At 70.9% G+C, this 54,247-nt stretch carries 48 protein-coding genes, 1 tRNA gene and 7 pseudogenes; 32 read left to right on the top strand and 24 right to left on the bottom strand.

Features of this window, described 5'->3' with window-relative positions; all coding sequences use genetic code 11:
- The first annotated feature begins 6 nt into the window (after positions 1 to 6).
- Together ACFWVP_RS23105 and ACFWVP_RS23100 are read left to right on the top strand one after the other, a co-directional pair.
- Positions 7 to 2,664 carry an ATP-binding protein gene (locus ACFWVP_RS23105; RefSeq protein ID WP_384499397.1) on the top strand — a complete coding sequence of 886 codons (2,658 nt, stop codon included), beginning with the start codon at positions 7 to 9 and terminating at the stop codon, positions 2,662 to 2,664.
- Positions 2,665 to 2,714: 50 nt separating this feature from the next.
- Positions 2,715 to 2,788, top strand: a tRNA-Pro gene (locus ACFWVP_RS23100).
- A gap of 210 nt (positions 2,789 to 2,998) precedes the next feature.
- Here the strand turns inward: ACFWVP_RS23100 and ACFWVP_RS23095 are convergent.
- From ACFWVP_RS23095 to ACFWVP_RS23080, 4 genes and pseudogenes are all read right to left on the bottom strand, one after another.
- Positions 2,999 to 3,166, bottom strand: coding sequence for a hypothetical protein (locus ACFWVP_RS23095; protein WP_384499304.1), 168 nt, complete (start codon positions 3,164 to 3,166; stop codon positions 2,999 to 3,001).
- Positions 3,150 to 4,646, bottom strand: a complete 1,497-nt coding sequence (locus tag ACFWVP_RS23090) for a cryptochrome/photolyase family protein (RefSeq protein WP_384499303.1) — start codon at positions 4,644 to 4,646, stop codon at positions 3,150 to 3,152. Before ACFWVP_RS23090 ends, ACFWVP_RS23095 begins: the two co-directional genes overlap by 17 nt.
- Positions 4,647 to 4,738: 92 nt before the next feature.
- Complete coding sequence (locus tag ACFWVP_RS23085) at positions 4,739 to 5,629, bottom strand: SDR family oxidoreductase (protein ID WP_384499301.1); 891 nt, start codon at positions 5,627 to 5,629, stop codon at positions 4,739 to 4,741.
- 78 nt (positions 5,630 to 5,707) lie between these two features.
- Positions 5,708 to 6,274 (bottom strand): annotated as a pseudogene (locus ACFWVP_RS23080) (MMPL family transporter); the annotation flags it as partial.
- A gap of 139 nt (positions 6,275 to 6,413) precedes the next feature.
- Between ACFWVP_RS23080 and ACFWVP_RS23075 the strand changes: the two are divergent.
- Positions 6,414 to 6,671, top strand: a complete 258-nt coding sequence (locus ACFWVP_RS23075; protein WP_384499299.1) for an HU family DNA-binding protein — start codon at positions 6,414 to 6,416, stop codon at positions 6,669 to 6,671.
- Between the two features lie 206 nt (positions 6,672 to 6,877).
- Here ACFWVP_RS23075 and ACFWVP_RS23070 read toward each other — a convergent pair whose 3' ends face one another.
- The gene (locus ACFWVP_RS23070) at positions 6,878 to 7,414 is read right to left on the bottom strand and encodes a Dps family protein (protein WP_384499297.1); all 537 of its coding nucleotides are present in this window, start codon (positions 7,412 to 7,414) and stop codon (positions 6,878 to 6,880) included.
- 709 nt (positions 7,415 to 8,123) lie between these two features.
- On the opposite strand from ACFWVP_RS23070, the gene ACFWVP_RS23065 reads away from it, so the two are divergent.
- The 4 genes and pseudogenes from ACFWVP_RS23065 (at position 8,124) to ACFWVP_RS23050 (ending at position 12,509) form a co-directional block, all read left to right on the top strand.
- Positions 8,124 to 9,194, top strand: coding sequence for a glycoside hydrolase family 43 protein (locus ACFWVP_RS23065; protein WP_384499295.1), 1,071 nt, complete (start codon positions 8,124 to 8,126; stop codon positions 9,192 to 9,194).
- Positions 9,113 to 9,469 carry an AbfB domain-containing protein gene (locus tag ACFWVP_RS23060; protein ID WP_384499293.1) on the top strand — a complete coding sequence of 119 codons (357 nt, stop codon included), beginning with the start codon at positions 9,113 to 9,115 and terminating at the stop codon, positions 9,467 to 9,469. Before ACFWVP_RS23065 ends, ACFWVP_RS23060 begins: the two co-directional genes overlap by 82 nt.
- Positions 9,470 to 9,476: 7 nt before the next feature.
- Positions 9,477 to 11,399, top strand: coding sequence for a family 43 glycosylhydrolase (locus tag ACFWVP_RS23055; protein WP_384499291.1), 1,923 nt, complete (start codon positions 9,477 to 9,479; stop codon positions 11,397 to 11,399).
- Positions 11,400 to 11,665: 266 nt separating this feature from the next.
- Positions 11,666 to 12,509 (top strand): annotated as a pseudogene (locus ACFWVP_RS23050) (ABC transporter ATP-binding protein).
- A 48-nt stretch (positions 12,510 to 12,557) separates the two neighbouring features.
- On the opposite strand, the gene ACFWVP_RS23045 reads toward ACFWVP_RS23050, so the two are convergent.
- The 7 genes and pseudogenes from ACFWVP_RS23045 to ACFWVP_RS23015 all read right to left on the bottom strand — a co-directional run.
- The gene (locus tag ACFWVP_RS23045) at positions 12,558 to 12,965 is read right to left on the bottom strand and encodes an SHOCT domain-containing protein (RefSeq protein WP_384499289.1); all 408 of its coding nucleotides are present in this window, start codon (positions 12,963 to 12,965) and stop codon (positions 12,558 to 12,560) included.
- An 82-nt stretch (positions 12,966 to 13,047) separates the two neighbouring features.
- Positions 13,048 to 13,548, bottom strand: a complete 501-nt coding sequence (locus tag ACFWVP_RS23040) for an NUDIX hydrolase (protein WP_384499287.1) — start codon at positions 13,546 to 13,548, stop codon at positions 13,048 to 13,050.
- A gap of 101 nt (positions 13,549 to 13,649) precedes the next feature.
- The gene (locus ACFWVP_RS23035) at positions 13,650 to 14,261 is read right to left on the bottom strand and encodes a dihydrofolate reductase family protein (protein ID WP_384499286.1); all 612 of its coding nucleotides are present in this window, start codon (positions 14,259 to 14,261) and stop codon (positions 13,650 to 13,652) included.
- A gap of 98 nt (positions 14,262 to 14,359) precedes the next feature.
- Positions 14,360 to 14,827 carry an SRPBCC family protein gene (locus ACFWVP_RS23030; protein WP_384499284.1) on the bottom strand — a complete coding sequence of 156 codons (468 nt, stop codon included), beginning with the start codon at positions 14,825 to 14,827 and terminating at the stop codon, positions 14,360 to 14,362.
- A 41-nt stretch (positions 14,828 to 14,868) separates the two neighbouring features.
- Positions 14,869 to 15,768 (bottom strand): hypothetical protein, encoded by a 900-nt coding sequence (locus ACFWVP_RS23025; protein WP_384499283.1) that lies wholly within the window; start codon positions 15,766 to 15,768, stop codon positions 14,869 to 14,871.
- Complete coding sequence (locus ACFWVP_RS23020) at positions 15,765 to 16,778, bottom strand: SPFH domain-containing protein (RefSeq protein ID WP_384499281.1); 1,014 nt, start codon at positions 16,776 to 16,778, stop codon at positions 15,765 to 15,767. Before ACFWVP_RS23020 ends, ACFWVP_RS23025 begins: the two co-directional genes overlap by 4 nt.
- Positions 16,779 to 17,007: 229 nt before the next feature.
- Positions 17,008 to 17,613 (bottom strand): annotated as a pseudogene (locus ACFWVP_RS23015) (TetR/AcrR family transcriptional regulator); the annotation flags it as partial.
- Positions 17,614 to 17,788: 175 nt separating this feature from the next.
- Here ACFWVP_RS23015 and ACFWVP_RS23010 point away from each other — a divergent pair.
- Positions 17,789 to 18,598, top strand: coding sequence for a phosphatase PAP2 family protein (locus ACFWVP_RS23010; protein ID WP_384499279.1), 810 nt, complete (start codon positions 17,789 to 17,791; stop codon positions 18,596 to 18,598).
- A complete protein-coding gene (locus tag ACFWVP_RS23005) occupies positions 18,595 to 19,557 on the top strand; it encodes a hypothetical protein (RefSeq protein WP_384499278.1) in 963 nt (320 codons plus the stop codon). The genes ACFWVP_RS23010 and ACFWVP_RS23005 overlap by 4 nt, the downstream gene beginning before the upstream one ends.
- On the opposite strand, the gene ACFWVP_RS23000 is transcribed toward ACFWVP_RS23005, so the two are convergent.
- Both ACFWVP_RS23000 and ACFWVP_RS22995 read right to left on the bottom strand, forming a co-directional pair.
- The gene (locus ACFWVP_RS23000) at positions 19,554 to 20,231 is read right to left on the bottom strand and encodes a PadR family transcriptional regulator (protein WP_384499276.1); all 678 of its coding nucleotides are present in this window, start codon (positions 20,229 to 20,231) and stop codon (positions 19,554 to 19,556) included. The genes ACFWVP_RS23005 and ACFWVP_RS23000 overlap by 4 nt on opposite strands.
- A 66-nt stretch (positions 20,232 to 20,297) precedes the next feature.
- A complete protein-coding gene (locus tag ACFWVP_RS22995) occupies positions 20,298 to 22,313 on the bottom strand; it encodes an FAD-dependent oxidoreductase (RefSeq protein WP_384499275.1) in 2,016 nt (671 codons plus the stop codon).
- Positions 22,314 to 22,541: 228 nt separating this feature from the next.
- Here ACFWVP_RS22995 and ACFWVP_RS22990 point away from each other — a divergent pair, with 228 nt between their 5' ends.
- Positions 22,542 to 23,072 (top strand): DoxX family protein, encoded by a 531-nt coding sequence (locus tag ACFWVP_RS22990; protein ID WP_384499274.1) that lies wholly within the window; start codon positions 22,542 to 22,544, stop codon positions 23,070 to 23,072.
- Between the two features lie 56 nt (positions 23,073 to 23,128).
- Positions 23,129 to 23,971 (top strand): DUF1206 domain-containing protein, encoded by an 843-nt coding sequence (locus ACFWVP_RS22985; RefSeq protein ID WP_384499273.1) that lies wholly within the window; start codon positions 23,129 to 23,131, stop codon positions 23,969 to 23,971.
- A gap of 35 nt (positions 23,972 to 24,006) precedes the next feature.
- Here the strand turns inward: ACFWVP_RS22985 and ACFWVP_RS22980 are convergent, their stop codons facing one another.
- From ACFWVP_RS22980 to ACFWVP_RS22965, 4 genes are all read right to left on the bottom strand, one after another.
- Positions 24,007 to 25,386, bottom strand: a complete 1,380-nt coding sequence (locus ACFWVP_RS22980; RefSeq protein WP_384499272.1) for a cryptochrome/photolyase family protein — start codon at positions 25,384 to 25,386, stop codon at positions 24,007 to 24,009.
- On the bottom strand, positions 25,383 to 26,891 hold the full coding sequence (locus ACFWVP_RS22975; protein WP_384499270.1) for an SDR family oxidoreductase: 1,509 nt from the start codon (positions 26,889 to 26,891) through the stop codon (positions 25,383 to 25,385). The genes ACFWVP_RS22980 and ACFWVP_RS22975 overlap by 4 nt, the downstream gene beginning before the upstream one ends.
- A gap of 189 nt (positions 26,892 to 27,080) precedes the next feature.
- Positions 27,081 to 27,317 carry a twin-arginine translocase TatA/TatE family subunit gene (locus ACFWVP_RS22970; protein ID WP_384499269.1) on the bottom strand — a complete coding sequence of 79 codons (237 nt, stop codon included), beginning with the start codon at positions 27,315 to 27,317 and terminating at the stop codon, positions 27,081 to 27,083.
- A gap of 161 nt (positions 27,318 to 27,478) precedes the next feature.
- Positions 27,479 to 28,480, bottom strand: a complete 1,002-nt coding sequence (locus ACFWVP_RS22965; RefSeq protein ID WP_384499267.1) for a sporulation protein — start codon at positions 28,478 to 28,480, stop codon at positions 27,479 to 27,481.
- 109 nt (positions 28,481 to 28,589) lie between these two features.
- Here ACFWVP_RS22965 and ACFWVP_RS22960 point away from each other — a divergent pair, with 109 nt between their 5' ends.
- The 6 genes from ACFWVP_RS22960 to ACFWVP_RS22935 all read left to right on the top strand — a co-directional run bounded on the left by ACFWVP_RS22960 (position 28,590) and on the right by ACFWVP_RS22935 (position 35,680).
- Entirely contained in the window at positions 28,590 to 29,084 is a 495-nt protein-coding gene (locus ACFWVP_RS22960; protein ID WP_384499265.1) for a MarR family transcriptional regulator, read from the top strand.
- A gap of 123 nt (positions 29,085 to 29,207) precedes the next feature.
- A complete protein-coding gene (locus tag ACFWVP_RS22955) occupies positions 29,208 to 31,319 on the top strand; it encodes an MMPL family transporter (protein ID WP_384499263.1) in 2,112 nt (703 codons plus the stop codon).
- A gap of 171 nt (positions 31,320 to 31,490) precedes the next feature.
- Complete coding sequence (locus ACFWVP_RS22950; protein WP_384499261.1) at positions 31,491 to 32,159, top strand: TetR/AcrR family transcriptional regulator; 669 nt, start codon at positions 31,491 to 31,493, stop codon at positions 32,157 to 32,159.
- A complete protein-coding gene (locus tag ACFWVP_RS22945) occupies positions 32,156 to 32,932 on the top strand; it encodes an SDR family NAD(P)-dependent oxidoreductase (protein WP_384499259.1) in 777 nt (258 codons plus the stop codon). Before ACFWVP_RS22950 ends, ACFWVP_RS22945 begins: the two co-directional genes overlap by 4 nt.
- 63 nt (positions 32,933 to 32,995) lie before the next feature.
- Complete coding sequence (locus ACFWVP_RS22940) at positions 32,996 to 34,036, top strand: NAD(P)-dependent alcohol dehydrogenase (protein ID WP_384499257.1); 1,041 nt, start codon at positions 32,996 to 32,998, stop codon at positions 34,034 to 34,036.
- Between the two features lie 372 nt (positions 34,037 to 34,408).
- Positions 34,409 to 35,680, top strand: coding sequence for a ricin-type beta-trefoil lectin domain protein (locus tag ACFWVP_RS22935; RefSeq protein ID WP_384499256.1), 1,272 nt, complete (start codon positions 34,409 to 34,411; stop codon positions 35,678 to 35,680).
- Here the strand turns inward: ACFWVP_RS22935 and ACFWVP_RS22930 are convergent.
- Positions 35,562 to 35,975: a GH36 C-terminal domain-containing protein gene (locus ACFWVP_RS22930; protein ID WP_384499254.1), complete on the bottom strand. Its 414-nt coding sequence runs from the start codon at positions 35,973 to 35,975 to the stop codon at positions 35,562 to 35,564. The genes ACFWVP_RS22935 and ACFWVP_RS22930 overlap by 119 nt on opposite strands.
- Before the next feature lie 62 nt (positions 35,976 to 36,037).
- On the opposite strand from ACFWVP_RS22930, the pseudogene ACFWVP_RS22925 reads away from it, so the two are divergent.
- Positions 36,038 to 36,307: pseudogene (locus ACFWVP_RS22925) on the top strand (ROK family protein); the annotation flags it as partial.
- A gap of 131 nt (positions 36,308 to 36,438) precedes the next feature.
- On the opposite strand, the pseudogene ACFWVP_RS22920 reads toward ACFWVP_RS22925, so the two are convergent.
- A pseudogene (locus ACFWVP_RS22920) lies at positions 36,439 to 36,552 on the bottom strand (PucR family transcriptional regulator); the annotation flags it as partial.
- A 226-nt stretch (positions 36,553 to 36,778) separates the two neighbouring features.
- Positions 36,779 to 37,876 carry a peptidoglycan-binding protein gene (locus ACFWVP_RS22915; RefSeq protein ID WP_384499252.1) on the bottom strand — a complete coding sequence of 366 codons (1,098 nt, stop codon included), beginning with the start codon at positions 37,874 to 37,876 and terminating at the stop codon, positions 36,779 to 36,781.
- Between the two features lie 307 nt (positions 37,877 to 38,183).
- Here ACFWVP_RS22915 and ACFWVP_RS22910 point away from each other — a divergent pair, with 307 nt between their 5' ends.
- Positions 38,184 to 38,561, top strand: a complete 378-nt coding sequence (locus tag ACFWVP_RS22910; protein ID WP_384499250.1) for a hypothetical protein — start codon at positions 38,184 to 38,186, stop codon at positions 38,559 to 38,561.
- Positions 38,562 to 38,647: 86 nt separating this feature from the next.
- Positions 38,648 to 39,042, top strand: a pseudogene (locus tag ACFWVP_RS22905) (helix-turn-helix domain-containing protein); the annotation flags it as partial.
- Between the two features lie 109 nt (positions 39,043 to 39,151).
- Here the strand turns inward: ACFWVP_RS22905 and ACFWVP_RS22900 are convergent.
- Positions 39,152 to 39,493, bottom strand: a complete 342-nt coding sequence (locus tag ACFWVP_RS22900; protein WP_384499248.1) for a hypothetical protein — start codon at positions 39,491 to 39,493, stop codon at positions 39,152 to 39,154.
- 494 nt (positions 39,494 to 39,987) lie between these two features.
- Between ACFWVP_RS22900 and ACFWVP_RS22895 the strand changes: the two genes are divergently transcribed.
- The 5 genes from ACFWVP_RS22895 to ACFWVP_RS22875 all read left to right on the top strand — a co-directional run bounded on the left by ACFWVP_RS22895 (position 39,988) and on the right by ACFWVP_RS22875 (position 46,146).
- Complete coding sequence (locus tag ACFWVP_RS22895; RefSeq protein ID WP_384499246.1) at positions 39,988 to 40,347, top strand: hypothetical protein; 360 nt, start codon at positions 39,988 to 39,990, stop codon at positions 40,345 to 40,347.
- Positions 40,344 to 41,261, top strand: coding sequence for a S8 family serine peptidase (locus tag ACFWVP_RS22890; RefSeq protein ID WP_384499245.1), 918 nt, complete (start codon positions 40,344 to 40,346; stop codon positions 41,259 to 41,261). The genes ACFWVP_RS22895 and ACFWVP_RS22890 overlap by 4 nt, the downstream gene beginning before the upstream one ends.
- Before the next feature lie 27 nt (positions 41,262 to 41,288).
- Positions 41,289 to 41,525 carry a hypothetical protein gene (locus ACFWVP_RS22885; protein ID WP_384499243.1) on the top strand — a complete coding sequence of 79 codons (237 nt, stop codon included), beginning with the start codon at positions 41,289 to 41,291 and terminating at the stop codon, positions 41,523 to 41,525.
- Between the two features lie 49 nt (positions 41,526 to 41,574).
- Positions 41,575 to 42,507 (top strand): hypothetical protein, encoded by a 933-nt coding sequence (locus tag ACFWVP_RS22880; RefSeq protein WP_384499242.1) that lies wholly within the window; start codon positions 41,575 to 41,577, stop codon positions 42,505 to 42,507.
- Positions 42,508 to 43,749: 1,242 nt separating this feature from the next.
- A complete protein-coding gene (locus ACFWVP_RS22875) occupies positions 43,750 to 46,146 on the top strand; it encodes a lectin (RefSeq protein WP_384499240.1) in 2,397 nt (798 codons plus the stop codon).
- Positions 46,147 to 46,496: 350 nt separating this feature from the next.
- On the opposite strand, the pseudogene ACFWVP_RS22870 reads toward ACFWVP_RS22875, so the two are convergent.
- A pseudogene (locus ACFWVP_RS22870) lies at positions 46,497 to 46,672 on the bottom strand (transposase); the annotation flags it as partial.
- Between the two features lie 498 nt (positions 46,673 to 47,170).
- Between ACFWVP_RS22870 and ACFWVP_RS22865 the strand changes: the two are divergent.
- The gene (locus tag ACFWVP_RS22865; RefSeq protein ID WP_384499238.1) at positions 47,171 to 47,509 is read left to right on the top strand and encodes a chaplin; all 339 of its coding nucleotides are present in this window, start codon (positions 47,171 to 47,173) and stop codon (positions 47,507 to 47,509) included.
- A 302-nt stretch (positions 47,510 to 47,811) separates the two neighbouring features.
- On the opposite strand, the gene ACFWVP_RS22860 is transcribed toward ACFWVP_RS22865, so the two are convergent.
- Positions 47,812 to 48,054 (bottom strand): hypothetical protein, encoded by a 243-nt coding sequence (locus ACFWVP_RS22860; protein WP_384499237.1) that lies wholly within the window; start codon positions 48,052 to 48,054, stop codon positions 47,812 to 47,814.
- Positions 48,055 to 48,338: 284 nt separating this feature from the next.
- On the opposite strand from ACFWVP_RS22860, the gene ACFWVP_RS22855 reads away from it, so the two are divergent.
- From ACFWVP_RS22855 to ACFWVP_RS22830, 6 genes are all read left to right on the top strand, one after another.
- Positions 48,339 to 49,043 (top strand): hypothetical protein, encoded by a 705-nt coding sequence (locus tag ACFWVP_RS22855; RefSeq protein WP_384499236.1) that lies wholly within the window; start codon positions 48,339 to 48,341, stop codon positions 49,041 to 49,043.
- Positions 49,044 to 49,056: 13 nt separating this feature from the next.
- Complete coding sequence (locus tag ACFWVP_RS22850) at positions 49,057 to 49,509, top strand: phage holin family protein (protein ID WP_384499234.1); 453 nt, start codon at positions 49,057 to 49,059, stop codon at positions 49,507 to 49,509.
- The gene (locus ACFWVP_RS22845; RefSeq protein WP_384499233.1) at positions 49,485 to 50,171 is read left to right on the top strand and encodes a DUF3618 domain-containing protein; all 687 of its coding nucleotides are present in this window, start codon (positions 49,485 to 49,487) and stop codon (positions 50,169 to 50,171) included. Before ACFWVP_RS22850 ends, ACFWVP_RS22845 begins: the two co-directional genes overlap by 25 nt.
- 596 nt (positions 50,172 to 50,767) lie before the next feature.
- Positions 50,768 to 51,577: an alpha/beta fold hydrolase gene (locus tag ACFWVP_RS22840; protein WP_384499231.1), complete on the top strand. Its 810-nt coding sequence runs from the start codon at positions 50,768 to 50,770 to the stop codon at positions 51,575 to 51,577.
- On the top strand, positions 51,577 to 52,848 hold the full coding sequence (locus ACFWVP_RS22835; RefSeq protein WP_384499229.1) for a PP2C family protein-serine/threonine phosphatase: 1,272 nt from the start codon (positions 51,577 to 51,579) through the stop codon (positions 52,846 to 52,848). The genes ACFWVP_RS22840 and ACFWVP_RS22835 overlap by 1 nt, the downstream gene beginning before the upstream one ends.
- Positions 52,845 to 53,204: an STAS domain-containing protein gene (locus tag ACFWVP_RS22830; protein ID WP_384499228.1), complete on the top strand. Its 360-nt coding sequence runs from the start codon at positions 52,845 to 52,847 to the stop codon at positions 53,202 to 53,204. Before ACFWVP_RS22835 ends, ACFWVP_RS22830 begins: the two co-directional genes overlap by 4 nt.
- Positions 53,205 to 54,247: the final 1,043 nt, after the last annotated feature.

The raw sequence follows: 54,247 nt of genomic DNA, 5'->3' as shown, positions 1-54,247 counted from the left end.
GGAGGCATGAAGCCGTCCCGGCCGTTGTACGAGCGCGAACCGGAACTCGCCGCCGCCACGCAGGCGGTGAACGCCCTCTGCGGCGGGCAGTCGGCCGGTGGGCTGCTGGTCTTCAGCGGCGAGGCGGGCATCGGCAAGACCGCCCTGCTCGGCGAGATCCGCAGGATGGCCGCCGACCGCTGCACCGTCTGGTCCGCACGCGGCGGCGAGACCGTGACCTCGGTGCCGTTCCACGTCGTACGCCAACTCCTGCAGCCCGCGCTGGACCAGTTTCCCGCCGACGAGACCAGGGCCCTGTTCGGCGACTGGTTCGAGATCACCGCACCCGCCCTGGGCCTCGCCGAACCAAGAGGACCGCAGCCCGACCCACAAGGCGTCAGGGACGGCCTGGACTTCGTCGTCGCCCGGCTCGCCTCGCGCCTCAGCCACCGGCCGTTACTCCTCATAGTGGACGACGCGCACTGGGCGGACGGCGAATCGATGGCCTGGCTCGCCGGATTCACCGCGCGGCTTTCCGAACTGCCGGTCCTGGTCGTCCAGGCCCAGCGCCCGCATGAGTTCGCCGACCGCACGGCCGACTGGGGTCCTGCCCGGGACCCGGAGAGCGGCGGCGGGAAGGGACACCCGGCCCAGACCCGGGTCGCCCTGCGTGCCCTCACTCCCGACGCCACCGCCGGCCTGGTCCGCGCGGGCCTGGGGGACCACGCCGACGACCCCTTCTGCCGCGAGGTGTGGGCCGTCACCGGCGGCAACCCCTACGAGGTGGTCGAGCTCGTCGCCAAGGCACAGGACCGCGAGCTGGCGCCGGTGGAGGAGTCCGCCGGCCTGCTGCGCGAGCTCGGCGCGTCGGCCCGGGGCAGCGGACTCGTCGCCCGGCTCGAACGGCTGGGCACCAACGCCAACCGCTTCGCGTGGGCCGCGGCCGTCCTGGGCACCGAGATCTCGCAGGAACTCGCCGCGACCCTGGCCGGGATGAGCTCCGCGGAGGCGGCCGACTGCACGGCGCGGCTGCGCGACGCCCGTATCGTCAGCGGTTTCGACCCGCTGGAATTCGTCCATCCGCTCATCGCCACCGCCGTCTACCGGTCCATTCCGCCCGCCACCCGCACCGCGATGCACGGCCGCGCCGCGTGGGCCATCACCCAGGCCGGACTCGGTGCAGCGGCGGCCTCCCGCCATCTGCTCGAAGTCCATCCGGACGACGACCAGGAGCTGGTCGCGCAACTCCGTGAGGCTGCGGGCCAGCATCTCGCGGTCGGCGCCCCGGAAGCGGCCAGGCGCTGCCTCGAACGAGCCCTGGAGGAACCGCCGCGCCGCAGCGACAGGGCGGCCCTGCTGTACGAACTGGGCTGCGCCACACTGCTCAGCTCACCGGCCACCACGGTGCAGCACCTACGGGCCGCCCTCGATACGCCCGGGCTCGACGACACGGTACGGATCGACGCGACCTACCGGCTCGCCGCCGCCCTGTCCCACAACAACCAGCTCAAGGACGCGGCCCTCTCCCTGGCCGCCGAGGCGGCCCGTACGGCTCCGGGTCCCGGGCTGATGCGCCTCCAGGCCGCGCACTTCCTGTGGGAGGGCATGCAGGCCACCGAGGACGACGGGCCCGCGCGTTCGGCCCGGCTCGCCCGCAACGCCGACCACCTCCAGGGCCGCGACAACGCCGAGCGTGCCCTGCTCACCCTGCGGGCCTTCGACGCCATGCTCCGCGGTGAGAACGCACAACTCGTCGTCGACCTCTGCGAACGCGCCCTCGTCGACGGCCGGCCCGCCCGGGGACTCGGCTGGACCGACACCGAATGGGGCTTCGAACTCCCCACGATGCTCGGCATCACCTTCTCCTTCACCGACCGGCTCGACCGGGCGGAGGAACTCTTCGGCGAGGCCGTGCGCGCCTTCGAGATCTCCGGCTGGAGCGGGGCGCACCTCGCGTTCGCCCACACCCTCCTCGGTCTCGTCCACCGCCGGCGCGGCCGTCTCGCCGAGGCCGAGGGATTCCTGCGCGAGGGACTGCGCCTCGCCGACCGTGCGGGCAGCGGGCTGCCCGTCCACTGGGACGCCACCTGCCTGCTCGTCGACACCCTGATCGCCCGCGGCCGGGTCACGGAGGCCCGGCTGGTGGCCGACCGGTACGACTTCGGCCCGCCCTACCCCAGTGCCATGGTCCTGCCGGACGGCCCGTGCGTCCGCTGGAGGCTGCTGCTCGCCGAAGGGCGTACCGCGGAGGCCGTCGCCGAACTGGAGTCGGCGGGCGCGGCGCTGGAGCCGAGGGGCCGCTTCAACGGCGTCTGGGCACCCTGGGCCGGCGACCTCGCCCGTGCCCTGGCCGACACCGACCCGGTCCGGGCGGCCCAGCTCGCCACCCGTGCCCGCGTCCACGCCGAACGCTTCGGCACGGACACGGCCATCGGCGAAGCCCTGCGCTGTGTCGCCCTCTTCGCACCGCCCGAGGAGGCCGTGCACCTGCTGGCCGAGTCCGTACGCCACCTCGAAGCCTCGTCGTCCGCCTACGAGCACGCCGTGGCCCGCTTCGAGTACGGCATGGCCATCCGTTCCACGAGGGAGCTCGCCCGAGCCCAGAAGCTCGCGACGGCCTGCGGCGCCGAGGCACTGGCGACCCGCGCCCAACAGGTTCGGACGTCGATGCGGTCCTCGGAGTGAGGTAATGTTTGTCCTGCGCGGCCACCCGGCAACACCGGGGGGAATCGCATCGGGACGTGGCGCAGCTTGGTAGCGCACTTGACTGGGGGTCAAGGGGTCGCAGGTTCAAATCCTGTCGTCCCGACTGGAGACAGTCGCAGATCAGGGCCGGTCTCGGAGAAATCCGAGACCGGCCCTGAGCCGTTCTTGGGGGCCAGCTGGGGACCAGCCTCCTTGACCGGTGCCGGCGGGTCACGACGACCGGGCTCGGCAGGGAGCGCGGAGCACGCCGAGGTGTGCGGAGAGTGCTGTGCCGGCTGCCGTCGCCAACCCCGGGGCTGAAGCTCTCCCGGCGTCACCCGGACTGCTGCCGCCCGCGTACCTCGCCCCGCGGCGTGGTGACGACGAGACGGGCCCGGGGTGCGGTGATCACCTCACGGAAGGCCGGGTCCGTAAGGAGCACGACCAGGGCTATCCGGTGCGGCGACTCGGAGTGCCAGGCGGTGTCAGGGCGGCGTGTCACCTCGAGCCCGCTCCTGCCGGCGCATCTCGGAAAGGTCGGTGAGCCGCTCCAGCTGCCGAACCGGCCGGGAGGTGCGGTGGTTGTGGCCGAGCCGCTCCCGGTGCCGGTCGAGGAACGTCCAGTAGCCGGCGGTGTAGGGGCAGGCGTGCTCACCGGTCCGTTCGCCAGGCCGGTAGCGGCACGGTCCGCACAGGTCACTCATGCGGTGCACGTAGGAGCCGCCCGACGTGTAGGGCTTGGTCGTCATCCGGCCGCCGTCGGCGTACTGGGACATGCCGACGACGTTGGGGACCATGACCCAGTCGTACGCGTCCACGAAGCAGCGGTGGAACCAGTCCGTCACCGCGGCGGGGTCCCAGCCGCGCTGGAGGGCGTAGCTGCCGAGGATCATCAGCCGGGGGATGTGGTGGGTCCACCCCGTGTCCCGTACCTGGGACAGGACCGTGTGCAGACAGCGTGCTTCCACCGAGTCCGCGGCCAGGTCGTTCCACCAGCCGGGCAGCGGGGCGGTGTGCCGCAGGACGTTGGAGCGCCGGTACTCCTCGCCGAAGTACCAGTACAGCTGCCACACGTATTCCCGCCAGCCGGCGATCTGCCGGACGAACCCCTCCACGCTGTTGAGCGGCGCCCGGCCGGCGCGCCACTCCTCCTCCGCCCGCTCGACGCACTCGGCGGGGTCGAGCAGGCCGAGATTGAGCGAAGACGACAGGAGGCTGTGGCTCATGACCGGGTCCGCGGCGAGCATGGCGTCCTCATACGGACCGAACGTGCCGAGCCGGCGCGTGAGGAAGCGTTTGAGGGCCGCTCTCGCCTCGACGCGGGTCGCGGGAAACAGGCGAGGCCCGTCCCGTCCGACGAACGACACATCACCGTCTCTCTCCCAGCGGTCGAGGTCGTGGCGGACCTCGTCGTCGATCTCGGACTCCCGCGGTCGGTACGGCGCGGAAACCGTCAGAGCGGGGGTGTCGCGTGGCGGCGGCTGCCGGTTGTCATGGTCGAGGTTCCAACGACCGCCGACCGGGGCGTCGCCGTCCATCAGCAGGCCGTGTCCTCGGCGCACCCAGCGGTAGAAATCCTCCTGGCGCAGCCGTGTGCCGCCGTGCCCGTCCGCCCACGCGGCGAAGTCGTCCATCGGAACCAGGAAGCCCCGCGCCGGGCCCGTGGTGACCTGCGGCAGGGAGTGCACCAGACGTGCGGCGGCATACGAGGTCGGGTGGTGGACGGTGACCGGGCGGCTGCCCGCCGCCCGGGCCAGCCCCTCCTGGTAGGTGTCGGCCCGGACGTAGGTCATCCGGTCGCCGAGTTCGGCTGCCCGGTGGCGCATGGCGGAGAGCACCAGGTGAGCCTTGGCCCGGTGGAAGCGCCGGCGCCGGAAGACCGAGCGGGCCTCGATCATCAGCAACGGTGCGTCCCGGTCCGGGCCGCCCGTGCCCGGGGTGAGGAAGTGGGGACCGAGCTGGTCGCCGAAGAGCCAGTGCATGACGTGTTCGCTCCTCAGTCGCGGCCGCGGGCGTGCTCGAAGCGTGCCGGCCCGTCGGCGAGGTCGGTCCGGCCTGATCCACCGGATGGGTCCTAGCCACGCGGGAAGCGGGAGCCGGCCTGGTCGGCCCGGCCACCTGCGCCGAGCAGACCCGTGGCTTCGAAGGGTTCCTCGGTAGCGAGACGCGGCAGTTCACGCCGTGAGAGCGCAGTCACCACCGGCGGCATCGCCGCGCGCACGAGTTGGGCCGACCGCAGCCAGCGAGGCATGTAGACGGACGCACGGCGCCGTTCGATCGCGGTGACCAGCCGGCCCGCCACATGCTCGACGGGGTACACCTTGCGCGCCGGCGGCGGCATGTGGCCACGGAGCTCTCGCAGCACCGCGTACTCGTCGGCATCGCGGACCATGTCGGTGTCCGTCCAGTTGATATAGGCGATCCCGACGCCCACGCGCCGGTGGGACACCTCGGCTTGCAGCGCGTGGGCGAACGACTCGACCCCCGCTTTCGACGCGCAGTACGCGCTCATCATCGGCGCCGCACCGATGGATGCGAGCGACGCGACCTGGAGGAAGTAGCCGGACGTATCGAACAGATCCCCGAGGAACGTCCGGGCGGTGACAGCACTGCCGATCAGGTTCACCTCGACCACCCGACGCCAGACCGCGGGATCGGACTCGGCGAACGGGCCACCCGCCGCCACGCCCGCGTTGGCGACCACGACGGAAGGGGGTCCGAGCCGCGCGCGGATGTCCGCGCCGGCCCGGGCCATGCCCCGGTCGTCCGTGACGTCGACCTCCCAGCACTCGCACGTACCCGGCAGGGAGTCCCTGACCTGGGCCAGTGTTCTCTCCTCACGACCGATCAGCGCCACCTTCGCGCCCCGGCCGGCCAGATCCCTGGCCATCGCCGCTCCCAAGCCACGTGCCGCTCCGGTCACGACAGCAGTCCGTCCGTGCAGCGGGCTCTCGGTATCCGGCATGGAGCGGGTCCTCTCCCGTAACGGCGTCCGTCCAGCCCACCGTAGGCGCGGGCGACGCCGTCGGCATGCCGGCCGCCGTCACGCGGACGGTTTCGGCCCGTCGGCAGGGCCGGAGCCGGCGCGGGCAGGAACACTGAGCCACCACGCCCCGGGAGCCGATGTCGATGACCAGCGAGGGGACCAGGAGCGAGCGGATCACCAGGGCGTCGAGCAGAACACCGGAGGCCACCATGGACGCGATCCGGGACAGGAAGGCAAGCGGGATCACCATCAGAGCTGCGAACGTGGCGGCGCGTCAGCAGGATCAGGATCAGCAGTACGGTGCCGAGCACCACCGCACGATGACCATACGATCCCGGGCAACGGTCCGCGGGGTGTCGTACTGCTGCGCCGTGCCCTGCCCCGCGCGTCGGCGCCGGACACTGCGCGCACGCTCGCGAGCAGCCGCTCGATGGTCTTCTTGGCTGCGTCACTGTCCGCCGCCGCTTTCACGGTTGCATCGACGCGTACGCGCCCGTCGACGACGAGCGGCTCGTCGGCCCCCGGCCGCCCGGACGCCGACACCGCGCCGGCCGACGCCACGCCCTCGACGCTGTTGGTCGCCGCCGTTACCTGTGCGGTGCGGTCGGCGTCCGCCATGGCGATCGGCCTCGCAGCCGGGCACTGTCCCGGCTGCGACACGCTTCAGGTGGCCAGTATGAGGTATTTGCCTGCTATATCTGATGCTGTAATCGCGTTCAGTCACGGCCTGGCCTCGATGGCCGATTCCCAACTACGGAGTGTCATGAACAAGGCAGCGCTCGTCGAAGCCGCCGTGCGGAAGACCGCTGAGGCGGGTAGCCGGCTTCCGCCGGACGAGGTGGAGCGGGTGATCGACGCGCTGTTCGGCACGGTGGAGTACGCCGGTGCGATTGCCGAGGGGCTCAAGCGGGGTGAGACGGTCACCGTGATCGGCTTCGGTGACTTCCACCTGGATGACGCCGGGCCCGTGCTGCGCCCCGGCCACGCGCTGCACGAGTACATCAAGGGCTCCGTCAGCTGAGGGCATCCTCTTGCGACGGCGACGGCGACGATGGCGACTGGGCACTACCTCTGCGCATGCTCGCGGTTCGCCGAGCCGGGCCATGCGGTGGTCCCTGCGTGGCCGAGATGTTCGTTGACGGGGTTCGGCAGTTCTCGGCCGGTGATCAACAGCGGCCGAGAGCCGACGGACCTGGTGACCATCGGGCCGGTGGGTCACTTCGCTGGTCAGGGTTGGTTGCGGGCCTGGTCGGCGGCCTGCCCGGCGGCGGTGCTCTCGGTCTTGGCGCCGCGCGTGCTGAGTTCGCCGCCGCTGGACTCCAGGTGGGCGCGGACGAACCACTGGAAGAGTTCGAGGCCGCGCAGTTGTTCGATGAGCATGTCCTGGGTGACCGGGTCGCTCGTCTCGGTGGCCTGCATGGCCTCCCGGTGGTCCTTGATGACGGACGTGTAGACGAGATCGAGGGCACCGAGGTGCTCGATGGCTTCGGCGCGGCCGATCGAGTAGTCGTTCCAGGTGCGTTCGTCGACCAGGGCGCCGGGGGTTCCGTTGGGCTCGCCGCCAAGGGTGGAGATCCGCTCGGCCACGTCGTCCGTCATCGAGCGGACCTGGTCGACCTGTGGGTCGATCATTTCGTGTACGGCGATGAAGTGCGGTCCGACGACATTCCAGTGAATGTGCTTGAGCGTGAGCGCGAGGTCGTTGAGCGAGTGCAGACGCTTCTGCAGTATGGAGATGATCTGCCCACTGTCCTGTGTGCTCATCCCTGGAACGGTGTACGAGATGTCCGTGCGCTGTGACGACGACACGACGGTACTCCTCACGTGGTCATGGCTGGGCCTCCAGACAAGCAGCATCAGTGGTGCGCCGCGCCTCGGCCGCGTGCATGCGGGTGGACCACACCGGTGCGGACCGGCGCCTCCGGAAGCGCCCCGCAACGGCTGGGCGCGCGGAGGGTCGCGACAGATCGAGTGAGCGGCGGATGCGCGATCGGGTGGCCCGCAGGAAACGCCCGCAGGAACCTGGAGACAGGGCGATCCACTCGTAACTCCGCAGGATCGCTTTCGGTGGAACCTGGCGCACATGCGCGAAGTCGTCGGTTACACGCACCGTCACGTCAGGCAACACCCCAGCGGCGATCTGGGCCGGGCCGCAGGCCCTGGCTGGACGCGGCGTGGTGAACCACGTGTTCGCGGCCTGACGTCGTCCCGGCCCGGCACCGTACGGGCCGGCGGGCGCGGCCGTTCGCCTCGCCCCGAAAGTGGCGGACAGAGCGTTGACATGTTCAGCACTGCTGGCGATGCTTGGTGGAGCTTTTCATCGATGTAAAACTTGGCGCGGCAGTGTAGTACCTCTCGCTCAGTTGCCCCTGCGGTGCTCGCCTCCGATGTGGTCCCACCGGATGGGTGTCATCGCGACTTCGACCCTCCGTCGGCCTGTGATCGAAACGGAGGCCAACCAGGGAACGAGGCCATGAAGCTCTCTCGCTGTCTTTCCGCCGCCGCCACCTTCGTGCTGTCCGGCGTCCTCGCCGCCGTGATGTCCCTGTCCGCCGCCGAGCCCGCCCAGGCGGGCCAGACCGGCCTCCGGGCAGCGGATCCGAGCGTGATACGGGTGGGTGGCACCTACGTGTCGGTGCAGTCGACCGGTGGCGGCATTGCCGTACGGCAAGCTCCTTCGACGGACGCTCTTGCCTCGGCGTCCGCTCGTGAGGTCTGGTCCGACACCCGGGGCCGTGGTGAGGTCTGGGCTCCGGAGATCGTCAGGGACGGTGGCCGCTACTACATCTACTTCTCGGCCGGCCGCGGACCGGCCCACCGGATGTACGTCATCAGTTCCGCCAGCCCGGACAGCGGCTACACGGCCGAGACGAAGCTGGCCCTGCCGGACGACAAGTGGGCCATCGACGGCACCATGTTCACCTTCAACGGGCAGCGCTGGTTCGTCTGGTCGGGCTGGGCCGGCGACACCGACATCGAGCAGAACCTCTACATCGCCCGGATGAGCGACCCGACCAGGCCGACCGGTGCACGGTACGTCATCTCGCAGCCGAGGGAGGGCTGGGAACGGGTGGTCGGCAACCCGTTCATCAACGAGAGCCCCGAGGCCATCAAGGACCCGAACGGTCAGTTGCACGTCGTCTACTCCGCCAACGGCAGCTGGAGCGACCAGTACTGCCTGGCCGACCTGCGACTGCGGGCAGGCGGCGATCCGACGCACGTGTGGGACTGGTACAAGTCCAACGGATGCCTCTTCGGCTCCAACCGCGAGACGATGATGCCCGGGTGGGACCCGACCCTGCACGTCAACGGTCCCGGCCACCACAGCTTCGTCCTCCTCGACGGCGACATCAACACGAGCCCGCCCGCGGGCCCGAGGTTCCCCTCGATGTTCCACGCGGTTCCCAAGGGAACGCCGTACTCGTGGGCGAACCGCTACTGGTACACGGGCACGTTCAGCTGGTGGGGCAGCACGACCTACAGCCGGGCCAATGTTCCGGGACCCAACACGGACACCGGCTGGAGCCTGAAGTTCTTCGAGTAGAGACGACGGCAGTGTGTTGCTGCCGCCCACCGACATGCGGCGGTCGCTCCGGGTGGCCACCTGGGACCACGCCAACCGGTATCTGCGGCAGCCTGGCCTTCACCGAGATCGTCGGCTCCGGCGGCAGCGCCCAGCCCGAGCAGGACGCCACGTACACGGTCCGGCGCGGGCTTTCCGACTCGTCCTGCTACTCCTTCGAGGGCGCGGGGGCGGCCGGACGTGGGGACGTCCTCCCGATGCCGCCCCCTGTCGCATTCGCACACCGAACCCCGTAGGAGAGTCGTGATCAGGAGACTTAGGCACACCTGGGTGGTCGGCGCAACGGTTCTCGCGCTGCTGGTCGGCCTCTCCGTCGTCCTCGAGACGGGCTCCACGCGGCGGGCGCACGCTGCCGTCGCTGCTGTCCCCGACTCGCCTACGGCGGAGGCCGGCAACCCGATCGTCGACGGCTGGTACGCGGACCCGGACATGGCCGTGTACGGCGGCCGGTACTGGGTGTATCCGACAACGTCGAGGGGATACCACGAGCAGACGTTCATGGATGCCTTCTCGTCCACGGACCTGGTGAACTGGACCAAGCATCCCAAGGTCCTGGATGTCGCCGATGTCTCCTGGGCGCGTTACGCGCTGTGGGCACCCGCGCCGGTGGCCCGCAACGGCAAGTACTACCTCTATTTCGCCGCCAACGACGTCCAGGACAACTCCCAGTTGGGCGGCATCGGCGTCGCTGTCGCCGACCGGCCCGAGGGCCCGTACAAGGATGCCATCGGACGTCCGCTGATTTCCCGGTTCCACAACGGTGCCCAGCCCATCGACCAGGACGTATTCATCGACGACGACGGCCAGGCGTACATGTACTACGGCGGCTGGCACCACTCGAACGTCGTGAAGCTGGACCCGGACATGATCAGCCTGAGCACGTTCGCGGACGGATCGACCTACAAGGAGATCACCCCGGAGAACTACACCGAGGGCTCGTTGATGTTCAAGCGGAACGGCACGTACTACTTCATGTGGTCCGAGGGTGGCTGGACCGGGCCGGACTACTCCGTGTCGTACGCGATGTCCGATTCACCGACCGGACCGTTCAAGAAGATCCAGAAGGTACTGGCCCAGGATCCCGCCGTCGCCCGCGGCTCCGGACACCACACCGTGGTCAACGTGCCGGGAACCGACACCTGGTACATCGTCTACCACAGACGGCCGCTCAGTGAGACGGACGGCAACCACCGCGTCCTCGCCTACGACCGCATGCACTTCAACAGCGACGGAACGCTCCAGCCGATCCGGATGGGCGTCAAGGACAACTTCGCCGATGGCAACGCGCTGGGATGGCGGACCTACGGCGGCGCGTGGTCGGTGACGGGCGGACAGTACGCGGTCGGCGTCTCCCAGGGCGGGAAGTCCTTGCTCGACACGGACTTCTCCGACCTCGTCCACGAGGCGGATGTCAGCCTCACGTCCGGCGGCGGAGACGCCGGCGTCGTCTTCCGGGCGGTCGAGCCCACGACCGGTACGGACGGCTACCGGGGGTACTACGCAGGCATCAGTTCATCGGGCCGAGTACTTCTCGGCAAGGCCGCGAACAACTGGACACAGCTCGCATCGGCAGCGATGGATGTCTCGCCGAACACGGCGTACCGACTGAGGGTCGAGGCCGTCGGCTCCTCGATCAAGGTCTACGTCAATGACATGTCGGCCCCGAAGATCAGCGTTGACGACAGCAGTCACGCTTCCGGAGCCGTCGGGCTACGGGCCCACAACGCCGCCGCGCGTTTCGACAACGTATCCGCACAGTCCGACGTCGTCGGTCTCGAAGCTTCGAACCAGTCGAACCAGTTTGTCCGGCATGCAGGGAGCCGCGGGCGGATCGACGCCAACGTGGCCCCGTTCCAGGACAGTCAGTGGAAGGTCGTACCCGGCCTCGCAGACCGGGCCGCCGTCTCGCTCGAGTCGGTCAACCGGCCCGGCCACTATCTGCGGCACCGCCACGGCGAGGTCTGGCTCGATCCGACGGCCGGGACGACGCAGTACCGGGCGGATGCGACCTGGCACCGTCGGCAGGGCCTGGCCGGCGCCTCGCTGGTGTCCTTCGAGTCGTACAACTTCCCCGGCCGCTATCTGCGACACCGCTTCTCCGTCCTGTACAGCGAGCCGGTGCCGGGCGCGCTCGACCGGTGGGACGCGAGTTTCCGACTTCGCTGAATTCTCGCACCCGGGCAGTCAAGGAGGTGCAGTCCTCTTGCACGGCGGTTCATCATCCTTGCCGAACCGCCGTGCAAGTCCGACCGGGCGAACGCCCCGTGGCGTGATGCGGGGCCCGGCTTCGTCGTCGGGCGTGGCGCCCTCGTCAGCTGTCCGGGAAGTAGACCTTCGCGAACTCTTCGGAGACGCCTTAGACGCGCTGGGCCTCCTCCTGCTCTGGGTCCTGCTCCGCCCGGACCGTGCCACCGGAAAGGCGTGACACATCCATGACCGCGACAACCGAAGCCGCGGCGACCGACCCGGCCGACGGGAACGCCCCCGGGCTCGACATCCGCGGACTGCGAGCCGGCTACCCCGGCCGCCCCGGCGTCGAGAACATCGACCTCACCGTCCCCGCGGGCCAGGTCGTCGCGATCGTCGGCCCCAACGGCTGCGGGAAGTCGACCCTGCTGCGCGCGGTCGCCCGCCTGCACCGGCCCGACTCCGGCGCCGTCCGCGTCGCCGGAGCCGACATCCGGGAACTCGGCCGCCGCCCGACCGCCCGACCGCCCGACGCGTCGCCCTGCTGCCCCAGTCGCCACGCGCCCCCGCGTCACCGTCGCCGGACTCGTCCGCCACGGCCGCCACCCCCGGCAGGGACTGCTACGCCAGTGGTCGTGGGAGGACGAGAACGCCGTACGCGAGGCGCTCGAAGCCACCGGCACCGCGGACCTGGCCGCCGAACGCCTCGACAGGCTGTCCGGGCGGCCAGCGCCAGCGCTGCTGGCCGGCCATGGTCCTCGCCCAGGACACCCCCGTCGTCCTGCTCGACGAACCCACCGGCGCCCTCGACCTCGGCCACGCGGTGGAGGTCCTGGAACTCGTCCGCGAGGTCGCCGCCACCGGACGGACCGTCGTCATGGTCCAGCACGACCTCGCCGCCGCAGCCCGGTACGCCGACACCCTCGTCGCGATGAAGGCCGGGCGGATCGTCGCCGGGGCGTCCCCGCCGACACCGTCGACGGGGTGCTGGTGAAGGAGCTCTACGCCGTGGACGCGGACATCCTCCGCGCACCCGGTGACGGCTCACCGGTCGTGGTGCCGAGGAGCCGCCGGCTCACGACGACGTGACGTGCCGCGCGGCAGGGGCGCGGCACGTCACGGGGGAGCGGGCCGCGGTCAGACCAGCAGCTTCGCCTTGGCCTTCTCGTACTCGGCCTGGTCGAGGTGGCCCTTGTCCTTCAGCTCGGCGAGCTTCGCCAGATCGTCCACATGGCTGCCGCCCTTGCCGCCACCGCCCTCGGGCCCGGCCGCCTGCCGCACGTACTGCCGGAAGGCCGCCTCCTGGTCCTCGGCCTGCTTGACGTCCCGTCGGCTCATGCCCCGGCCGCGGGCGATCAGGTAGACCAGGACGCCCAGGTAGGGCAGCACGATGACGAAGACCAGCCACCCGGCCTTGGCCCATCCGCCCATCGAGTGGTCCCGGAAGATGTCCGTGATCACCTTGAAGAGCAGGAAGAACCACATCACCCAGAGGAACAGGTACATCATGGTCAGGAAGACGTTGAGGAGCGGATAGTCGTCCACGGGCCTACTCCGTTCGTACGAATCGTCCCTTATTCGTACATCCGGTCCCGTCTCCCCGCATCCGTAGCGGAGTCGGACGTGCCTACGAGCCCGGGGTGCGGGGCCCGATCGGCAGGTGATGAGCCGGCGGGTGCGCGATGCCGAGGTCCGGGCGCCACACGGCGAGGATCTGCGCCGACGGATCGAACAGGGGGCCCGGCAGTGCCTCGGGTACCGTCCAGTGCCAGGCGCTGATGAGATGCGGCTCGGTCACCTCGGCCGTGCCCGACTCCACGCCCACCAGCGCGCCCATGCTGATCCGGTTGACGCCGGCCACCACGTCGTGCACCATCGCGAAGACCGTCACGGCCTCCGCGGCCACGGTCAGCCCGGTCTCCTCGCGCAGTTCGCGCGCGGCGGCGGCGGCCACCGACTCGTGCGTCGGGTCGACCTTCCCGCCGGGCAGTTCCCAGGTCCCGTCCCGGTGCCTGCCGAGCAGGATCCTGCCCTCCCGGTCCCGCACGACGACCCCCACCCCGAAACCCGCCTGCGCCTTCGGCGGCAGAGTGTTGCGCGTGGGGGTGTTCACGGAGTCGGCTGCCATGCCTTCTGCTCCTGGTGCGTGTCGGAGGGGGTGCCGCGCCCGGCGGGGCGCCGCACCCCATTCTCCGTGATCTCCGCGGGTGGTCGTCCACGGGACAGCCCTCAGGCCCCGGCCCCGTACGTCCCGTACTCCGGCAGGCCTGTCGACCTGTAGACCTGGATCGCCAGTCCGCCCGACGTCGTCCCGTTGCTCATGAGTTCCAGGCCGGCCGGGGCGCCGCCGTCCGGGAACAGCCGGCGGCCCGTTCCGACGACCACCGGGGCGATCGCGAGGCGGAGTTCGTCGACCAGTCCGGCGGCCAGCAGGGACCGGCCCAGCCGGGCGCTGCCGTGGATCTGCAGCTCGCGGCCGGGCTGCCGCTTCAGTGCGGCGACCTGGGCCGGGACGTCGCCGGACAGGATCGTGGTCGGGTCCCACCCGGCCTCGGTCAGGCTGTGGGAGGCGACGTACTTCGGCAGGCCGTTCAGGATGCCGGCGAACGGGTGCTCGGTCATCTTCGGCCAGTCCCGTGCGAAGTTCAGGTAGGTACGGCGGCCGAACAGGAACGCGTCCGCCGAGGCGAGCCAGGTGCCGGCCTGCCGTTCGAACTCCTCGTCCAGGTGCGGCACGAACCAGCCGCCCCGGGTGAACCCGTCACTCGTGTCCTCGTCCGGGGACCCCGGGCCCTGGCTGACGCCGTCCAGCGACAGGAACTCCTGCAGTACCAGTCTCATCGCGCACTCTCTCTCTCGGGAAGGGACGTGTCCGTCCTCTCCCTGAGACATCGTGCCGCCCGGAAACTCATCGGTCCACAAGGCGCCGCCGCCCCCCGTCAGCCGACCGCTTCCACGTACGAGGCCAGATTGGCCAGCGACGAGGCGATCCCGGCCTCGTGGTCCGCCCGCGAGATGCCGGGCGGCACGTCCGTGGCCGTGACCGTGACCTCGGTTCCGTCACCGGCGGCGGCCAGCTGCCAGGTCATCGTCATGGTGCCCGCGTACGACGGGTCGTCGGCCTCGAAGACGGCCCGCTGCACCACGCGCTCCGGTGGCGACAGGTCGGTGAACCCGACGTCGACCACATCCGTCGCGTCGGAGGTCTTGCCCGGGGTGTCGGTGGGGTCGAGGTAGGTGAGGACCATCCGGAACCCGCCACCGGGGCGCGGGTCCCACCGCTCGATCCGCCCGCGCATGCCGTCCGGCGGCAGCCAGGCCTCCAGCGCCGCCCGGTCGAGGAGGGCGCCGTAGACGGTCGCCGGTGGTGCCGCGACCACCCGGTGGGCGCGGTCGGTCCTGGTCATGGCCCGATCCTAGAGGGCTGCACCGGGGCCGTGTCCGAGGCTCACCCCACCAGGTTCAGCGTCGCGGGCGCGATGCCGAACCGGACCGTCTGACCCCAGGTCAGTTCGAGGGAGTCCGACTCCATCCCGTCGCCGAACACCACGATGCGGTCCGACTCGACCGTGAGCGACAGCCCTTCGCCCCGCCCCAGTTCGCCCTCGACCAGTGACGTACCGGTCGCGGGCGACGGCCATGCCTCGCGCACGAACCAGAGCAGCCGATGGTCGGACGGGCCCGGCAGCCGCAGCCCGCTGCCGCGTTCGGTCCAGAGGGAACGCAGCCAGCCCGTCGCACCCGTACCGGTGCCGACCAGCACGCCCGAGGACGCCTGGGACTCCCCGGCGGACGGGGAGCCGTCCGGGCCGATGCGGTAGCGCGCGGTCTGGTGGCCGGGCGGTCCGGAGAAGATCTCGTTGAGGGCGAGCAGCCGCTGGGTGTCGTCGGCGACGGCCTCCACCATGGTGAGCGCGTCCACCCGGTCGCCGGGTGCGACGGCGGCCCGGCACAGAGCCGCCGCGTCGGACGCGCGATGGCGTACCAGGACCCCGGGGTTGCGGCCGGGGTCGGTGTCGATGCCCACCACCGGCTGGCCGGACAGGTACTTGGCCGCGTTGGCGACCAGACCGTCCTGTCCGACCACGATCACCACGTCCTCGGGACCGAAGAGGAAACGGTCGAGATCCGCGCGCTCCACCCGTGACCGGCGCCACTGCAGGGGCACCGCGGCGGCCACCTCGGTGAGTGCCTGCCGCATGCGGTGATGGCGCGCGGCCACCTCGTCGACGGACCGGCCGCGGGTGGAGAGGAAGAACGCCGCCTGGCCGTGCGTCCCGTGCCGGGCGAGCAACTCCTCGTACTCGGTGGTGCGGTGCACGAGGACCGCACGCGGGGCCAGGCTCACGCCCGCTCCTGCGGACCCGGGCCGCCGAGCCGGGCGAGCAGGCCGGTGAGCACGTCGGGGGAGAGGGTGAGGCTGTCGATGCGGGGCAGGTTCTCCGCCAGCCGGGTCGCGGCCAGGGCGTGCAGCGTCGTCGGGTCCACCTCGGCGTGCGCCTGGAGCCAGGCCGCCTGGGCCTCGGCGCGGGCGGCGCCGATCTCCCGTGCGGCCTGGGCCTCGGCGTGGGCGAGCCGCACCTTGCGGGCCGCCTCGGCCTCCGTGCGCACCCCGTCGGCCGCGGACTTCTCCTCGGCCTCGCGGCGGGCATTGGTGCCGCGCTGGTCCACCAACTGCTCCTCGCGGCGGGCCAGTTCGATCTGACTGGCGAGCTCGTTCTCGGCGATGGCGCGCTCGCGCTCGACGGCGACGGCCCTGCGTTCGTACGTCGCCCGGTCGGCCTCCTGCTGGATCTGCTCCCTGGCCGGTGTGCGCAGCGCTCGCTCCACCTCCGCTTCCGGGCGGATGGCGACGACGCGTACCGCCACGACGTCGATTCCGGTCGCGGGCAGCCGGGGTTCGGCCGCGAGGCCGGTGGCGACGCGTTCGCGTACCGAGGCGACCCCGTCCACGAGGGCGACGGCGAGCGGGGTGCGGGCCAGGACGTCCAGGGCGTGCTGCTGGGCGGTCTCGGTGAGCAGGGTGGCGATCTGTTCCAGCGGCGCGCTCCGCCAGACCCCGGTGTCGGGGTCCACCGAGAAGTCGAGCCGGGCCGCCGCCTCGGCGGGGTCGCTGATCCGGTACGTGACGGTCGCCTGGACGGTGACGTCCTGGAAGTCGCCCGTGCGGGCGTGGAAGGCCATCGCCAGCTCGCGGTCGTTCACCGGCACTTCGGAGAGCGCGGCGGACAGCGACCGGTACCAGAAGCTGAGCCCGGGGCCGTCATGGGCGAGCTGTCCGCGCTTGTGGTGGCGGATGTGGGCCGTGGGCGCGGAGCGCAGGTGCCGCCAGCCGAAGCGCCTGGTGATGTCGGCCATGTCAGGACCCCCTCTTTCTCGTCAACTCGACGATAAGGGGTCGAGTGAATATCGTCAAGAGGATGAAAAGGGAGGGTTCGGGACTACGTGCGGCCGGGCCGCGGGTTGCCGGGGAACCCCCCGCCCGGCCGGTGTGGGCCCTCCCCCGCCCCACCGTTCGGGGCCGCCGGCCCCCCGACAACCCAGGGGGGACGGGCCACCGAAGTAAGGTCCCCGTTGGGGTCGGCGGTAGCCCGAGCGCGGGAAGCACGGAGCTCTCGATGAAGCCGGTGAGGAACGTGTCGTCCGCGTACCGTCCCTCCAGCAGGGGCCGGGCGCGCATGATGCCCAGCAACTGGGCCGAGACGTACGGCGCCGCGGGGTTGTCCGCCGCGATCTCGCCGCGCTCGACCGCGCGCCCGAGCATCGCGTCGATCGCCGCGATCGACGGGGCGATCAGCGTCTCGCGCAGGGCGCACAGCAGCTCGGGGCTCTGGAGCGCCGCGTGGCCGAGCGCGTGCATGAGGGTGGTGTCGCCGGTGGAGACCTCGTCGATGGCCCTGGCGGCCTGGTGCAGGTCTCCGCTCAGGCTGCCGGTGTCGATGTTCGAGAGCAGGGTCCGGCGGGTGCCGTGCAGGGCGGCGACGACCAGCTCCGGCTTCGAGCCCCACTGCCGGTAGAGGGTCGACTTCCCGCACCGGGTGCGGGAGGCGACGCCCTCCATGGTCAGCGACTCGTAGCCGCTCTCCCTGAGCAGGTCCAGCACGGCCGTGTAGAGCTCCTGTGCCCGCTCCGGTGTGATCTTCGACCGGCGTGACGCCAGTGCTGACTCCGGTGCGGTATCGGGCGACGACATCTGCTTCCCTCTCTGCGGAATCTGCGACGAGGACCCTCGATACGCCAGTGTACCGATACGCGCGTGTACCGATACGTTCGCGTATCGGTACACTGGCGTATCGATACGGCACGGACTCGTTCCCGCCGCCACGACAGAGCTTCGGCACACAGTTCGCCAGACAGGAGGCACGGGGGTGATACGCACCCGTAGAGAGTCCGTGGACCGGGAGCCGGCAATCCCTGCCCGGCCTCCCCTCGTCCGCGAGCTCCTTCTCGTCGTCGGACTCTTCCTCGTCTACAAACTCGGCCGGCAGGCCGCGAACGGCCACGTGGAGGAGGCCTTCCGCAACGCCGGACACGTCTGGGACCTCGAACGAACCCTGCGCCTTCCCGGTGAGGGGGCCGTGCAGAGCGTGCTGCTGCACAGCCAGACGCTCGTCCAGGCGGCGAACACCTACTACGCGACCGTGCACTTCCCGGCCACCGTGCTGTTCCTGGTCTGGCTGTACCTGCGGCGCCCCCGCCACTACGTCTGGTCGCGGCGGATCCTCGCCGTCCTCACCGGGGCCGCGCTCGCCCTGCACCTGGTCTTCCCCCTCGCCCCACCGAGGATGCTGCCCCCGGCGGGACTCGTCGACACCGGGCAGGTGTACGGCCCGACGGTGTACGGGAACACGCCCGCCACCGACTCCATGGCGAACCAGTTCGCGGCCATGCCCTCGCTGCACTTCGGCTGGGCCCTCGTGGTCGCGATCGGGCTCATCGCCGCCACCCGTTCCCGCTTGCGCTGGCTCTGGCTGCTGCACCCGCTCGTCACCCTCCTCGTCATCGTCGGCACGGCCAACCACTACTGGCTCGACGCGCTCGTGGTCTCGGCGCTGCTCGGCGTCGCCTTCGCCGCACTCAGGCTTCCCCGCCCCGCGCCGGTCCGCGCGCCCCTGCCGTGGCCGTCCGCCCCGGTCTACGCGGCCCCCGCGTACGCACGGTCCGGAGCCCGGCGATGAACGCCACGCTGACAGCCGTCGCGCTGTCCTTCGTCTCCGCCGGCGCCTACGCGGCCGCCGCGGTGGCGCAGTCCCGGCTGGCCGGCCGCACCGCACCGTCCAGCGGGCCGCTGCGCCTGCTGGCCAGTGGCGCCTGGTGGTCGGCGGTCGGGCTGAACGCGGGCGGGGCGCTGCTGCACGTCGCCGCGCTGAAGTACGGACCGCTCACCCTGGTCCAGCCGCTCGGCGCGCTCACCCTCGTCCTGGCCGTCCCGCTCGGCGCCCGCGCCGCGGGGCGCCCGGTCAGCCGCACGGAATGGCGCGGCACGCTGCTCACCCTGCTCGGCCTCGGCGCCCTGCTGACCGCCGTCGGCGGCAGCGCGCCGCGCGACACGCTGACCCTGGCGGAGGTGCTCGGCGTCGGCGGCGTGACCATGGCTCTCGTCGCCGTACTCGGCCGCCCCGGCGCACGCCCCGGGCTCCGGCACGCCGCGGCGTCCGGCATCACCTCGGGCGTGGCCTCCGCGCTGACCCAGACCCTCACCGTCGCCGCCACCGACCAGGACGGGCCGCTGTTCAGCTGGCGGCTGGTGACGGTGGCGCTGCTCGTCTCCGCCTTCGCCATGGGCGGACTGCTGCTGTCCCAGACCGCGTACCGCGGCGGCCTCGGCGCGCCGCTCGCGGTGGTCACCCTCGCCAACCCGGTCGCCGCCGCAGCGATCGGCCTGGCCCTGCTCGGCGAAGGATTCCAGGGCGGGCCGGCCGGCCTGGTCCCGGTGCTCCTCGGTGCGGGGGCCGCCGTCCGGGGCGTCGTCCTGCTCAGCCGCGCGCAGGCGCGAACCGTTCCCGAGGCCGCCGCCGCGCCGAGCGCCGCCGGCGCCGCGAGTGCGCCGTCGCGCGTCGTCATCGGCAGCCCGCGGGCTCTGCGCCGGCGCACGCCCCGGCCGGAAGGGGTCAGGGAGCCGGTCGGCGGGCCTTAGGCGGGGCCGGCTCCACACTGGTCGCACCCGCCGTCCGGTTCCGCGCTTCGCACCGGTCCCTGGCGCTTCCGGTCCCGTGCTGGACCCTGGCCGGGTCCGGTTCCGCGCCGGTCCCTGGCGCGTCCGGTCCCGTCCAGGTCGTCGATCGCCCGGGTCAGCCAACCCGTCCAGAACGTCTCCAGGTCGATGCCCCCGCGCAGTACCAGATGCCGCAGCCGGTCCTGGTCCGCGGTCCGCTCCGGCGGGAAGTCGCGCTCCTCGATCTCCAGGTACTCCTCCAGCTGCCGCCGGTGCAGCGCGAGGTGCCGGTGCAGCGCGAGGTGCCGGTGCAGTTCCGCGCTCAGGCCGGGCGCCCCGACCACCGCCGCCGCCCGCATCCGCAGCAGCAGCGGATCACGGACGGGCCGCGGGTCCTCGGCGAGCGCCACCCAGGCCGCCAGCTCCTCGCGGCCGGCGGGCAGCACCTCGTACTCCTTCTTCTGCCCGCGGGCCGGCTGCGCGGCGGGCAGCACCCGGATGTGACCGGCCTGTTCGAGCTTTCCCAGCTCGCGGTAGATCTGCTGGTGCGTGGACGGCCAGAAGTAGCCGATCGACCGGTCGAACCTGCGGGTCAGCTCCAGCCCCGACGACGGCTTCTCGAGCAGGGCGGTGAGGATCGCGTGCGGGAGTGACATGGAGTGCATCCTAAGGACGGCCCGGGCGGGCCGGGCCGCGGAGAACACCGGGCCCGGCCGGGGAGGTCACAGCCCGGCGGCGAGCTCCGTGCCCTGGCGGATCGCGCGCTTGGCGTCCAGCTCGGCGGCCACGTCGGCGCCACCGATCAGGTGCACCGGGCGGCCCGCCGCGCGCAGCTCCTCGTACAGCTCACGGCGCGGCTCCTGGCCCGCGCACAGGACCACGGTGTCGACCGGAAGCAGGTGCTGCTCGCCGTCGACCGTGAGGTGCAGGCCCGCGTCGTCGATCAGGTCGTAGGACGCGCCGGCGATCATGTTCACGCCGCGGTGGCGCAGCTCGGTCCGGTGGATCCAGCCCGTGGTCCTGCCGAGCCCGGCCCCGACCTTGCTCGCCTTGCGCTGGATCAGATGCACCTTGCGGGAGGTCTTCGGACGCTCCGGGGCGCGCAGTCCGCCCCGCTCCGCGTAGTCGGTGTCCACGCCCCACTGCCGGAAGAACACCTCCGGGTCCAGGCTCGCGGAGTCACCGCCGTCGGTCAGGAACTCGGCGACGTCGAAGCCGATGCCGCCGGCCCCGACGATCGCGACCCGGTCGCCGACCGTCGCGCCGTCGCGCAGGACGTCCAGGTAGCTGACCACACTGGGGTGCTCGACGCCGGGGATCGCGGGGGAGCGGGGCTCGACGCCGGTCGCCAGGACGATCTCGTCGAAGCCGTCCAGGGCGGCGGAGGTGGCACGGGTGGCGAGCCGCAGCTCGACACCCTCCTCGGCCAGCCGCGTGCGGAAGTAGCGCAGCGTCTCGTCGAACTCCTCCTTGCCGGGGACCCTGCGAGCCACGTTGAGCTGGCCGCCGACCTCGTCGGCCGCGTCGAACAGTGTCACCGCGTGCCCGCGCTCGGCAGCGGTGACCGCGCAGGCCAGACCGGCGGGACCGGCACCCACCACGGCGACGCGCTTGCGGTTACGGGTCGGCGAGAGCACCAGCTCGGTCTCGTGGCAGGCGCGCGGATTCACCAGGCAGGAGGTGATCTGCAGGTTGAAGATGTGGTCCAGGCAGGCCTGGTTGCAGCCGATGCAGGTGTTGATCGCGTCGGCACGCCCCTCGGCCGCCTTGGCGACGAAGTCCGGGTCGGCGAGGAAGGGCCGCGCCATCGACACCATGTCCGCACGGCCGGAGGCGAGGACCTCCTCGGCCAGTTCCGGGGTGTTGATGCGGTTGCTGGTCACCAGCGGTACGGAGACGGCACCCCGCACCTTCTCGGTCACCCAGGTGAAGGCGCCGCGCGGCACCGAGGTCGCGATGGTGGGGATGCGGGCCTCGTGCCAGCCGATGCCGGTGTTGATGATCGTCGCGCCGGCCGCCTCGACCTCGCGGGCGAGCCGCACGACCTCCTCCAGCGTGGAACCGCCGGGCACCAGGTCCAGCATGGAGAGCCGGTAGATCAGGATGAAGTCGCTGCCGACCCGCTCACGGACCCGGCGCACGATCTCGACGGGGAAGCGGATGCGGTTCTCGTAGCTGCCGCCCCAGCGGTCGTCGCGGTGGTTGGTCGCGGCGACGACGAACTCGTTGATCAGATAGCCCTCGGAGCCCATGATCTCGACACCGTCGTAGCCCGCGCGCTGCGCCAGCGCGGCGGCCCGCACGAAGTCCTCGATGGTCTCCTCGACCTCGTCGTCGGTGAGGGCGTGCGGGGTGAACGCGCTGATCGGGGCCTTGAGCGCGCTGGGCGCGACCAGCTCCGGGTGGTGCGCGTAGCGCCCGAAGTGCAGGATCTGCATCGCGATCCGGCCGCCCGCCGCGTGCACGGCGTCGGTGACCACCCGGTGCTGCTCGGCCTCCGCCTCCGTCGTCATCTTGGCGCCGCCGATGAAGGAACCGGCCCGCTCGCTGGGCGCGATCCCGCCGGTGACCATCAGGCCCACCCCGCCCCGTGCTCGGGCCGCGTAGAAGGCCGCCATCCGCTCGAAGCCGCGCTCGGCCTCCTCCAGACCGATGTGCATCGATCCCATCAGGACCCGGTTGGGGAGGGTGGTGAAACCGAGGTCGAGCGGGCTCAGCAAGGTGGGGTAGGGGCTCATCAGGGTCTCCTCGCACAGTGTCGTCGTGCCAGTTGTAGACGAGCGCAACCATGTTATGCAACTAGTTGCACAATGATGTACGTCGCACCCGGCGACGCCCGGGACGCGGTCCCCGCGCGGGCGGTACCCGAACGGCCCAGCTCCGCCGCACCCCGCCGCCCGGGCCCGACGACAGTGGGTCCGTACGGTTTCGCACCTCCGCTCGTACGGTGTCGACGGGAGACTCCCATGACCTGCATCAACCGGCGTGACCTCGGACTTCTCGTGCTCAGGGTCGGTACGGGGGCCGTGCTGGCCGCCCACGGCAGCCAGAAGCTGGCCGGCTGGTTCGGTGGCGGCGGTATCGAGGGCACCGCCCAGGGAATGGAGGCCATGGGCTTCCACCCGCCGAAGTACAGCGCCGTGGCCGCCGGCCTCGGCGAGGCGGGCGGTGGGGTCCTGCTGGCCCTCGGCCTCGCCACCCCGGCGGCCGGAGCCGCCGCGGCCGGCACGATGGCCGGCGCCGTCGCCGTCCACGCGCCCGCCGGATTCTTCGCGATGGGCGGCGGCTACGAGTACCCGGCGTTCCTCGGCTTCACCGCCGCCGCGATCGGTCTGACGGGTGCCGGACGCTACTCGCTGGACCACGCCACCGGCCACGTACTCGACAGGCCCTGGACGCTCGCCGTCGCCTTCGCCGCAAGCGCCCTGGGCGCCGCCGCGGTCGTGGGCCGACGCGCCAGGGGACAGGTGCGGGCGACGGTCGAGGACGAGGAGTAGGGCGGCGCCTGGCCCCCGGGGGCATTGATCGCCCTTTCGGGGGCAACTGACCGTTCATGAATACGAACGTGTTGTCGACAGGTGGACGTGGTACTGCCAGACGGGCGGCGAACAGCACGGCCGTGGCCGCGGGTGCCCGTGCCGGATTCGTGGCGCGCGGGGTGATCTACCTCCTGGTCGGAGTGCTCGCGCTGCGCATCGCGTTCTCCGGGAGCGGCGGGCAGCAGGCCGACCGGGGCGGTGTCGTCGCCGAGATCGCCGGGCAGCCCTTCGGGGTCGTCCTGTTGTGGGCGCTCGGCGTGGCCCTCGCGGGTATGGCCCTGTGGCGTCTGTCCGAGGCGCTGTTCGGCCAGGCCGGCCCCGACGGCGACAAGCCGGGCAAGCGGGCCATGGCCGCCGGCCGCTCCCTCTTCTACGGCTTCGTGTCGTACTCCGTGCTCTCCTACGCCGCCGGTGGCCAGGGCAGCGGCAGCGGATCGAGCGACCGGCAGACCGACGACGTCACGGCGAAGGCCCTCCAGTGGACCGGCGGTCAGTGGATCGTCGGGATCGTCGGCGCGGCCGTCGTCGGCGCGGGGCTCTGGATCGCCTTCCGGGCCGTGACGCGCGCCTACCACAAGCACCTGAAGATGTCCGAGATGACGAAGCGGGTCCGTCGGGCCGTCGACTTCACCGGCGTGTTCGGCGGCGGCGTCCGCGGCATCGTCTTCGCGACGGCCGGTGGCTTCGCGATCGCCGCGGCCGTCCGGCACGAACCCGGCCGGGCCAAGGGCATGGACGACACCCTGCGGTCCTTCACCGACACCCCGGCGGGCCCCTGGCTGCTCGTCCTGGTCGCGCTCGGCCTGGGCGCCTTCGGCGTCTTCTCCTGGGCCAACGCCCGCTGGCGCAAGGTCTGACCGCCCACTCGGGCCGCCGCTCCCACCGGCCCGGTTCAGTCGAGGCCGCGTGCCTCCCTGAACCGTGCCAGACCTTCGGCGAGACCGACCACGGGCTCCGGGTAGGCGTACCGGGCGCGCTCCTCGGCCCGTAGTCTCCACGGCTCGTGGACCGCACCGCCGTCGATCCCCGCCAGCTCGGGAACCCAGCGGCGTACGTACGCGCCGTCCGGGTCGTAACGCTTCGCCTGCAGCACCGGGTTCAGCACCCGGTTCGGCCGGCTGTCCGTGCCCGTCCCCGCCATCCACTGCCAGTTGAGCTGGTTGTTGGCGATGTCCCCGTCCACCAGCAGGTCCAGGAAGTGCCGCGCACCGACGCGCCAGTCCACGTACAGCGTCTTGACGAGGAAGCTGGAGGCCAGCAGCCGCCCCCGGTTGTGCATCCAGCCCTCGTGCAGCAACTGGCGCATGGCGGCATCGACCAGCGGATAGCCGGTCCGGCCCTCCTGCCACGCCGCGATGTCCTCGGCCGCCGACTCCTCCGTGCGCCAACGGTCGTGCCGCGACCGGTAGTCGGAGCGGGCGGCCGAAGGGCGGGCGGCCAGGACCTGGTGGTGGAACTCCCGCCAGCACAGCTGCCGTACGAAGGCCTCCGCACCCGGACCGCCCGCGGCACGTGCCCGGTGGACCAGCTCGGTGGGGGACAGCGTGCCGAAGTGCAGATGCGGCGAGAGGCGCGAGGTGGCGTCGCCCGCCAGATCGTCGTGACGCTCCTCGTACCGCCCGAGACCGTGCCGGTGCCAGGCGGCGAGGCTCCGGCGGCCCTGGATCTCCCCGCCCTCGGGAAGCCCGGGGGAAACCCCCGGGATCCCGGCCCGCGAGGGCGGGTCCACGGACCCGGGCCCGGCCGGGACGCGCACGGTGCGCGGCGCGTCGAAGGGGGCGCGCGGCTGCGCCTCGGACCAGCGGCGGAAGTACGGCGTGAACACGGAGAAGTGGTCCCTGCCCGCACCCGAAGGGGTCACCGCGCCGGGCGGGACAACGGTGATCACCGCCTCGTGCACACGCAGCCGGCAGCCCACGTCCGCCAGCGCCCCGTGCAGCCTCTCCTCGCGCCGCCGGGCGTATCCGCTGACGCCCGCAGCCATGTGTACGTCACCCGCGCCGGTCTCGGAGACGATCCGGCGGACCTCCGCCGCCACGTCCCCCCGGCGGATCACCAGGCGCCCCCCGCGCTCGCGGAGCCCCGAGTCCAGGTCCCGGAGACAGTCGGCGAGGAACGCGCACCGGTTGGGAGCACCGAAACCGGCGTCCCCGATGGCGTCGTCCACGACGAACAGGGGAACCACCTCGTCCGCCGACGCCAGGGCCGAGCGCAGCGGCGGATGGTCGTGCAGGCGCAGGTCGGAGGTGAACAGGACGACGGAGACGGTCATACGGCACCACCGGCCGCGCCCCGGCCCGCAGCGCGGGCGATGTTGCGCGCCATCCCGCCGAAGACGAACGCGTGGAACGGCGACACGCTCCACCAGTACGCGTGGCCCAGCAGACCGGCCGGGTGGAAGACGGCGCGCTGCCGGTAGTGCGACCGGCCGTCGGCGCCCTTCTCCGCGTAGATCTCCAGCCAGGCCAGGCCCGGCAGCCTCATCTCGGCGCGCAGCCGCAGCAGCCGGCCGGGCTCGATCTCCTCGACCCGCCAGAAGTCCAACGAGTCGCCGACCCGCAGCCGTTGGGCGTCGCGCCGGCCACGCCGCAGACCCACTCCGCCGACCAGCCGGTCCAGCCACCCCCTGACCGCCCAGGCCCACGGGAGCGAGTACCAGCCGTTCTCACCGCCGATTCCCTCGATGACCCGCCACAGGGCGTCCGGCGAGGCGTCCACGTCGAGCTCGCGCACATCCGTGTACAGGCTGCCGCCCGCCCAGTCGGGGTCGGTGGGGAGCGGATCGCTCGGGATACCGGGGATGGAGGCGGAGGACCACCGTGTCGTCACCTTCGCCTCGCGCACCCTCCGCAGAGCGAGGTTGAGGGCGGTGCCGGAGGAGAAGGGCTGCCCGGGCCCGTCCGGGACATGGCCGGCGATGTCGTGCTCGTGGCACACCACCTCGTAACGCAGGGACTCCGCGAGCGGGCGGGCGATCGACGCGGGCACCGGGGTGATCAGGCCGACCCAGTGACTGGACAGCCCGGGACTCAGCATCGGCACCGGCAGGATCAGTCGCTTCGGCAGTTTCGCCACCCGGGCGTACTCCTGCATCATGTCCCGGTAGGTGAGGATGTCGGGGCCGCCGATGTCGAAGGCGCGGTTCACGTCCGCGGGCATGTGCGCGCTGCCCACCAGATAGCGCAGCACGTCCCGGACCGCGATCGGCTGGATCCGTGTCGACACCCAGCTCGGGGTGACCATGACCGGCAGCCGCTCGGTGAGGTAGCGCAGCATCTCGAACGACGCCGAACCGGAACCGATGATGACCGCCGCACGCAGCGCGGTCGTCGGCACACCCGAATCGAGCAGGATACGGCCGACCTCGGCCCGCGAGCGGAGGTGCGGCGACAGCTCCCGTTCGGGGACGTCGGCGGGGGTGAGCCCGCCCAGGTACACGATGCGCCGGATGCCGGCGGCCTTCGCCTGCTCGCCGAAGATCCGGGCCGCCGCGCGGTCCGTCTCCTCGAAGTCCGGCCCGCTGCCCAGGGCGTGCACCAGGTAGTAGGCCACGTCGATGTCCCGCATGGCCGCCGCGACGGACTCCGCGTCGGTCACATCGCCCTTCACCACCTCGGCCCTGCCCGCCCACGGGTGGTCCCGCAGCTTCTCCGGGCTGCGCGCGAGGCAGCGCACCCGGTGGCCTGCGTCCAGGAGCTCGGGCACCAGGCGGCCCCCGATGTAGCCCGTCGCCCCGGTCACCAGGCACCGCGCACCGTCGTCGTTCGTGCTCTCCATGGCCTCTCCGATCCGGCTCGGACGTCCTTCGTCCACGGTGTCCCCCCGCGGAGCGTTCCGCTTGTCGGGGGGCGTGGGGCGGGGTACCGGGTGCCGCCGGGCGAGCGCCTCCCGGGCGCGGTGGACGCGCTGCGCGGTGGTGCGCCCGGACGGGTGAGGCGCCGGGAGGGCGGGGCTGGTGCCCGGACCTCAGCGCGCCTCGGGCTTCTCCGTGGCGGTACCCCGGATGACACGGGGGTTGCCCACCCCCGGTCGCGTCGGGCCGGCGGGTATGCCGGAGGAGCCGTCCGCCTTCATGGCCCGGGCCTCGCTCTTCAGGATCCGGGCCGACTTGCCCATGGAGCGGGCGAGTTCGGGGAGTTTCCTGGCGCCGAAGATCAGGATGACGATGACGAGGAAGATCGCGATCTCGCTGATACCGAACATGACGTCTGTGCTCTCCCCTGACCGACCGGCTTGGCTGTGCCAGGCGGTCCACGGTGTCCCGGGACCGCCAAGCCGAATCTACAGCACTGTAGTAGGCGATGGCGGGGCGCCTCGGCCCTGCCACGCCGACTTCCGCCGGGCGGGTGGGGCGCCCGTCGGGCTCAGTCCTCGCCGCCCTCTTCCTCCTCGTCGCCCTCGAAGAAGTCGCCCACCTCGTCCACGACTTCGGCTGCCACCATCCCGCCCACGACACCTACGGCCGGCCCTGCCGCCCCGGCGGTGACGACCGTGCCCATGCCGGGCCCGGAACGGTGCTCGTGACCGTGGCCGTCGCCGTATCCGTCGCCGTGGCCGTACGCCACGTGGCCGCCGTACGCGGCGCGGGCTTCGGCGAGCGAGCGGATCCAGGCGTCGACCTCCGTGTTCCAGTCGCGTCCCTGGACCTCGTGACGGCTCACGGTGAACCGGCCGACGCCGCCCCCGCCCCCGCCCCCGCCCCCGGAGAAGAGCCCGCCCCGCTTGTCCGCCTCCAGGACGACCTCCAGACCGTCCGGACCGGCCAGGAAGGTCAGTTCGATCTCGTTGACCTGGTGCGCGTACCGCGGCGCGGGCGAGAGCTCGATCTCCTGGTGGAACGGCAGCTGTTGGCCGGTGCCGCGGATGTGGCCGAGCTCCAGGTCGGCGGACCTGAAGCCGAAGCCGAGCTGTCCTAGCGCTTCGAGGACGGCCTCCTGGGCGGGCAGGGGCGCCACGACGAGAGGGTCCAGGTCACCCTTGTCCTTGGCGCCCGGCACCGAGAGCTCGGTACGCACGCCGAGGACGATCCCGAGGTCCTGGCCGTGGAGCGCGGTGACCGGTGTCTCCCACGGCAGCGTCACGTCGAAGGGTACGGTGACCTCCGTGCCCTCCGTGAGGACGAACGCACCGCCGACCGTGAAGCGGTCGAAGACGACCATGCCCTCGGACTCGCCGTCCTCGTGCTCGGCCTCGACGCGGGCGACGAGCTCCAGCGTGATGTGCTCGACCGTGAAGTCGGCGCTGCCGCCCTTCAGATGGACCCGGCCGCTCAGACTGCCGCCGGGCACGACCGTGGCGTTCTCCAGAACCGTGTCCACGGTCGGGCCGCCCACACCGAGCGAGCCGAGCAGCTTCTTGAACACCATCGTGGCGTTCACTCCTTCTCACGTACGCGGGAAACGCGCTCAGTCGCGTCTCTACACAACTGTAGAAGCATAGAGGTGGGACGGGTGGCGAACGCCCTACTATGGTGCGGTGGACAGTGCAGACGACGCCCCCGACGGATCGCGCGCCGACACGTCCCCGGTCTTGGAGCTCCAGGCCTTCGCGGTGCAGTTGCGCCGGATGAACGGCGAGGTCAACCGTCTGGTGCACGCCTTCGCGCACACCCAGGGGCTGCACGCCACGGACGTCCAGGCGCTCGCGGCGATCCTGGACACGGAGCGTCCGCTGACCCCCGGCAAACTGCGCGACCATCTCGGTCTGACCTCCGGTGCGGTCACCGCCTGTCTGGACCGGCTGGAGCGCGCCGGTCACATCCGGCGTGCGCGGGACAGCGCCGACCGGCGTGTCGTGCACCTTCACTACGAGCCCACGGCCAAGGCCGCCGCCCGCTCGTTCTTCATGCCCCTCGCCGAGGCGGCGTCGGCGGCCCGCGATGCGGCCGAGCCGGAGGAACTGGCCGCCGCGCTGCGCTTCCTCGCCCGCATGAACACCGAACTCACCCGTATCCAGCCGCCGGGGCGCTGAATTTCCCCCTCCTGTGCCGGGGCCGGGCTGTCGCCGGGTAGTCGGACGGAAGAGTCACGCTAATATATTTCAATCATTGAGATACTCGATGATTGAAATAGTTTCCCCCGACCCGGGAGCACCATGCCCATCGCATCGAAGCCGGTTCGCTGGCTGATCCCCGTATTCCTCGTCGTCGTCTGGCTGGCCGTCGGCGGTTCCTTCGGCTCGTACGCCGGGAAGCTCGGCGAGGTGGCCACCAACGACCAGGCCTCGTTCCTCCCGCAGAGCGCCGAATCCACCCGGGTCGTAGAGGAGCAGAAGGCGTTCAGCCGGCAGCAGACCGTGCCGGCCATCGTGGTCTGGACGTCGGAGAAGGACGGCGCGGCCCTCGGCCCGGAGCAGCGGCAGGCGGCGACGGCGGCCCTGGCCTCCGTCGAGGGCGGACCGGGGGTGGCGGGTGAGGTCACCCCGGCCCTGCCATCGGCGGACGGCCGCGCCCTGCAAGGCATCGTCCAGCTGGACTCCGGCCTCGGGGACGGGCTTCCCGACGCGCTCGCGCACATCCAGAAGGCGGCCGACCGGGTGCCCGGCACCCTGGCCCGGGTCGCCGGGCCCGCCGCGAGCCAGGCGGACCTCTCCGAGGCGTTCGCCGGAATCGACGGCCTGCTGCTCGGTGTCGCCCTCGTGACCGTGCTGGTCATCCTGCTGCTGGTCTACCGGAGCGTGCTGCTGCCGCTGGTCATCATCCTCGGAGCCGTCTTCTCCCTCGGTGTGGCCTGCGCGATCGTGTACGTGCTCGCCGACCACGACATCGTCCGGGTCGACGGCCAGGTCCAGGGGATCCTGTCGATCCTCGTCATCGGGGCCGCGACCGACTACGCCCTGCTGCTCACCGCACGGTTCCGCGAGGAACTCGTGCGCCACCCGGACCGGTGGACCGCGATGCGTGCCGCACTGCGCGAGTCCGCCGGACCGATCGTCGCCAGCGCCGCCACCGTCGCCCTGGGGCTGCTCGCCCTGCTGCTCAGCGACCTGACCAACAACCGCGCGCTCGGCCCGGTGGGCGCCATCGGCATCGTCTGCGCCGTCCTGAGCACGCTCACCTTCCTGCCGGCCGTCCTGGTCCTGCTCGGCAGGACCGCGTACTGGCCGGCCAAGCCCAAGGAGGGCGAGGCCGCGTCGGGTTCGGCCGGGATCTGGGCGCGGATCGCCGCCCTCGTCGACCGGGCGCCGCGCAAGGTGTGGGGCGTCACCCTGGTCGTCCTGCTCGCGTGCGCCGCCTTCATGCCGACGCTCAACTCGAAGGGCGTACCCCTCGAAGAGATCTTCGTCAACGACGCGCCCTCCGTCGCCGCCCAGCAGACCCTGAGCGAGCACTTCCCCGGCGGGTCGGGCAATCCCGCCGTGGTGCTCGCGGCGGCGGACCGGTCGGAGCAGGTGGCCGAGGCCGCCGCGCGGGTCGACGGCGTCGCGGACGTCTCCGTGGTGACCGCCTCCGGTCGCCCGGGGGACGGGGAACCGCTGGTCGTGGACGGCCGGGTCCGCATCGACGCCACGCTGACGAGCGCGGCCGACAGCGACGCCGCCAAGGAGACCGTCACCCGCCTGCGCGACGCGGTGCACGCGGTGCCCGGCGCGGACGCGCTGGTCGGCGGCTACACCGCGCAGCAGTACGACACGCAGAGGACCGCGGAGGACGACCGCATGCTCATCGTGCCGGTCGTCCTCCTGATCATCCTGGTCATCCTGATCGGGCTCCTCCGCTCCCTGCTGATGCCGCTCCTCCTGGTCGCCACGGTGGCGCTCAACTTCCTGGCCACCCTCGGGATCTCGTCCCTGGTGTTCCAGCACGTGTTCGGCTTCAGCGGCACGGACTCCTCCGTACCGCTCTACGGATTCGTCTTCCTGGTCGCCCTCGGTGTGGACTACAACATCTTCCTGATGTCCCGGGTCCGCGAGGAGTCCCTCATCCACGGCACCCGGCAGGGCGTGCTGCGCGGGCTGACGACCACGGGCGGGGTCATCACCTCCGCCGGTGTGGTCCTGGCGGCCACCTTCGCCGCGCTGGGTGTGATCCCGCTGGCGTTCCTGGTCCAGATCGCGTTCATCGTCGCCTTCGGCGTACTGCTCGACACCCTCGTCGTCCGCTCGCTCCTGGTGCCCGCCCTGGTCAGGGACATCGGGCGGGTCGCGTGGTGGCCCGGAGCGCTGAGCCGGAAGCCGGAGAGGACGGCGGAGCGCCCCGAGTCCTGACCCGGAGAGGGATTACCAAGCGCCCCGCGTCCTGATCCGGAGAGGGACGACGGAGCGCCCTGCTACCCGGGCCGGAGGTGTCACGGGCGGATCCGTGAGGTAGCCGACCCGAAAAAGTGTCCCAGTGCGACAGAAGTCCCACTGGGACACTTTCAGGTGTACGGTACAACTATGAACCAGGCAGGGAACGGCCCCGAACGGCGCAGTCGCAAGACGCGCAGGACTCGGGACGCGCTGGCGCAGGCCGCGTTCGAGCTGGTGCTCGACCGGGGGCCGCGGAATGTGACGGTCGAGGAGATCGCGCAGGCGGCGGACGTCGACCGGCGTACCTTCAGCCGCCACTTCCCGAGCAAGGAGGCCGCCGCCCTCGACGCGGTACGGGGCGACGGCGACAGGATCAATCAGGCACTCCGCGCGCGGCCCGCCGCCGAACCACCGCTCGTCGCCTACCGCGGAGCCGTTCTCGACTGGCTCGACGACCCCGGCGCCGAGCCCTGGCACCTGCGGCCGCGCATCTTCGACCTCCTCGTCATGGCCGAGGAGGAACCCACTCTGTACGCGGCGTTCCACCACATCCGCGTGGACGCCCAGGAGGAGTCGGTCGCGATCCTCGCGCAACGGCTCGGCGTCGATCCGCGACAGGACATCCGTCCCGCCGTGGCCGTCGCCGCGGGAGCCGGTGCGCTGCTCGCGGCCCAGGCGGCATGGGTGCGCGGCGGCCGGCCGGCCGCCCTGCCCGAGTTTGTCGTACACGCCTTCGACGCCCTCTCCGGAGACCTGCTGGAAGCCCGGCAGGACGGATCGGCGCCCCACAGCACCACGCAAGGAAGCACCTCATGAGCACCAACCTCCCCACCGCCTACGAGGCGGAGTTCACCGGCAAGGTCGCCCTCGTCACCGGCGGCGCCTCAGGAATCGGTCTGGCCGTCTCCCGTCGGCTGGCCGCGAGCGGGGCGACCGTCGTCGTCGCCGACCACGACGAGGCGAGCGCCCGCAAGGCCGCCGCCGAGCTGGAGGCCACCGGCGCCCGTGCCGCCGCCGTCGCCCTGGACGTCACCGACCCCGCGTCCGTCGAGGCCGGTGTGCGGTTCGCCGTCGACACGTTCGGCGCCCTGCACCTCGCCGTCAACAACGCCGGTATCGGCGGACCGTCCCTGCCCACCGGTGAGTACGGCATCGAGGACTGGAACAAGGTCGTCGCCACCAACCTCAGCGGCGTCTTCTACTCGATGCGTCACGAACTCCCGGCCCTCCTCGCAGCCGGCGGGGGCGCCGTCGTCAACATCTCGTCGATCCTCGGCACCAACGGCTTCGCGAACTCCCCGGCGTACGCCGCCGCCAAGCACGGCGTCGTCGGCCTCACGAAGACGGCCGCCCTGGAGTACGCCGCGCGCGACATCCGTATCAACGCGGTCGGTCCCGGCTTCATCGACACCCCGCTGCTCCGCGACACCGACGGCCCGGCCCGCGACCACCTGATCTCCCTGCACCCGGCGGGCCGCCTCGGCACGTCGGAGGAGGTCGCCGAGCTCACGGCCTTCCTGCTCTCCGACCGCGCTTCCTTCATCCACGGCAGCTACCACCTGGTGGACGGCGGCTACTCCGCGTCCTGAGCCCCGACTGGCGCACACGATCCACGGGGGTCACAAAGGTAGTACGGAGAACGAAGGAGAGCCATGAAAGCCGTCCAGTACCGCACCGTCGGCGCCGCCCCGGAGGTCGTCGAGATCCCGGAACCCTCACCCGGCCCCGGCCAGATCCTGTTGAAGGTCACCGCCGCCGGGGTCTGCCACTCCGACATCGCCGTGATGAGCTGGTCCGCCGACGAGCTGCCCTACGCGTTGCCGCTCACCCTCGGTCACGAGGGCGTCGGCACGGTCGCCGCCCTCGGCGAAGGGGCCCAGGGCGTCTCGGTGGGTGACTCCGTGGCCGTCTACGGCCCCTGGGGCTGCGGGACCTGCGTGAACTGCGCGGAGGGCCGGGAGAACTACTGCCTGCGCGCCGCCGACCTCGGCATCAACCCGCCAGGACTCGGCAACCCCGGCGCCATGGCCGAGTACATGATCGTCGACGACGCCCGTCACCTGACGCCGATCGGCGACCTGGACCCGGTCAAGACGGTCTCGCTGACCGACGCCGGCCTCACCCCCTACCACGCGATCAAGCGCTCGCTGCCGAAGCTCCTGCCCGGCGCCACCGCGGTGGTCATCGGCACCGGAGGCCTCGGCCACGTCGCCATCCAGCTGCTCCGCGCCATGACCGCCGTCCGGGTCATCGCCCTCGACGTCACCGAGGAGAAGCTCGCCCTCGCGCGCACGGTCGGAGCCCACGAGACCGTGCTCTCCGACGAGAACGCGGCCGCGAAGGTCCGCGAGCTCACCGGCGGCGTCGGCGCCAAGGTCGTGTTCGACTTCGTCGGAGCCGCACCGACCGTGAAGACGGCCGGTGCGGTCGCCTCCATCGACAGCGACGTCACCATCGTCGGCATCGGCGGCGGCATGCTGCCCGTCGGCTTCGGCGTCCTGCCGTTCTCCACGTCGGTCACCGCGCCGTACTGGGGCTCCCGCAAGGAACTCGCCGAAGTGATCGAGCTCGCCCACACCGGCGCGGTCGACGTGCACGTCGAGACGTACTCCATCGACGAGGCCCCGCTCGCCTACGAGCGGCTGCACGCGGGCAAGATCAACGGCCGCGCGGTCATCCTGCCCAACGGCTGACCGACGCGCGACGAATCCGGCCGCGGGCCGTCGACCACGTCGACGACCCGCGGCCGTCGCCGTTCCCGACGGCCCGGATGCCGCGCGGTGTCACCGCTCGGTGCCGGACCGGGGCGCATGCCCGCGAACGCGCCCTCGTAGGGGCGCGGGCGTGCCCGTGTTCATGAGTCTGGTCCATACCAAACCCTTGACAGGGTTGGCGTTCACTTCTTAAATCACGTAGTGAAGCAAGTGCTCTACGGGGCGAGTTGCCCTCGCCCCTTCCTGGTCGGCTCGGTGATTTCCTGAATCCGCATACGCCCTCGTATATGTCATGTACATGTCTGTCATGCGCATGTCTGAGGGCCCCCCACGCTCCTCGAAGGGAGACCCATGGGCACTTCACGCCTTCCCCGGCGCCTGCTCTCGTCCCTCGTCTCGGTCCTCGCCCTCGCGACGCTCTCCACCGGGCTGGCCCAGGGGGCACCCGCTCCCGCGGACGCGCCCCCGGCATCCACCGCCGCGGCAGCCGCCGCGGTCACGTTCTCCGACGAGTTCGACGGGCCGGCCGGCGCCGCCGTCGACGGCTCGAAGTGGCAGACCGAGACCGGCGACAACGTCAGCAACCACGAACGGCAGTACTACACGGCGGGCAACCGCAACGCCGCCCTCGACGGACAGGGCCACCTGGCCATCACCGCCCGCCGGGAGAACCCGGACAACTACCAGTGCTGGTACGGGCGGTGCGAGTACACCTCCGCACGTCTCAACACGGCCGGCCGGTTCACCACGACGTACGGCCGCGTCGAGGCCAGGATGAAGATCCCGCGCGGTCAGGGCATCTGGCCCGCTTTCTGGATGCTGGGCAACGACATCGGACAGGTCGGCTGGCCCAACTCCGGTGAGATCGACATCATGGAGAACGTGGGCTTCGAGCCGTCCACGGTCCACGGCACCCTGCACGGCCCCGGATACTCCGGCTCCGGAGGCATCGGCGCCGGATACACCCTGCCCGGCGGCCAGGCGTTCGCCGACGCCTTCCACACCTTCGCCGTCGACTGGAGCCCCGGCGCGATCACCTGGTCCGTCGACGGCACCGTGTACCAGCGGCGCACCCCCGCCGACCTCGGCGGAAGGCAGTGGGTCTTCGACAAGCCCTTCTTCCTGATCCTCAACCTCGCGGTCGGTGGCTACTGGCCCGGAGACCCCGACGGCAGCACGGTCCTCCCGCAGCAGCTCCTGGTCGACTACGTCCGTGTCACCACCGACACCGGCCAGTCGGGCGGCGGTCCCATCACCGGCATCGGCGGCAAGTGCGTGGACGTGGCCGGGGCGAACAGCGCCAACGGCACCCCCGTACAGCTCTACGACTGCAACGGCTCCGCCGCCCAGCGCTGGACGGTCGGATCCGACGGCACCGTCCGCGCGCTCGGCAAGTGCCTGGACGTCGCGTCGGGCGGCACGGCGGCCGGAACGCCCGTACAGCTCTACGACTGCAACGGCAGCGCCGCCCAGCAATGGGCCGTCCCCGCGGCCCGGGACATCGTCAACCCCCAGGCGAACAAGTGCCTGGACGCGAGCGGCAACAGCTCGGCCAACGGCACCCGGCTGCAGATCTGGACATGCACCGGAGCCGCCAACCAGAAGTGGACGGTGACACGATAACCGTCCCCCAAGTGCCCTCACAGGAGGCGGGGTTCGGGCGGCGGGGCGCAACCGGTGCGGCGCACCCGGACGGGTCGGCCGGGTGGGATACCGCCCGGCCGACCGACCGTGAGGCGCGACTCCGGCGCCTCAGCCCGCCTTCGTCAGATGGACGGCCGTGCTTGGCCCAGTCCCCGGGCGGCAGGTCCAGGGCCAGCCCGTGGTCCTCCAGCACGGCCCCGTGGTGGACGGCGCCGGTACGGGCGTCGCGGTAGCGGGCCGCCGGGTCGAGGCCCCGCAGCCGGACCGGACGCACGGGGGCCCCGTGCCGGTGCGTGCGCCGCCGGACGAGCAGCAGCGTCTCGCCGCCGTCGTCGCGTGTGCGACGTACGGGCCCGCACCGGCATCCAGGTCGCGGGCGCGGCCGAGGCGCTGGTCCTGGCCCGCGGCGGCGACCCCGGAGCGCGCCGGGTGTACGCGCGGGCGGGCGAGGCGATCGGGCGGGCCATCGGGTCCGTCGTCAACCTGCTGGGTCCCGAGCGCGTGATCATCTCCGGCGAGGGCCTCGCCGCCTACGACCTGTTCGCCGACCGGATTAGGGACGCGTTCCTCGCCTCGGCCTTCGGCAGCGCGGCCCGGTGCGACATCAGGACGCGTCCGCTGCCCTTCGAGGAAGGGGCGCGGGGGGCGGCGGCCACCGCCATCCAGACCTTCGTCGGTTCAGCCCCCGGGGCTGAACCCGGGACGGCCTACTGGCTGTTACCCGACCTGAGTTCACCTCACCGGCTCCGCGCGGGCCGGTCGAGAAGGCGGGCTCCTGCGACGGCGGTCCGCAGGGTGTACGGGCGAGGGGGGTCCGTGGGATCGGTTCCGGTGAGCCGGTGGATGCGCTCCGGGTCCAGGGGATCGCGCGGTAGACGATCTGGGGTCACCCGAGCCACGAGATGGGCGTCCACGGCGTCACGGCCTCCTGGCAGCCGCGACACCGGAGAACACGCGCCCGCCCGTACGGGCCCCAAGCAGGCCGCTGCACGGTGGCTTCGCCCGGAACGGCGACGGCTCCATCCCGCCGCGCCCGCAGCGGGAAGGAGCCGTCGCCGGCAGAGGGGCCCGTTCGCGTCAGCGGGTGCCGAGCAGGGCGCGCCAGGTGTTCGGGCCGATGACACCGTCGACCGACAGCTTGTGGTTCTTCTGGAAGGCGACAGTCGCCGACTTCGTCCTCGCGCCGAACGCGCCGTCGACCGTGAGCCCGTAGCCGTAGACGTTCAGCTGTGTCTGCGCCGCCTTCACGGCCTGGCCGGACGAACCGGACTGCACCGTCTTGATCAGCTTGGACCAGGTGTTCGGGCCGATGACGCCGTCGGCGGCCAGGGACCGGGACTTCTGGAACCTGACCACCGCCGCGCGGGTGTTGGGGCCGAAGGCGCCGTCGACCCCGACGGTGTAGCCCCGCGCGGTCAGCAGCCGCTGGGCGGACCGCACGTCCGCACCCCTGGAACCGTTCTGGAGGACCGGCCAGGAGACACCCGGGGCCGGGGCCGGGACCTGCCCGCCGCCGCCACCGCCGAGCTTGACCGGGCGGAAGGGGTCGTAGTTGTCGCTGCCGATCCCGTACTTGAGCTGCCGGTGGGTCGTGCCGTACGTACCGCGCTGCTCGTACGCCCAGTAGGCGCTGTGCGAGGTGTTGGCCCACTTCTCGAAGATCACCACGTGACGGAAATCGCCGTCGCCGGTGCTGTAGTCGATCAGCAGGTCACCCTTCTTGAGCTGACTCACGCTGCCGAGCCGGGTGGTGACGCCGCTTCGCGAGTCGGCCAGCCCGACGGTGTTCAGTCCGGGCTTCCCCAGCCCGAGTGCCATGGAGACGAAGCCGGAGCAGTCCTGGCGATAGCCGTCCTTCCAGTTGCGTTCCATGCTGTAGGGGACCGGCCGTCCGTTGTTGGCCGTGAGCCAGGTGCGGGCCCTGTTGATCATCGTGTCGGGCGAGAGCGTGGCCGTGGCCGTGGTCGTCAGATCGCTGACCTGGCTGACGAGCTTGCTGTCGGCCTCGGGCTCGGGTCCGTAGCCGGCACCCTTCTGTGCCGCGACCGTCGCCGGTTCCGAGGAGCCGCTGTCGGCGAGCGAGGGTACGACGACGATTGCGGCCGCAACACCTCCGGCGGCTACGCCGATGAGGGCCACCTGCGCGCGGCGCGACAGTCGGTTGCGAAGAGACATGATTCCCCCGTGTTTTACCGTGGTTGTGGCACGTCGGCCGAGTGGCCGGGCCAGGGCCTGGAGCGTTGTCGTTCAGCTGGGGCTGCCCGTGATCCCCGACGAGTCATTACGATGGCAAACTTTGCTGCCCTGGCCCAGTGGTGTACGGAAGCCGCATCGCTCAGTGACGTGACCTCGACAATGTCCCGGATGTGTGACCGATCCCGTCCTGGCCGCTGTCAGTGGCGATGCCTACTGTGTGCGTCAGGTTCGGGCGGAACGGACGCCCGACGGTGCTCCATGACCGCAAGGTGAGGGATCCGCCCGCATGACAGGCCCGCAGTCCGACCGCACCCTCACCTACGCCGCCCATCTCACGCGCGAGGACGTCAGTGCCCTGGAGACGTTCCTGATCACTCAACTGGTCCGGGTGCACGAGGAAGTGGGTGAGACCGGCGAGGCATCCTTCGCGATGCAGTCCCTGCTCTCCCTGTTCAGCGACTCGGCAGGGTTCCTGCACGCGCTCCTCCGGCTGAAACAGCCGGATGAGTGGCAGCGGGCGGCGATCGTGCGTGAGTGGCAGCGATTGCGCGGCGCCGCCCATCCGTTCAATCACCGCGCCGGATTCGATCACGACCGCTGGTGGAAGCAGGTGCATCACTACGACGCCTCCGACGTGACGGCGGAATGGGAGCGGAAACGGTAGTACGGGTCAGGGCGGCCACGGATCTGCCGGAACTGCGTGATGTCCTGGTGGTGCTGCCGGCCATGCCGCTGTTCGGCTTCTGGACCGACGGCGGCCAGGCCCAGTTCGTGACCACCTCGGTGCCGGCTCCGACGAACCATCCGCTCGCCGACCCCTTTCCCTGGGTGATCCAACGGCTCGATCAGCCGCTCACGGCCTGGCCCGCCGGGCACGACTGAGCTCGCGTCACCTCGGCCGCCCCTTCAGGTCGGTGACGGGCGACACCCTCCCGCAGCGGCTCCTCACTCGACGCAGCCTCCACGCACAGGAGTTGCCGGAGAGCTCCGACGACACCGTCGATGCCGTCGCGGCGACGACCGGCATGGGCACCGCCGCGACGCTGCGCCGTCACTTCAACCGCACGGCCGGCGTGCCCCCGGACGCCTACCGCCGCACCTTCCACTCACGAATCAGCCCAGCTCCGCGCCACGTTGGTGCCTGACGGCCCGCGTCCCACGCCGTACCCCGGGCCGGACGAAGTCCCGGAAACGAAGACCCCCGGGCCGGAGCCAGGGGGTCTTCTGCGGCTCGGCCCTGCCGCGCCGGTGACGTCAGGACAGCTTGTACGTGGTCATCTGATTGATGCTGTTGTCCACGTCGCTGACGCGCGAGCCCAGCTCCCGCGCCATCCGGTCGTATCCGGTGTCGTCGAAGTTGAGCGAGATCATCTCCTCCGCCCCCTCGCCGTCGAGGTCGGCGGCGAGATAGTTGCTGCCGTCCATGAGAGTGGCGCCACCCACGCCGGAGTTGAACGACCAGCCGTTGGTGAGGACCGACGGGTCCCACGCGCCCACACCGGCCTCGGTGCCGCCCGCCACCAGCTTGCGCCCGCCGGGGCCCGTGATGAACTGAGCGGTCCGCAGGGACCCGGAGACGACGGCGAGGAGCTTCACCAGGGCGCTCGCACCGGGTCGCGGCCACCGTTCCGCGAGCGCGGGACCCCCGTCGCGGGTCGCCCGGAATCCACCTAATAGGCGCAGACGCAGCATCGTTGCCGCCGGGCCGGCGTCTTCGGGTCCTCGCGCGTTCATCGAGGCGCACTGTAACGGAACGCGCGGTGAACCCACGGGCGTGGCCAGGGGGCGGAAGCACCGGTCGGCACCCGGTTGCGGCCCACAGACAGCGGTGTTTCGCTTGTTATGTACGAGCGCGCATACGGGGGTTGTGATGCGTGTCCGACCGTCGCTCGCTGCCACCTACCGGGCACGGCGCCCCGGGGGTTTCCTTTGCCGTGACCGGACCCTGACGCGCGGGCCGGAGAAAGAAGCAGATGATCAACATGGTGGAGCTCGTAGGAGAGTCCCTCAAAATACATGGTGGGTCCCAAGAAAACGACCCCGATTACCACTTCACCATCGCGTACACGGCGTCGTTCGACCCTGCGGAGATGACTGACACCTTCACGGAGTTCATGAGGCTTCGAGAGGAAGACGGCGGGCTCGCCCTGGGAGATGACCACATCACGGCGTCGAATCCCGCCTCCGGACCCACCTTCGTACCGAACAACATCCCCGGCCGCCGCGCCGACAACCGGCCCGGCCACCAGGGGATGACCCTGCTCGACAGGACCATCACCCTCGACCTCGCGAGGGAGGTGGCGGACACCGAGGGCGGAGTCCACGACGCGGGCCACGAAGAGATATACGGGGAAGTCTGGCTGCGCTCCTCCGGGAATCTCGACAGTGTCGCCCCGGAAGGCTCGGACAGCGGGCTGGGGACGACGGACATCGGCGACTTCGACCCGTGAACCAGATCACAGATCACATCAGCGGCACCGCTCGAAGTGCCGGTCCCGGCACCGGCGTGGACCCACTGGGACTGATCGGGCTCCGCCCTCTCATGGCCCTGACCTCGGGTCTTCGCTCCATGCGGGTAGGGCTCATCGACGGACACGTCGTGACCAGTCACCCCGGCCTCGCCGAGGCGCACTTGGAGTTCCTCGCTGCGAACGACGATCCCGCCCCGCCGGACGACGCCGCATCCCGTCACGCGACGTCCGTGGCCGGCATCCTGGTGGCCTGCCGCGGGTCGGGAGCGCCGGCCGTCTGCCCCGACGCCACCCTGGTGGTACGTCGCCTCTTCCCTTCCGCGTCGCCGCGCCACCGGGGCACCGTCGCGCCCGGCGCACTCGCCTCGGCGATCGTGGAGGTGGCCGACGCCGGCGTGCGCATCCTGAACCTGAGCCTGACGCTGACGCCACGCAGCTACGACGTCGACGACGCACTCCAAAGGGCGCTGGACCACGCGGCGCACCGCGGCGTGATCGTCGTGGCTGCGGCAGGCAACCACGGGGCGGTCGGCGGCTCGGTCCTCACCCGCCACCGGTCGGTCATTCCCGTCGTCGCCTACGACCTCCACGGTCACCCCTCGGAGGTCTCGAACCTCGGGCCCACGACCGGCCGACGCGGCGTCGGCGCGACGGGCGCGGGAATCCTCAGCCTGGAGGCGGGCGGAGGCTTGCGCCCCTTCGGCGGCAGCAGCGCCGCGGCGGCCCTGGTGACAGGGACCATCGCCCTGCTGTGGTCGGAGCTTCCCCAGGCGGCTCCCGCCGATCTCGTGTTCGCTGTCACCCGGTCCCCAGCGCGCCGCAACACCGTGGTGCCGCCCCTGATCGACGCCTGGCGGGCGTACGAGACGGTGCGCGCGGCGCGCTACGGATGACCCCGCCAGGAGAGGGAGGCTCAAGCCATGGCCGACGAGCGCAGGTCCCGGGACCCGGGCGCCGACACCGACGGGGAGCCGGCCACCCCGCCGCAGTCGTCGCGCGTCCGCCTCCCGGGGTTCGTCACCGACGACGACATAGGCCTGGGCGACGTTGCCAAGCGGGTCACCGGCGCCGCGGGTATCCGGCCCTGCCGGAAGTGCGAACAGCGCGCCGCGGTGCTCAACCGCTGGCTCGTGTTCTCCGGCAGGAACAACCGGTGACGGTAGCGATAGGACGTTCAGTACGCGACCAGAAAGGAGGACAGACCTCATGGAGGAGAAGGGGCTGTCCCCGCAGGACGCAATGGGATCACCGTCCCCCGAGGTGATTCCCGACCCCCCGCAGGTGGCGGAGAACGAGGTCCACCACCCGTGCACGACATGCGGCCACGGCGCCGTCACGACCGAGGCGGTGAGCCATGGCGCCGAGGTGTACCCGTCATTCGTGTACATGGTGGGCCGGATCGAACCGCGCATGCCGAGCCTGGGGGTGGAGAAGGAGTTCGCCCAGGCGACGGGCCGCGCCGAAACCGCCGACCTGACTGACCGCCAGGCGTTGTTGGCCGTGCTTTCCGAACCGCGGAACCGTTACCTCGCGAGGCAGTTGTGCTACGTGGTGACGATTCAGGGGCTCGACACGTACTTGCTGCGCCCGCGCGATCCAGGAGACTTCCCGCAGCTCATCGAGGCCCTCCACGAGGCCCCTCGGTCGACGGACCTCCATGTCGTCATCGGTCTCCGGGGCCCGTTGGCTCCGCCCGACCACTGCAACGGTCTGATGCTGCCGCTGGTGGCCTTCGAGCAGATCTACACCTTCAGCCCGACCACGTTCGTCGAATCCTTGCCAAGACCGGAGGACATCGGGGAGGAACAGTTCCGGGCGACGGCAGGGGAACTCTTCGAGCGAGTGATCCAGATCGCTGACAACGCGGGTTCCTCCGATGAACACCGTGCGGTCAATTACCTGGCGGTGCGCTATCCCAGCATCTACGCGAAGTGTGCCGAGGCCCATGCCGCCGGCGCCACGCTGACGGCCATCGAAACCCGCCCATCCCGTCTGAGCGGGGTGCGCAGGGTTCTGGACGTCATCTTCTCGTTCACCGACCGGAAGACCGACGTCACGGAGAAGTTCTTCGTCCGGGTGGACGTCGAGGAGGTGTTCCCCCACCTGATCACCAAACTGTCTCCCTACTACGACCGGTAGCACGGCCGGGAGAGTGAGGCGCGCGATGTTCGTGCCGGTGGCTACGGCGGAGAGTGCGCTGTACCGAACCACGAAGCAATACCGAGCGGGCGCGGGCGATACGGGCGTGGGGTTCGGGGTCCGGCTCGCGGACTGTGAATCCGAATGCATGGACGACTGTATGAGCGGCGAGGGAGGCGGGCTGCGCTACGAATGCGAGCCGATGTGCCGGCACACGTGCAACTCCCCGCCCCTTCCACGGTGCGAGTCCTTCATGGTGGACGGGAAGGAGTACTGCTGCTACGAGGGCACCGAACGGTGTATCGGTCCCGTGCGTCCGGACGGAGGCCGCAACGTCAGCTGCCTTCACCCCGGAATGCGCTGCTGCGAAGGTACGGCGTACTGGGCGGACATAGAGGTGTGCGCCAACGGCACCGTCGAACGCTGCTGGCCCAGGCCGACCTGCCCGCCCTTCGGGTGCTGCAAGATGGACGAGGTGTGCACCGACGAGGGGTGCGTTCCGCAGAATCAGATCTGCTACCGGTCGAACCGGCGCTGCAAGGCGCACGAGGAATGCACCCACGACGAGGGATGCGTTCCCCGGGATCAGGTCTGCGGACCGTCGAACCGGCGCTGCGAGCCTGACGAAGTGTGTACAGGCCAGGGCTGCTGCGACCAGGACAAGGCCACGGCCTCCCGCTCGCGCTGCTGCACGGGAGGGAAGACCGCGTGCGGCGACAACTGCTGTGACGAATGCTGCCCGGGGGGCGTCTGCTGCAACTACCCCGGTAAGTGCAAGCAACGTGTTCTCGAACGCGGCAAGCCCGGTGTATGGGGGTGCTACTAGCTGGTAGTACTCCGACGGTGCTTGTGGTGACGGGTGTCCTCGTTGCTGTCGGTGGCTGGTGCGGGCTCGGTGTTGTCGTCTTCGGCGTCAGAGAAGGGCCGGTTTCGGAGAAATCCGAAACCGGCCCTATGCGCGTATCGGCCAGGGCCACTTCGGCGGCCCGCGCGTCCGCCGCATCCTGGGCGGGAGGCCCATGGGTTTCTGATCAAGGAGGAACCTCAGCGCAACTTTCCACACACCGGTGACAAAGTATGGACGGCCCTACCGAAAGTCCCTACGGTGTCACACGCGACGGTCCAGGCTTCATGGATCCCGTTGGCATATCTCCGTGTCCGGTGCGACGGCGCGCTCCGGCAGCGGTGGATCTCCCGCACACCCGCATCGTTCCCCTGCCCGGGGACCGAACAGGAGGTTACGTGTATCCACGGCTGTTCTCCCACCAGCTCGGCAGACGTCTGGCCGGCACGCTCATCGCGTCGTTACTTGGATCCGGGCTGCTGTCGCCCACCGTCGCGGCCGCCCCGGCCGCCGCGCCTCTGCCCCCGCAGGAACCGGGGGTCACCCTGCGCGTCTTCGACGTCCAGGCGCCGCTGAACGAGATCTGCACCCTCAAGCCGGGACAGACCCCGAACGTCGACAGGCTGATGCCGGTCATCGACTGGTCCACGGACGCCGACTTCGGGCTGGCCTCCAACTTCGTCTCGCAGACCCTTGCCAACCTCGCCGCACCGGCGGCCGGAATCTACACGTTCCGGCTCACGAGCGACGACGGCTCCCGGCTGTTGATCGACGACAAGCCGGTCATCTCGCACGACGGGGTGCACGGCTCGGAACCCAAGGACGGCGCGGTCGACCTCACCAGCGGCCAGCACACCCTGCGCATCGACCACTTCGAGCGCGCCGGCGGCCAGCAGGTGACGCTGGCTTGGAGGCCACCGGGCGCCTCGGGCTTCACCGTCGTACCGAACTCCGTCCTCAGCACCGACGCAGACGTGGTCCGGGTCACCTCACCGGGCCGCAAGGAGTGCGAAGGCGGAGCCGACTCACCGGGCGACGGCCTGCCGCTGACCGGAGTGCACCCGAACTACACCCTGACGAACCTGCGGCCCAGCGGCTTCGAGCCGCAGGTCTCGGCGATGGACTGGCTGCCCGACGGCCGCCTGGCCGTGGCCACGTGGGGCGGCAGCAACAACACGACCGGAGAGGTGTACCTGCTGAGCAACGTCACAGGGGCCACCGGTCCGGACAAGGTGACCTACAAGAAGGTGGCGTCCGGCCTCAAGGAGCCCATGGGCATCAAGTACGTGGACGGCAAGCTGTACGTGTCGCAGAAGCACGAGCTGACGGAACTGAACGACACCAACGGTGACGAGGTCACCGACCAGTACCGCCGGGTCGCCACCTGGCCCTTCGGCAACAACTTCCACGAGTTCGCCTTCGGCCTGCTGTACAAGGACGGGTTCTTCTACCTGAACCTGTCGGTCTCGATCAACTACGGCGGTGCCACCACGGACCCCCAGCCGGCAGCGAACCGCGGCACCACACTCAAGATCAGCAAGTCGACCGGGGCGGTCAGCCACGTCGCCGGTGGTCTGCGTACGCCCAACGGCATCGGCTGGGGCCCGGACGGCGACATCTTCGTCACCGACAACCAGGGCGGCTGGCTGCCGTCGTCGAAGCTGGTCCACATCAAGCAGGACCGCTTCTTCAACCACTACACCAACCCGGACGGCCCCTTCGACTCCCGGCCGGTGACCAAGCCGGTGCTGTGGCTGCCGCAGAACGAGATAGCCAACTCCCCGAGCACACCGCTGCAGCTGAAGGACGGCCCCTTCGCCGGACAGATGATCTTCGGTGACGTGACCTACGGCGGCATCCAGCGCGGATTCCTGGAGAAGGTCGGCGGCGAGTACCAAGGGGCGGTGTTCCGTCTGACCCAGGGACTGGAGGCCGGTGTCACCCGGATCAGCGTCGGACCGGACGGCGCGATCTACGCCGGCGGTCTGGGCGCGGGCGGGAACTGGGGCCAGGAGGGCAAACTCAGCCACGGTCTGCAGAAGCTGGCGCCCAACGGGACCGACGCATTCGACATCCGTGCGATGCGCGCCGTGCCGGGCGGGTTCGCCCTGGAGTACACCCAGCCGGTGTCGACGGAGACCGCGGCGAACCTGGCCGGACGGTACAAGATCAAGCAGTGGCGGTACGTCCCCACCGCGGAGTACGGCGGCCCCAAGGTCGACGAGGAAGCCCTCACGGCCGGCTCGGCCACCCTGTCCACCGACCGCAGAACGGTGACTCTGGCCGTCCCGGGACTCAAGGCCGACCGGGTCGTGCACGTGCGCTCGGCCCGCCCGTTCAGTTCGAGCGACGGCGAGCAACTGTGGAGTACCGAGGCCTGGTACACCATGAACCAGCTGCCGGGCACGGTGTCCCGGACGGGTGAGGTGAAGGGGGTGAACGGGAAGTGCCTCGACGTGGACAACGGAGGCACCGCCGACGGTACGAAGATCCAGCTGTGGACCTGCAACAGCTCAGCCGCCCAGCGGTGGACGGTCCCCGGTGACGGCACCCTGCGCGTCCTGGGCAAGTGCCTGGACGTGGACAACGGCGGGACCGCCGACGGTACGAAGGTCCAGCTGTGGACCTGCAACGGCACCGCCTCCCAGACCTGGCAGCCCCAGGCGGACGGTACGATGCGCAACCCGCAGTCCGGGAAGTGCCTCGACGCATCCGGCGGAGTATGGAACGACGGCACCGCCGTCCACCTGTGGAGCTGCCATACCGGCTCCAACCAGAAGTGGGTACTCCCGTGACACTTGCGCGCAGGCCGTGACGCGAGACGTCTGAGGGCCGAGTGCCGGATGATTCCGGCACTCGGCTTCGTCGGCTCGTCGACGTCCTCGCCCCCGACGGTTACTGACCCCTGCAACCAGCGGGCGCCAGGGTCGCCCCGTAGCCCTCGCCCCCGCTTTTCGCACAGTAGGAACATGGGCCGGTGACGAGTAAGCAGCCTGCCGGCCGTGATGGACGGGATCGGTCGCGGTCGCCCCGCCGGCATGTGCGAGGTTGTGGCGGGGCCTTCCCGTCGGATGTGTGGCTTGGCAATTCCGAGACGGGGCCGGGGAGGCCCAGCTGGTCAGCCGGCGGGGACGGCGAGTCCGGCCTACCGGAGGATCTTGCGGAGGTCGTGGCAGGCGGCCGGCAGTCGCCACTCGCCGCGGGCTTCGTCCTCCCGCGCAGGAGGAGCCGGCGGCCGGTCATGATCTGACCGAATACGGGTTCGACGATGGCCTTGAGGCGACTGTAGGCGGCTTTACCCGGCTCGGTCCGCAGCTCGCGGACCAGCGGGTCGCTGCCGATCGCACGCCTGCCATGTGATCTATCAGGCGACCGGGGCCAGAGACCGGGGCCGAAGCGCGCCGGGGGCGCTCGAGCAGGGCTCGGCCGTGTCAGAACCGGGCAAGAGCGATCCGGCCCGTCATCATGAGCCATGGACCACAACGGCGCCGATTGGCAGCCCACTGACATCCGTGGCCTGGAGGTCCGCCGCGATGGAACGGCATTCGTCGCCATACGACTGCATGGCTGGGAAGCGCTCCTGCCGCTCTCTCTCATCCAGGGCACCCTCCCGCCCCCCGGCACCGAAATCCTCTCGCCGTCGCGAGGCAGCCGCCGGCATCGGCACGCGTGTGCGGCTGTGGCCACCCCGTGAGGCGCGACCATTGAGGGGATTGGCGGCCATGGGCAGGCGCGTCGAAGGCCGCGAGGGAGATGAACCCGCATCGTGGTCGAAGCTGCCCATCCAGGCGGCAGCACTCACACTCTGCGGGAGACCTCATGTTCAAGCTCGGAAGCGCGGCAGTTCTGACCGCGGCTGCAGGTGCCCTGGTATTCGCCGGTGCGGGCGCGGCCAGCGCCGACGCCGGCGCACAGGGGATCGCCTACGGCTCCCCGGGCGTGCTGTCCGGCAACGTCGTCCAGATCCCCATCCACGTCCCCATCAACGCGTGCGGCAACTCCGTGAACGTCATCGGTCTGCTGAACCCGGCCTTCGGCAACACCTGCATCAACGGTGACGGCGACGCCAAGGGCCACGGCGACGCCAAAAACCACGACGACGCCAAGGGCCACGACGACGCCAAGGGCTACGGCTACTCCGAAGGCCGTGGCGAGTAACACCGTTTGAGGATGTTCCTCTCCGCCTGGTCGAGTCGCTTGAGGGACTCGACCAGGCAGAGACGGCCCTGTGCGGCCGGCATGACCGTGTGCGCTCAGGCCCGACCGACCGAGGGTCGGGCCGTCTGTCGACCGACGAGGAGGGCAACCGCCTCCCCGTCCGGGTACGGCGTCGACTTCCCGAGCACGGAGTGCTTCGAGCGCGAACAATTCGTGCCGGGCGGCAGCGGTTCGGCGCCTCAGGCCCGACGAACACTCCGTCATCGCCGAACGAACTGGACGCGGCGCTGCCGGTCCGGAGATCAGCGCACCCACTCGTAACCGCCTGCCTCGTCCCATCCAGCGCCGTGGTCATCACCACCGAGCAGGTCGTTGATCTCGTCCGCGGTGAGCTGCACGTCGTCCATGCCCCTCATGAATCCGAAGCGGCGGCCGACAGTGATCTGCCTGTGCGTCTGGCGCCGGTAGATGTTGTCCCTGCGGGGGTCGAGGACGACGGCGAGCAGGTGGGGGATCTTGGCGATCCGCCCGTCCTCGGCGAACACCGACCGCCTGTGGGGGAGAGGCGGTGAATAGCCATAACGCGTTCGTCTCTTCGCGGTGCGCCTCAACGCCGGTCACAGCGTGCCGGGCGCGTCCCGGAGTCGCCCCCATGCCGGCCGCGAGTATTGCGGGGAAGCGAGTTCGACGGCTATTCGAGCAGGCAATGGGTTCCGGGTGTGGGCGCCCGGCCTGGCCGGTGGCGCGTTCCGGATCGGCTCGGCATCATGGAAAGTGGCCGTTGTGAACAGAACGCTGGATGTCAGGTGCATGCTCTTTTGAGGGAGGAATGGTGAGTGACTTCGGTGGTGCGAAGGGAGCGGACGGCGGCACGGCTGCGGCGGTGAAGGAGACGGCGCAGGAGAAGGCCGGGGAGGGTGCCGGCCTTGTCGGCGCGAAAGCGGCTGATGTGGCCGGGACCGCCCAGGAGCGGGCAGGCGACGTGGCGGCTGAGGCTGCGTCGCAGGTCCAGGACGTGGCGGGTGAACTGCGAGATCAACTGCAGGATCAGGCGGAGTCCCAGACGCGGCGCCTGGCTCAGGGCGTGCGTGCCCTGGCCGATGAACTGGGCACCATGGGGGAAAGCGGTGCGCCGAGTTCTCCCGCTACGAAAGCAGTGCGGCAGGTGGCAGATCGCGGCCACAGTATGGCGGAAAGGCTGGAGGACGGCGGCCCGCAAGGAGTTGTCCGTGATGTGCAGGACTTCGCGCGCCGGCGCCCCGGCGTGTTTCTCGCGAGTGCTGCTCTGGCCGGTTTCGCGACGGCTCGTCTCGCCAAAGGTGCGAAATCCGCGGGCAGCACAATGAACGGCACACGGGGTGACCGTCCCTTGGAGGCAGCCGAGGGAAACGGGCAGCCTGCCGCACAGGAGCCGGCGGATTCCTACGAGCAGGCGCGGCCCACGCCGTCGTACGGCGGGTCCATCTCGCCTGCGCCCTCGGGACCGCCGCCTGTGGGGGACGCGTATCCGAACCCTGATCCGGGACAGCCGTAAGGGGGCTGACATCGTGGCCGATTTCTCTCCGCAGAACGCCACCGCCCCCCGGGACGGCAGTCCGTCCGGCTCCCACCGGGCCCAGTCACCGGACCCGTCCGTCGGGGAACTGGTGGGCGAGATCAGTGACGATCTGACCCAGCTCGTGCGTGGCGAGATCGAACTGGCGAAGGCCGAGCTCAAGCAAGAGGCGACCAAGGCGGGCAAGGCGGGCGGCATGCTCGCCGGCTCCGGGTACGCGGGCCACTTGATGCTGCTGATGGGCAGCCTGGCCGCGATCTTCGGACTGGCCCACATCGTCGACCTCGCCTGGGCCGCGCTCATCGTCACCGGATTCTGGGCGGCACTGGGCGGTGTGCTCTTCATGGTGGGCCGCAAACGTATGAGGGCGGTTCAGGTGAAGCCCGAACGGACCGCGGAAACATTGAAGGAGGATGCCCGATGGGCACGGACCCGGACGCACTGAAGACCGAGGTGGAAGAGAGCCGGGCGCGCCTGGCGCACGACGTGGATCGCCTCGCGGACAAGGCGGCACCAGCGAAGATCGCGCGGCGCAAGGCGGACGCGGCTCACCACCGGCTGTCTGGTTTGAAGGAGCGTGTGATGGGATCCGCCGACCGCACCCCAGGGGGCGAGGCCGGGCAGAAGGCCCAGGATCTCGCGCAGAGCGCGGGTGACGCTGCGGCTCAGGCCCCGGGCGCTGTCCGCGACACCGCCGGTCGGGCCGGCCAATCCGTGAGGGACGCCCCGGATCAGGTGATCAGGCAGACCCAGGGCAGCCCGTTGGCCGCGGGGGTGATCGCGTTCGGTGCCGGAATGCTTGCCGCGGCCCTGCTTCCGGCGTCGAAGGCTGAGGAGCGGATCGGCTCTCAGCTGCGTGAGCACTCGGACGAACTGCTGCAGCCCGCCAAGGAGACAGCGCAGGACGTCGCGCAGGACCTCAAGGAAGGCATGCGCCAGCCGGCGACCGAAGCGGTGGAATCGGTGAAGGACACGGCGCGGAGCGCCACCGAAGCCACCAAGCAGCAGGCACAGACCTCCGGCCGGGAGGCGGCCACGGGATTGCGGGAAGTGGGCAAGGACGCCGCCCGCCAGTCCCGCGACCAGGCGAGCCAGGAGCACGGCTGACCCGACGCCGATGCCGGGGATCCACCAGGGTCCTCGGCTTGGCGCGCGGGCCGTGCGCCCCTGGGGTCACGATACGGAGGGCGGGGTTCTCCATACACCGGTCAGGCAACCTCCCGGACGCCTACTGCTGGTGATGGTCGCGCCCGGCTCGGCCCGCGACGTGTTCACCAACGCGGTCACCCAGCTGTAGACCAGCTTTAGACCAGCGGGGGAAGCAGGACGGTGCCGGGATCGTCGGCCTGCCGAGCGCCCTGTGCCAGCCTGAGGGACGGTCGGCCTGGAAGAACCTTCCCGTGCGCGCGGGTCTGACTCTCGCGCTGATGTTCTCGCCTGCGTCAGCGCACTGATCGTCGTGCTCTCCAGAGGTCTGGGCCGGCCCCGCGCCCGACACCCGGCGCTGAGCGGATCTGCGCGGCATCAGCCCCCCGCCCGCCCTACGAGCCAGGCGGTGTCGCCCGGGCGGTCAGAGGCGCTGTGGCCGCCCGGAGCGGGAAGCGGAGACGAACAGACCCAGGCCCGCGCCGCCGAACTCGGCGTCGCCGACGGGTCGAGCAGAAGGGGGGGCGGCGGGGCAGCTGTCTGCGACGATGTGCCGCATGGACGTGCTCAGCAGGAATCATGTGAGGGTGACCGGGCGGGCCGGTGGGCCCGTGGTGGTGCTGGCGCACGGGTTCGGGTGCGACCAGAACATGTGGCGCATGGTGGTGCCGATGCTGGAGCGCGACTTCACGGTGGTGCTGTTCGATCACGTGGGTGCGGGGAGGTCGGACCTGTCCGCGTGGGACCGGGAGCGGTACTCCTCGCTGGACGGGTATGCCGACGATGTGCTGGAGCTGTGTCAGGAGCTGGCGCTGGGGCCGGTGACGTTCGTGGGGCATTCGGTGAGCGCCATGATGGGCGTGCTGGCCGCCGCGTGGAAGCCGGAGGCGTTCGCTGGGCTGGTCCTGCTCGCTCCCTCACCCTGTTTCGTCGACGACCCGGGCACGGGTTACCGGGGTGGGTTCAGTGCTGAGGACATCGACGAGCTGCTGGAGTCGCTGGACGCCAACTACCTGGGCTGGTCCGGTGCGATGGCTCCGGTCATCATGGGCAACCCGGAGCGGCCGGAGCTGGGTGAGGAGCTGACGAGCAGCTTCTGCCGCACAGATCCTGACATCGCGCGGGCTTTCGCCCGGGTGACGTTCCTTTCCGACAACCGCGCCGACCTCGCCCGGGTCGGCGTGCCCACGCTGGTGGCTCAGTGCTCCAGCGATGCCATCGCCCCACCGGGGGTCGGCGCGTTCGTCCACGCGGAGATACCGGGCAGCCGGCTGGTCACGCTGAACGCCACCGGGCACTGCCCGCAGCTCGCAGCCCCGGAGGAGACCGCCGTGGCGATCGCCGCCTTCGCGGGAGCCACCCGGTGATGAGCAGGGCAAACGACGAAGAGCATGGCGCACCGAAGGAAGAGGACAGGCCGGCGCAGGAGCAGGCGCAGTTCTCCGCCCTGCTGGAAGACAGCGCGGAAGATCTGTACGAGCACGCACCCTGCGGCTACGTCTCCACCTTGCTGGACGGCCGGATCGCGAAGATCAACACCACCCTGCTGGGCTGGCTCGGCTACCAACGCGAGGACCTGGTGGGGCGCAAGCGCTTCTCCGATCTGCTGAGCGTGGGCGGCCGGCTCTACCACGAGACGCACTTCGCCCCCATGCTGCGGATGCAGGGCGAGATCAGCGGCGTCGCCCTTGAGTTGAAGGCCGCCGACGGCACCCGTCTGCCGGTCCTGATCACCTCGACGGTCAAGACGGGCAGCGACGGCCAGCCTCTCCTGGTCCGCACCACGATCTTCGACGCCCGCGACCGCCGGGCCTACGAAACCGAGCTCCTGCGTGCTCGCCAGGAAGCCGACAGGGAACGCGACCGCCTCCAGACCCTGGCCACCACCCTGCAGAAGACCCTGCTGCCGCCGGCCCTGGCGAACGTGCCCGGCCTGGACGTCTCCGCGCACTACCACATCGCCTCCGTCGACGAGGTGGGCGGCGACTTCTACGACCTGTTCCCCCTCGCAGCCGGCACCTGGGGCCTCTTCCTCGGAGACGTGTGCGGCAAGGGCGCCGCCGCCGCGGCCGTCACCTCCCTGGCCCGCTACACACTGAGGGCCGCCGCCGTGTACAACCCCGACCCCGCTGCCGTCCTGGGCAACCTCAACACCGTGCTGAACCACGAGTACAACGGTACCGACCCCCGTTTCTGCACCGTGATCTTCGGTCTGCTCACCCCCGACCCCGATCGCGGCGGTTTCCAGATCACCCTGGCCAGCGGCGGTCACCCCCCGGCCCTCCTGATGCGCGCGGACGGCACCGCCGACTTCCTGCACACCCCCGGCGGACAGCTCATCGGCGTCCTGCCCGACGCCCACATCACCACCACCACCCTGCGCCTGGACCCGGGCGACACCCTGCTCCTACACACCGACGGACTCACCGAGGCGCACGTCAACGCAATCACAGGCGGCGGGGACCGCTACGGCGACGACGCCTTCCTCGACTTCGGCCGCGCCCTCGCGCCCACCACCGCCACAGCGACTGTCGACGCGGTCCGCGACCTGCTCGACACCTTCGGCACCGGTGTGGACGACGACACCGCCGTCCTGGCCATCAACGTGCCCCGATCCCCCAGTGAAGAGCGGCAGTGACCCAGCGACTGAGCGTCCACACCCGCACCACCACCGCCGGAGCGGTCATCGAACTCACCGGGGATCTCGATCACCACAGCGCCCCCGATGTCCGCACCGCGCTGCTCGCCACAGACCTGCAGCCGGGCCGGCAACTCGCCCTCGACCTCGGCGGCCTGACCTTCTGCGACTCCAGCGGCATCACTGTCCTGATCGCCGCCCGCAACCATGCCCTGGCCGCGAACGCGACCATCGTCCTGGCCGCGGTCCCTGACCGCGTCAGCCGCATCTTCCGTGTCGTCGGCCTGGACCAGGTCTTCCCCGTCCACCCCACCGTCGAGGCTGCCGAGGCCGCCTGGCACCCGACAGCCGGCTGACCCGTGACGGGCCCTCTGCGCGTCACGGGAGCCCGGCCCGCCGCAGGAACTCGGCGGCGTCCTGGTCCTCGAAGGCGAGTCCGGCGATCCGCCCACGGACGATGACCCGAGGGCCGTCCGTGGGGGAGGGGCGGGCGGTGAACGGCTATCGGTGCACTCATCTCTCCAGGCGTTCGACGTACGGCGGACCACGGCATGCCGGGCGCGGAACGCGGAGTGGCCGACGGCCCCGACCGGTGTCTCGCCATGCGCTCCTTGTCGTTCGTGCGTGATCACCGGGAGCCTCGGCGGACTGGCGGACTGGCGGACTGGCGGACTGGCGGACTGGCGGACTGGCGGACTGGCGGACTGGTGGACGGGACGAGTCGTGCCTGGGTACGGCGCACCCAGGCACCGGGACAGGCAGCGACTCCGCCTGGAGGGGCGAGCAGCAACTATTGCCTGCGCGCCCACCTCGCCCGCCTGCGGCCCGACGACGTCGGGCCGCAGGCCTCCTACGGCGCGCGCGCCGGGTGGCAGGCTGCGGAGGGTCGAGGGTCAGTTCGCGGAGGCGACTGCCGAGGTGTCCGAGTGGCGTCAGACGGTGGAGGGGGGCCTGCGGTGAAGGAGTCGTCGGCGCCGACAGTATCGGCGACCACGACAGGCTGGGCGAAGGACGGGGCGTACTGGTCGCCCTGTCCCATGGTGCCCGAGGCCACCGCGACCAGGGGGCGTGGTCCGATGCCTTTCCAGGCTGCCGAGGGTTCGATGTAGGCGCCGGTCACGGCGACGGGCTGTCCGGCCGAGTCGGTGGACCTGTACATCAGGCGGGTCGCGGTGCCTGTTCGTGTCCGTGAGGACACCGAGTCCCTTGGACACCTTGTCAACGCGCCGCTGGATGCTGCGGTGGCTGTGGGCGTCGCCGCCCAGGGGCCAGTGCAGGGATATGGAGTCGGTGGCGGCGTTGTGGCGGAACCGGCCGCGGTCGGCGCTCACCCCGAAGCCGACGAGCATGGTCGTCCGGGAGTTGAGGCCGAGGGGCGGGAGTGAGGCCTGGATGATGG

This window comes from Streptomyces sp. NPDC058637 (assembly GCF_042717325.1).
Taxonomy (GTDB): Bacteria; Actinomycetota; Actinomycetes; order Streptomycetales; family Streptomycetaceae; genus Streptomyces.
The sequence above is the reverse complement of the archived record's forward strand: the minus strand, read 5'-3'. Positions and strand labels throughout refer to the sequence as shown.

Bases quoted from the DNA above. Each gene is read 5' to 3' on its own strand.
- ACFWVP_RS23105 (WP_384499397.1), top strand. From the start codon at position 7: ATGAAGCCGTCCCGGCCGTTGTACGAGCGCGAACCGGAACTCGCCGCC.
- ACFWVP_RS23090 (WP_384499303.1), bottom strand. From the start codon at position 4,646: ATGCACTGGCTCTTCGGCGACCAGCTCGGTCCCCACTTCCTCACCCCG.
- ACFWVP_RS23085 (WP_384499301.1), bottom strand. From the start codon at position 5,629: ATGCCGGATACCGAGAGCCCGCTGCACGGACGGACTGCTGTCGTGACC.
- ACFWVP_RS23075 (WP_384499299.1), top strand. From the start codon at position 6,414: ATGAACAAGGCAGCGCTCGTCGAAGCCGCCGTGCGGAAGACCGCTGAG.
- ACFWVP_RS23070 (WP_384499297.1), bottom strand. From the start codon at position 7,414: ATGAGCACACAGGACAGTGGGCAGATCATCTCCATACTGCAGAAGCGT.
- ACFWVP_RS23065 (WP_384499295.1), top strand. From the start codon at position 8,124: ATGAAGCTCTCTCGCTGTCTTTCCGCCGCCGCCACCTTCGTGCTGTCC.
- ACFWVP_RS23040 (WP_384499287.1), bottom strand. From the start codon at position 13,548: ATGGCAGCCGACTCCGTGAACACCCCCACGCGCAACACTCTGCCGCCG.
- ACFWVP_RS23035 (WP_384499286.1), bottom strand. From the start codon at position 14,261: ATGAGACTGGTACTGCAGGAGTTCCTGTCGCTGGACGGCGTCAGCCAG.
- ACFWVP_RS23030 (WP_384499284.1), bottom strand. From the start codon at position 14,827: ATGACCAGGACCGACCGCGCCCACCGGGTGGTCGCGGCACCACCGGCG.
- ACFWVP_RS23020 (WP_384499281.1), bottom strand. From the start codon at position 16,778: ATGGCCGACATCACCAGGCGCTTCGGCTGGCGGCACCTGCGCTCCGCG.
- ACFWVP_RS23005 (WP_384499278.1), top strand. From the start codon at position 18,595: ATGAACGCCACGCTGACAGCCGTCGCGCTGTCCTTCGTCTCCGCCGGC.
- ACFWVP_RS23000 (WP_384499276.1), bottom strand. From the start codon at position 20,231: ATGTCACTCCCGCACGCGATCCTCACCGCCCTGCTCGAGAAGCCGTCG.
- ACFWVP_RS22995 (WP_384499275.1), bottom strand. From the start codon at position 22,313: ATGAGCCCCTACCCCACCTTGCTGAGCCCGCTCGACCTCGGTTTCACC.
- ACFWVP_RS22990 (WP_384499274.1), top strand. From the start codon at position 22,542: ATGACCTGCATCAACCGGCGTGACCTCGGACTTCTCGTGCTCAGGGTC.
- ACFWVP_RS22985 (WP_384499273.1), top strand. From the start codon at position 23,129: ATGAATACGAACGTGTTGTCGACAGGTGGACGTGGTACTGCCAGACGG.
- ACFWVP_RS22980 (WP_384499272.1), bottom strand. From the start codon at position 25,386: ATGACCGTCTCCGTCGTCCTGTTCACCTCCGACCTGCGCCTGCACGAC.
- ACFWVP_RS22975 (WP_384499270.1), bottom strand. From the start codon at position 26,891: ATGGAGAGCACGAACGACGACGGTGCGCGGTGCCTGGTGACCGGGGCG.
- ACFWVP_RS22970 (WP_384499269.1), bottom strand. From the start codon at position 27,317: ATGTTCGGTATCAGCGAGATCGCGATCTTCCTCGTCATCGTCATCCTG.
- ACFWVP_RS22965 (WP_384499267.1), bottom strand. From the start codon at position 28,480: ATGGTGTTCAAGAAGCTGCTCGGCTCGCTCGGTGTGGGCGGCCCGACC.
- ACFWVP_RS22955 (WP_384499263.1), top strand. From the start codon at position 29,208: ATGCCCATCGCATCGAAGCCGGTTCGCTGGCTGATCCCCGTATTCCTC.
- ACFWVP_RS22950 (WP_384499261.1), top strand. From the start codon at position 31,491: ATGAACCAGGCAGGGAACGGCCCCGAACGGCGCAGTCGCAAGACGCGC.
- ACFWVP_RS22945 (WP_384499259.1), top strand. From the start codon at position 32,156: ATGAGCACCAACCTCCCCACCGCCTACGAGGCGGAGTTCACCGGCAAG.
- ACFWVP_RS22940 (WP_384499257.1), top strand. From the start codon at position 32,996: ATGAAAGCCGTCCAGTACCGCACCGTCGGCGCCGCCCCGGAGGTCGTC.
- ACFWVP_RS22935 (WP_384499256.1), top strand. From the start codon at position 34,409: ATGGGCACTTCACGCCTTCCCCGGCGCCTGCTCTCGTCCCTCGTCTCG.
- ACFWVP_RS22915 (WP_384499252.1), bottom strand. From the start codon at position 37,876: ATGTCTCTTCGCAACCGACTGTCGCGCCGCGCGCAGGTGGCCCTCATC.
- ACFWVP_RS22910 (WP_384499250.1), top strand. From the start codon at position 38,184: ATGACAGGCCCGCAGTCCGACCGCACCCTCACCTACGCCGCCCATCTC.
- ACFWVP_RS22895 (WP_384499246.1), top strand. From the start codon at position 39,988: ATGACTGACACCTTCACGGAGTTCATGAGGCTTCGAGAGGAAGACGGC.
- ACFWVP_RS22885 (WP_384499243.1), top strand. From the start codon at position 41,289: ATGGCCGACGAGCGCAGGTCCCGGGACCCGGGCGCCGACACCGACGGG.
- ACFWVP_RS22880 (WP_384499242.1), top strand. From the start codon at position 41,575: ATGGAGGAGAAGGGGCTGTCCCCGCAGGACGCAATGGGATCACCGTCC.
- ACFWVP_RS22865 (WP_384499238.1), top strand. From the start codon at position 47,171: ATGTTCAAGCTCGGAAGCGCGGCAGTTCTGACCGCGGCTGCAGGTGCC.
- ACFWVP_RS22855 (WP_384499236.1), top strand. From the start codon at position 48,339: ATGGTGAGTGACTTCGGTGGTGCGAAGGGAGCGGACGGCGGCACGGCT.
- ACFWVP_RS22845 (WP_384499233.1), top strand. From the start codon at position 49,485: ATGGGCACGGACCCGGACGCACTGAAGACCGAGGTGGAAGAGAGCCGG.
- ACFWVP_RS22840 (WP_384499231.1), top strand. From the start codon at position 50,768: ATGGACGTGCTCAGCAGGAATCATGTGAGGGTGACCGGGCGGGCCGGT.
- ACFWVP_RS22835 (WP_384499229.1), top strand. From the start codon at position 51,577: ATGAGCAGGGCAAACGACGAAGAGCATGGCGCACCGAAGGAAGAGGAC.